The sequence below is a fragment of the Candidatus Binatia bacterium genome, from assembly GCA_023150935.1.
Classification (GTDB): domain Bacteria; phylum Desulfobacterota; class Binatia; order HRBIN30; family HRBIN30; genus JAKLJW01.
This window is the reverse complement of sequence record JAKLJW010000035.1, coordinates 7,747-59,156: the sequence shown is the minus strand read 5'-3', so window position 1 is coordinate 59,156 and position 51,410 is coordinate 7,747. Positions and strand designations below refer to the sequence as shown.

The 51,410-nt window shown below is 67.6% G+C and carries 32 protein-coding genes and 3 tRNA genes; 22 read left to right on the top strand and 13 right to left on the bottom strand.

Going from position 1 to position 51,410, the window contains the following annotated elements:
* Positions 1 to 487 precede the first annotated feature (487 nt).
* Positions 488 to 1,771 (bottom strand): DUF6178 family protein, encoded by a 1,284-nt coding sequence (locus tag L6Q96_17790; GenBank protein MCK6556407.1) that lies wholly within the window; start codon positions 1,769 to 1,771, stop codon positions 488 to 490.
* A gap of 545 nt (positions 1,772 to 2,316) precedes the next feature.
* Between L6Q96_17790 and L6Q96_17785 the strand changes: the two genes are divergently transcribed.
* Both L6Q96_17785 and L6Q96_17780 read left to right on the top strand, forming a co-directional pair.
* The gene (locus L6Q96_17785) at positions 2,317 to 2,589 is read left to right on the top strand and encodes an Arc family DNA-binding protein (protein MCK6556406.1); all 273 of its coding nucleotides are present in this window, start codon (positions 2,317 to 2,319) and stop codon (positions 2,587 to 2,589) included.
* Positions 2,586 to 3,017, top strand: a complete 432-nt coding sequence (locus L6Q96_17780; GenBank protein ID MCK6556405.1) for a type II toxin-antitoxin system VapC family toxin — start codon at positions 2,586 to 2,588, stop codon at positions 3,015 to 3,017. The genes L6Q96_17785 and L6Q96_17780 overlap by 4 nt, the downstream gene beginning before the upstream one ends.
* 95 nt (positions 3,018 to 3,112) lie before the next feature.
* Here the strand turns inward: L6Q96_17780 and L6Q96_17775 are convergent, their stop codons facing one another.
* From L6Q96_17775 to L6Q96_17750, 6 genes are all read right to left on the bottom strand, one after another.
* Positions 3,113 to 3,508 carry a hypothetical protein gene (locus tag L6Q96_17775; GenBank protein MCK6556404.1) on the bottom strand — a complete coding sequence of 132 codons (396 nt, stop codon included), beginning with the start codon at positions 3,506 to 3,508 and terminating at the stop codon, positions 3,113 to 3,115.
* A gap of 21 nt (positions 3,509 to 3,529) precedes the next feature.
* A complete protein-coding gene (locus tag L6Q96_17770) occupies positions 3,530 to 3,781 on the bottom strand; it encodes a hypothetical protein (protein ID MCK6556403.1) in 252 nt (83 codons plus the stop codon).
* A gap of 17 nt (positions 3,782 to 3,798) precedes the next feature.
* Complete coding sequence (locus tag L6Q96_17765) at positions 3,799 to 8,280, bottom strand: hypothetical protein (protein MCK6556402.1); 4,482 nt, start codon at positions 8,278 to 8,280, stop codon at positions 3,799 to 3,801.
* A gap of 30 nt (positions 8,281 to 8,310) precedes the next feature.
* Entirely contained in the window at positions 8,311 to 11,433 is a 3,123-nt protein-coding gene (locus L6Q96_17760) for a peptidoglycan DD-metalloendopeptidase family protein (protein ID MCK6556401.1), read from the bottom strand.
* A gap of 134 nt (positions 11,434 to 11,567) precedes the next feature.
* Positions 11,568 to 12,464 (bottom strand): hypothetical protein, encoded by an 897-nt coding sequence (locus L6Q96_17755; GenBank protein ID MCK6556400.1) that lies wholly within the window; start codon positions 12,462 to 12,464, stop codon positions 11,568 to 11,570.
* 1,610 nt (positions 12,465 to 14,074) lie between these two features.
* Complete coding sequence (locus L6Q96_17750; GenBank protein MCK6556399.1) at positions 14,075 to 14,596, bottom strand: AAA family ATPase; 522 nt, start codon at positions 14,594 to 14,596, stop codon at positions 14,075 to 14,077.
* Positions 14,597 to 14,755: 159 nt separating this feature from the next.
* Between L6Q96_17750 and L6Q96_17745 the strand changes: the two genes are divergently transcribed.
* From L6Q96_17745 to L6Q96_17735, 3 genes are all read left to right on the top strand, one after another.
* The gene (locus L6Q96_17745) at positions 14,756 to 16,156 is read left to right on the top strand and encodes a glutamine synthetase family protein (GenBank protein ID MCK6556398.1); all 1,401 of its coding nucleotides are present in this window, start codon (positions 14,756 to 14,758) and stop codon (positions 16,154 to 16,156) included.
* Complete coding sequence (locus tag L6Q96_17740; protein MCK6556397.1) at positions 16,156 to 16,887, top strand: gamma-glutamyl-gamma-aminobutyrate hydrolase family protein; 732 nt, start codon at positions 16,156 to 16,158, stop codon at positions 16,885 to 16,887. The genes L6Q96_17745 and L6Q96_17740 overlap by 1 nt, the downstream gene beginning before the upstream one ends.
* 289 nt (positions 16,888 to 17,176) lie before the next feature.
* Positions 17,177 to 17,956, top strand: coding sequence for a glucose 1-dehydrogenase (locus tag L6Q96_17735; GenBank protein MCK6556396.1), 780 nt, complete (start codon positions 17,177 to 17,179; stop codon positions 17,954 to 17,956).
* Here L6Q96_17735 and L6Q96_17730 read toward each other — a convergent pair.
* A complete protein-coding gene (locus L6Q96_17730) occupies positions 17,938 to 19,164 on the bottom strand; it encodes an NYN domain-containing protein (protein MCK6556395.1) in 1,227 nt (408 codons plus the stop codon). The two genes, L6Q96_17735 and L6Q96_17730, sit on opposite strands and share 19 nt — an antisense overlap.
* Before the next feature lie 76 nt (positions 19,165 to 19,240).
* On the opposite strand from L6Q96_17730, the gene L6Q96_17725 reads away from it, so the two are divergent.
* On the top strand, positions 19,241 to 19,873 hold the full coding sequence (locus tag L6Q96_17725; GenBank protein ID MCK6556394.1) for a TIGR04282 family arsenosugar biosynthesis glycosyltransferase: 633 nt from the start codon (positions 19,241 to 19,243) through the stop codon (positions 19,871 to 19,873).
* Positions 19,874 to 20,019: 146 nt separating this feature from the next.
* On the top strand, positions 20,020 to 22,575 hold the full coding sequence (locus tag L6Q96_17720; protein ID MCK6556393.1) for a hypothetical protein: 2,556 nt from the start codon (positions 20,020 to 20,022) through the stop codon (positions 22,573 to 22,575).
* A gap of 75 nt (positions 22,576 to 22,650) precedes the next feature.
* Here the strand turns inward: L6Q96_17720 and L6Q96_17715 are convergent, their stop codons facing one another.
* Positions 22,651 to 25,704: an alpha/beta fold hydrolase gene (locus L6Q96_17715; protein MCK6556392.1), complete on the bottom strand. Its 3,054-nt coding sequence runs from the start codon at positions 25,702 to 25,704 to the stop codon at positions 22,651 to 22,653.
* 165 nt (positions 25,705 to 25,869) lie between these two features.
* On the opposite strand from L6Q96_17715, the gene L6Q96_17710 reads away from it, so the two are divergent.
* Positions 25,870 to 25,959 (top strand) — tRNA-Ser (locus L6Q96_17710).
* A 13-nt stretch (positions 25,960 to 25,972) separates the two neighbouring features.
* On the opposite strand, the gene L6Q96_17705 is transcribed toward L6Q96_17710, so the two are convergent.
* A complete protein-coding gene (locus L6Q96_17705) occupies positions 25,973 to 27,139 on the bottom strand; it encodes an LL-diaminopimelate aminotransferase (GenBank protein MCK6556391.1) in 1,167 nt (388 codons plus the stop codon).
* Between the two features lie 456 nt (positions 27,140 to 27,595).
* Here L6Q96_17705 and folK point away from each other — a divergent pair, with 456 nt between their 5' ends.
* Positions 27,596 to 28,093, top strand: a complete 498-nt coding sequence (gene folK, locus L6Q96_17700; GenBank protein ID MCK6556390.1) for a 2-amino-4-hydroxy-6-hydroxymethyldihydropteridine diphosphokinase — start codon at positions 27,596 to 27,598, stop codon at positions 28,091 to 28,093.
* Positions 28,094 to 28,099: 6 nt separating this feature from the next.
* Here folK and L6Q96_17695 read toward each other — a convergent pair whose 3' ends face one another.
* Entirely contained in the window at positions 28,100 to 28,375 is a 276-nt protein-coding gene (locus L6Q96_17695) for an HNH endonuclease (protein ID MCK6556389.1), read from the bottom strand.
* A 238-nt stretch (positions 28,376 to 28,613) separates the two neighbouring features.
* On the opposite strand from L6Q96_17695, the gene L6Q96_17690 reads away from it, so the two are divergent.
* From L6Q96_17690 to L6Q96_17675, 4 genes are all read left to right on the top strand, one after another.
* Positions 28,614 to 30,050 carry a hypothetical protein gene (locus L6Q96_17690; GenBank protein MCK6556388.1) on the top strand — a complete coding sequence of 479 codons (1,437 nt, stop codon included), beginning with the start codon at positions 28,614 to 28,616 and terminating at the stop codon, positions 30,048 to 30,050.
* A complete protein-coding gene (locus L6Q96_17685) occupies positions 30,047 to 30,958 on the top strand; it encodes a glycosyltransferase (protein ID MCK6556387.1) in 912 nt (303 codons plus the stop codon). The genes L6Q96_17690 and L6Q96_17685 overlap by 4 nt, the downstream gene beginning before the upstream one ends.
* A 90-nt stretch (positions 30,959 to 31,048) precedes the next feature.
* Positions 31,049 to 31,936, top strand: a complete 888-nt coding sequence (locus L6Q96_17680; GenBank protein MCK6556386.1) for a glycosyltransferase — start codon at positions 31,049 to 31,051, stop codon at positions 31,934 to 31,936.
* Between the two features lie 11 nt (positions 31,937 to 31,947).
* The gene (locus L6Q96_17675) at positions 31,948 to 33,006 is read left to right on the top strand and encodes a glycosyltransferase family 9 protein (GenBank protein MCK6556385.1); all 1,059 of its coding nucleotides are present in this window, start codon (positions 31,948 to 31,950) and stop codon (positions 33,004 to 33,006) included.
* A gap of 122 nt (positions 33,007 to 33,128) precedes the next feature.
* On the opposite strand, the gene L6Q96_17670 is transcribed toward L6Q96_17675, so the two are convergent.
* Positions 33,129 to 34,274, bottom strand: a complete 1,146-nt coding sequence (locus L6Q96_17670; protein MCK6556384.1) for an ATP-binding protein — start codon at positions 34,272 to 34,274, stop codon at positions 33,129 to 33,131.
* Between the two features lie 126 nt (positions 34,275 to 34,400).
* Here L6Q96_17670 and L6Q96_17665 point away from each other — a divergent pair, with 126 nt between their 5' ends.
* From L6Q96_17665 to L6Q96_17645, 5 genes are all read left to right on the top strand, one after another.
* On the top strand, positions 34,401 to 35,459 hold the full coding sequence (locus tag L6Q96_17665) for a glycosyltransferase family 2 protein (protein MCK6556383.1): 1,059 nt from the start codon (positions 34,401 to 34,403) through the stop codon (positions 35,457 to 35,459).
* A complete protein-coding gene (locus tag L6Q96_17660; GenBank protein ID MCK6556382.1) occupies positions 35,456 to 36,502 on the top strand; it encodes a glycosyltransferase family 9 protein in 1,047 nt (348 codons plus the stop codon). The genes L6Q96_17665 and L6Q96_17660 overlap by 4 nt, the downstream gene beginning before the upstream one ends.
* A 64-nt stretch (positions 36,503 to 36,566) precedes the next feature.
* On the top strand, positions 36,567 to 37,703 hold the full coding sequence (gene wecB, locus L6Q96_17655; protein ID MCK6556381.1) for a UDP-N-acetylglucosamine 2-epimerase (non-hydrolyzing): 1,137 nt from the start codon (positions 36,567 to 36,569) through the stop codon (positions 37,701 to 37,703).
* Positions 37,704 to 37,711: 8 nt separating this feature from the next.
* Complete coding sequence (locus tag L6Q96_17650; GenBank protein ID MCK6556380.1) at positions 37,712 to 40,102, top strand: hypothetical protein; 2,391 nt, start codon at positions 37,712 to 37,714, stop codon at positions 40,100 to 40,102.
* Positions 40,103 to 40,125: 23 nt separating this feature from the next.
* Positions 40,126 to 42,531 carry a glycosyltransferase family 39 protein gene (locus L6Q96_17645; GenBank protein ID MCK6556379.1) on the top strand — a complete coding sequence of 802 codons (2,406 nt, stop codon included), beginning with the start codon at positions 40,126 to 40,128 and terminating at the stop codon, positions 42,529 to 42,531.
* 317 nt (positions 42,532 to 42,848) lie between these two features.
* Here the strand turns inward: L6Q96_17645 and L6Q96_17640 are convergent, their stop codons facing one another.
* Complete coding sequence (locus L6Q96_17640) at positions 42,849 to 44,552, bottom strand: glutamine--tRNA ligase/YqeY domain fusion protein (GenBank protein ID MCK6556378.1); 1,704 nt, start codon at positions 44,550 to 44,552, stop codon at positions 42,849 to 42,851.
* Between the two features lie 546 nt (positions 44,553 to 45,098).
* On the opposite strand from L6Q96_17640, the gene L6Q96_17635 reads away from it, so the two are divergent.
* The 4 genes from L6Q96_17635 to pglW all read left to right on the top strand — a co-directional run bounded on the left by L6Q96_17635 (position 45,099) and on the right by pglW (position 50,995).
* Positions 45,099 to 45,174: transfer RNA gene (locus tag L6Q96_17635), tRNA-Gln, on the top strand.
* Between the two features lie 52 nt (positions 45,175 to 45,226).
* Positions 45,227 to 45,298, top strand: a tRNA-Glu gene (locus L6Q96_17630).
* Positions 45,299 to 45,452: 154 nt separating this feature from the next.
* Positions 45,453 to 46,691 (top strand): aminotransferase class I/II-fold pyridoxal phosphate-dependent enzyme, encoded by a 1,239-nt coding sequence (locus L6Q96_17625; GenBank protein ID MCK6556377.1) that lies wholly within the window; start codon positions 45,453 to 45,455, stop codon positions 46,689 to 46,691.
* A gap of 119 nt (positions 46,692 to 46,810) precedes the next feature.
* Positions 46,811 to 50,995, top strand: a complete 4,185-nt coding sequence (gene pglW / locus L6Q96_17620) for a BREX system serine/threonine kinase PglW (GenBank protein MCK6556376.1) — start codon at positions 46,811 to 46,813, stop codon at positions 50,993 to 50,995.
* The last annotated feature ends 415 nt before the right edge of the window (positions 50,996 to 51,410 follow it).

Sequence of the window (51,410 nt, the reverse complement as noted above, 5' to 3'; positions counted from 1 at the left end):
CAAGCTCACCTGGTAAACGTCCAACCGTTCGTGGTCCAACTTCACCGCCGCGGGTCCTCAGTCCGTGTACGAGTACGAGTACGTGTACGTGTACCGCTTCGCTGAGTACGTGTACGGAACTCACGCCGAACTTTGAATTAGGCGTATCAATAAAACCCCCAACCCCCGCCGGGCTTCGCGGGCCAACACCCCCGCTGCCTTGCGCCCTTCTACTTCCGACTCGACAACCGCGTCAAGGTTTTTCGCCGGACCACGCCGCTGCCTCACGCCGTGTTGGCCCGCGTGCGCCGGCGGGTCAACGTCTTATCCTCCACCCCGCCGTCCCAGCCGGTCGGCTGGACTCACCACGCCCCGGCCTCGCCGGCCACTCCGACCCTGGACCATACTGCGGAGCTCGTTGCCGAGGCCGTCCTCACGCCACCTTCCGTGCGCCGGGAGACCGTTGTCCCTGCCACGACAGCTTGGGCCCCCTCGGTCGGCTGGGGAGCTATTCGCTGTTCTCTACCGAGGCCGCCAGCTCATCGAGCCATGCCGCGACGCGCGTCAGATCGGTGCGCGTCCTGAACCCGCGCGTGCCGGCATGTGGCTCCTCATCCAGCGCACCCGGGAACTGCGGGCGCATGGCCAGCACGGGTTCGAGGTCGATCCGATCGACACCTTCCCTCCGCAGCCGCTCGGCCCGCCGGCGCAAATCGAGGGTGAGCGAGTGGCCGACGCGGAAGAGCTCGACCAACGGCAGCGTGGTCAGTGCCGTGACGGCGCGGTCGAGCTTGCCGTCACTGACGTATTCCAACCCCAGCGACAGCGTATCGCGGCCGCGCGCGATGGCGGACCGCACGCCGTCGACGTCGGCGACGTCGACCCGGTCGGCGGCGAGGACGCGGTTCAGCAACGCGAGCAGTCGGACGGTCAACTCCTCGACGGTGCCGACGTCGTCGAGGCGGGCGAGAGCGCGATTCAGGAACGAGTCGGCGCCGAGCGCCGCGGCAAACGGGACCGGCACGGCGACGAACTCGTCGGGCTCGCCGAAGTGCGCCGGGGCGGCGTCCGCGGGCAGGACGACACGGCGCGGATCGAGATAGCGGTACACCTCGAGCGCCTCGTAGTAATCGGCAAAGCCAAGGTCGGCCATGCGGCGCGAGCGCCACTGGTAGGCGGTTTCGCGCAACTCGCTCTGCAGCCCCGTGGCGGTCTCCAGCAGGAGCTGGCGAGCGAGATCGGCGTCGGCGCGGTAGAGCAGCTCGAGCAAACGCCACAGGGTCTGCACGAGGGTCACGTCGGGGGTGACGAACTCGATCTCGAACAGCCGATCCGGAGTCTCGAGGGATTGCGGAGGCAGCCCGGTGCCGGCGTCGTCGTCGGTATCGCGTTCGAGCACGTGCATGTGGCGGGAGAGAATGAGCGCCACCAATTCGAGGTCGAGTGTGCGGACGACCGCGGCGATACGGGTCGGCGGAAGCTCGGTCAGCGTTTCGAGCCAGTCCCGGGCTCGCTCGGTGACGACGTCGTCGCGGTCCCACAGATCGAAGTCGAGGCAGGCCCGGACTTGTTCGGGTGCGGCAAGCTGCAGCAGGTCGCCGGCGTCACCGAGGCCGACGCCTTTGACGAGGTAGTAAAGATCTTCCACCGGCAGGTGAGGCACCACGGCGCCAGCGGCAGAGTCGGCCAGTAGCGTATCGACGCGGCGGCGGGCCGCCGAGGCATCGGCGAGCAGGGCCAGCCAGGGCGTTGCGCCGCGGTCGAGTTCGACGGGGGTCGTGTCGTCGCTCATTGCCCCGCGAGTGTAGGCCGGCCGGCGTCCCCCGCAAAGGGGCCCCTCGGCGGCTCTTGGGGTGTGCGTTGCTTGCCGGGGTAAACAGAGGAGAAACCGAGGCACGGAGTATGTGTAACCAGATGCGCGCGGGGCGCGTGCAGGACACCCACAGCGTGTGCGACGTTGCCGCCCCATAAAGCGATCATTCCGACCCAGAAAACGCCCCGATAAACCTCTGCAGGGTATGTCCCGAGGAGTAAACTCCTGATCTTTCCACGCCTCAGAACGGTCCGACCCGATGCCACCCGATTCGAGAGGCGAGGTACCCTGACCGGACGCCAGGCCGATCGCTTGGAAGGGAGTCGATGGCGGCAGCAGTACGGAACGTAGCGAGAGGCCGTGGAAAAACCCCGCTCCCGCGCCGGCTGCACGAGGTTGCCGAGCCGGTGCAGCCGCTCGATCGCAAGGACGGTCAGCGCAAGTCGGAGCGCAAGCGATATTGACTTGGCGGTATGGCGGAACCAGAATGGAACCGATTCGGTTCCATTCTGGAGGGTTCGACCATGCCCAGCCTCTCGATAAAGGATGTGCCCGAGCCAGTTCTTGAGGCGATTCGCCGCCGCGCCGCGCGCAATCACCGCTCGCTGCAGGGCGAGCTGATGGCGCTCATCGTTCAAGCCGCTGCGGAATCGGCGGCGCAGCCCGGCGGCCCCCCTGCCGCCGGCCGGAAGACCATCGAAGAGATCGCCGCCGAGCATCGCGCGCGCTGGCCGAAGCCCTTCAAGACCGGCCCGCGCGCCGTGGACATAATCCGCGCCGAGCGCGATGCGCGATGAAGCAGCCGGTGTTCGTCGCCGAACCGCCCGCAGCCTATCGCCCGCGCCAGCCGCTGGTGATCGATTGCAGCCTGCTGGCGGCGGTGCTCTTCGACGAGCCCGAGCGCGACCAGGCCCTCGGCCACATGGCCGGCCGCGAGCTCTTCGCGCCGCATCTGCTTGATTTCGAGATCGCCGGCGTGGCCCTGAAAAAGTCGCGCCAGGGTCTGGCCGAGGTCGCCGCCTGCGGACTCGCGGACTACGTCGCGCTCTCGCTCAGCCAGCGGCGCGTCGATATCGAGGCGCAAGTCGCACTGGCCTTGCGCTACGACCTGTCAACCTACGACGCGGCCTATCTGTGCCTGGCAGGGGAACTCAATGCGCCCCTCGCCACGCTAGACCGGCGTTTGGGCGAAGCCGCGCGGCGCCACCTGCGGTCGCTCGAATGAACCCCGACCGACGAAGCCCGGAATTCCCTTCGAGTTCGTGCCGCCGCGGGCGGCACGAGGTCCAGTGCCGGGTTGACGTCCTCGATCGCCGCCGCCTACCGCCCGTTGCGCTGCTCGAACATCACGAACAGCGCCGGTGCTGAGCCATCCGCGATCGGATTAGCGCTCGCGAGAGCCACACGTAGTACGCCCGGTTCGCTGGCGGTCGCCGCCACCGAGGCCCGGCCGGCCGCGGGACCACGGCGCACGCCGGTCACCCGGAGCAGGTTTGGGTCGTACCGCAACTCGGCCTGGACGGCGGCCGGCGCGCCGGCCGCGTACAGGGGTCGGAGCAGGCGCCCGCCGCGGCGGCGTTGCAGCGGCCCCCAGCGTCCTGCCGCGGCCTCGGTGCCGGCGGCCCTGCGCAGGCCCGCAGCTCCGCTCGACGGGGGCGTCCAGTTCCCCGTGCACTCGCCGAACAGGACGGCGCGGAAATCCTGGAGGCGTCCCACCAGGCGGCTCTGCCCGGTAGTTCACGCTCGGCCGTCCCGCTGCACGACCACGACCTGCACCGGCTGTTCCGTTGCCGTCGCGGCGCTGACGATCGCCCACACCCAGACCACTACCGCCAGCGGAATGCCGATGATGGCGCCGATGCCGGTCAGAATCAGCATGCCGGCGAACAGGCAAAGGACGAGCTGAGCTATCCCCTGCCCGAACTTCCTCACAATCAACGTTCCGATACCCGGAAAGAAGATGTTCACGATGACTCCCGCAACGCGCATGGCCCCCTCCTTCGCTTCTATTCGCGACACCCGTTCAGCACCGCCGCGACGGCCGCGACGATGTCGTCGACGGCGACCGTGCCGTCGCCGTTGGCGTCCGCCGCCGGGCACTCGCGCAGCGGCGACATCTCCAGCGCGATGCGGACCGCGCCGATCAACTCCTCGATCGTCGTCTCCCCGCTGCCGTTACAGTCGCCCGGACACGTGGGTTCGGGGGACGGGCTCGGCGTTGCCGTCGGCGTTCCCGTTGCCGACGGCTCCGGCGTCACCGACACGCTCGGGCTCGCGGTCGCCGTCGGGGTGCCGGTCGCCGTCGGGGTGCCGGTCGTCGTCGGCGTGGCCGTCGCTACCGGAGACGGCGTCGTGGTGACCGACGGGGTAACCGTGAACGTGCTCGTCGATGACGGGGTCACGGACGCTGGCGGAGACGAAGTGGGCGTGCGCGTCAGTACCGCCGTAGGCGTGGCAGTTCCGGTCCGTGTCGGCGTTACGGTGAATGTCGCAGTGGCGGTGTGCGACGGCGGCACAACGGTGGCCGACGCCGTGACCGTGGCGCTCGCCGTCGGCACGGACGTTGGCGAACGCGTCGGAGAGAAGCTCGGCACCTGCGCCGGCGTGCGCGTCGGCGTTGCCGTCGGCGTGCGCGTGCCGCCAAGGCTCGCCGTCGCCGTGGCAGTCCGCGACGGCGTCCGCGTCGGCGTGACCGAGGCCGTCGGCGTCCGGGTTGCAGTTGCGGTTGGCGTCTGCGTCGGGGCGGCCGTCTGCGTTAGCGAGGCCGTGGCGCTCGGACTCCGTGTCGGCGAGGACGTCGAGGTCCTGGTCGGCGATGGGCTCGCCGAGACAGTCGCGGATACCGTCGGACTCGGGGTTGCCGTGCGCGTCGGCGAGGTGGAGGACGTCGCTGTCGCGCTGTGCGTGGCGGCGGCGGTGGCTGTTGTGGTGGACGTTGCAGTTGCCGTTGCTGTCCGCGTTGGCGTCGCGGACGCCGTGAAGGTCGCGGTTCCCGTCGGCGTCCTTGTGCCGGTCCCCGTTGCGGTCGCCGTTGGCGTGGCGGTCCGGGTCGGCGTACCTGTGGGAGTCGCCGTCGCCACGGTCGTCGGTGTCCGAGTCGCAGTCGAAGTCGAGGTCACGGTCGGCATTGCAGTCGACGTCACTGTCGGCGTCGCAGTCGGGGTGGGACTGGCGGTAGCTGAGGACGTCGGTGACGCCGACGGGGTCGGCGTGGGGGTCGCGGTTCCGCAAACCACTGTAAGGGTACCGTCGTCAGGCACACACGGCACCACACCTTCGTCGAGTCGGCAGGTGCTGAGGTCGAGCAGAGTCTGCCCACAGGCGGAGGTGAGTGCGAGGGTGATCTCCACGACCGCTCCACCCTGACCGATGGGATCGATGCAGGCCAGCGCAAGCACCACCTCGCCAGGGGTATCGACGTTGCCTAACAGGGAGCACCCGGAGGTCAGCGCGGTGGTCGTCACGGCCGTCGCCAGCGCCGCCCCCGAATTGTAACGAACGGTCGCCTCGACGCCGGACACACCTGCCCCGGCCGACAACAACAGGGGCACCTGCACCGACGTGCCGGCGTCGCCTTCCACGTCCGGGACGTCGAGGACAAGACCCCCGGCCGGCGGTGTGACCGTCGGCGTCGGTGTCGGTGTCGACGTAGGTGTTACCGACGCCGTGGCCGTCGGCGTTGCGGTCCGGGTTGCCGTCGGGGTTGGCGACGGCGAATGCGTCGGCACGACGGTTGGCGTGCGGGTGGCTGTCGAAGTCGGCGTCGATGTTGCGATCGGTGTGGCAGTCGCACTCGCGCTGGGCGTCGGGGTGGCCACGCTGGTTGCGGTCGGTGTCAAGGTGGCGGTCGCCGTCGGTGTTCGCGTGTAAGTCGCCGAAGGAGTCGCCGTTCGCGTGGCGGTAACCGAAGCGGTCGGCGTCGACGTCGTGGTTGCCGTTGCAGAGTTGGTCGGCGTCGCGGAAGGGGTTGGCGTGCTCGTCGCGGTCGCGGTCGGGGTCGACGATGCGGTCAGCGTCGGGGTAGCGGTCGGCGAGTGGCTCGGGGTCGGCGCCCCGGCCAGGGCCTGGAGGATCACGGTCTTCGGGCCGACGACGACCTGGAAGGCGACTCCCGGAACGTCCGGGAATTGCGTCGAGCCGAAGTTGCCGGTCACCGCGCCGTTCGGCGCCGTCAGAATGATGAAGTTCTGACCGGGGCTGGGCACGAACCCGCCGAACAGGTCGACGACGAGCCCTCCGGTGAGCGCGGCCGTGAAGCCGGTTCCTGTCAACTGGATTTGATCGAAGCCAGTGCCCGGATTGACACCGCCCAACTCGATCCGCGTCGTGCTGCCGGCCGTCTGCGTATAGCTCTTGGTGATGGAGAGTGACCCGGGCGACGACCCGGGGCTGGTCTGGCCTGCCGAGGAGACGTTGCCGTTGATAGAACCGTTGCCGGCAAGTACCCCGCCATAGATATCGAGGGTCCCGTTGGTGGCGATGCCGCCGCCCGCCAACCGCGTCGTGCCGGCCGTCTGGGTATACCCGCGCGTAAAGTTCAGCGTACCGCTCTCAGCGGAGACGGTTCCGGTGTTGCTGAAACCGACATCGACAGTCGTCGTGCCCGTGCCGGCGCTCTTGAGGAAGGTGCCGGAGTTGACGACTTGCGCGGCGCTCAGGTCATCGAGGTCGATGGTCCGGTCGGTCAACACGTCGAACGTCCCGCTGTTCGCAAGGATCGCGTTGTTGCGCAGAAGGATGTTGCCGTTGGAGGTGCCGGACCACCACGAAGCGCTGCCCGCGTTGGTCAGGGTGCGGCCGTCCAAGGTCACGTTCACCCCGTGGGCGACGCCGATCCCCAGTGTCCCGTTGACCGTGAGGCTCCCCCCTCCGGTGATCGTCCCCCGCGTCCACGTCATGGTCCCGTTCACGGTCAGCGGCCCCGATCCGGCAATCGTACCGTTCGACAGCAGCAGGGTCGCCCCGGCGGCAACCGTGGCCCCTGCGCCCGACGTGTTGACCGTCGCTCCGGCCACCTCGGCCGTTCCTGTCCCCGCGATGGTCAGACCGTTGAAGACGTGGGTGCCAGACGGCAGCCGCAGGGTGGTGTTGCCCGCGATGTTGCCACCCAGACTGCTGTACCAGGTCAGATCGAGTACGCCGCTCGTTGGCTCCACGGTCCCCGTGTTCACGAAATTCACGCTAATCGCCGCAGTCCCCGGCGTCGTCGTCTTGCGGAGAGTGCCGGAATTGGTCACCTGCGGTGTGCTCGTATCGCCACTGCGACGGCTGACGCTTCGGTCGGCCTGGATGTCAAAGGTCCCCGTATTGGCGAAGATGGCGTTGTTGGACAAGAAGATGTTGCCGTCCGACCCGGCCACCGCCCACGTCGCGATGCCGGCGTTCGTCAGCGTGCGCCCGTCCAGATAGACGTTCTGATAGGACGCAACGGCGATCGATAAGGCTCCGTTCACGGTGAGCGCGCCGCTTCCGGTTATCGTGCCACGCACCCAAGCGAGGGTGCCATTGACCGTTAGAGGTCCGCCGCCGGACAGGGTGCCGTTCAGCAAACGCAGCGTCGCACCCGGAGCGACAGTGGCACCGCTTCCGGATGTACTGGCGGTCGCGCCATCGACGTCGACGGTGCTCGAACCGCCGATCGTGACGCCGTCCAGGGTGTGTGTTCCACCGGTCAACCGAAGGGTCGTCGTGCCGGTCACCGAACCGCCGATGGCGCTGTTGGAGGCGAACACGAGGGAGCCGCTCACCGGGTCGATGGTGCCGGTGTTCGAGACGTACACGCTCACGGTACTCGTTCCCCCGCTGCTCTTCCGCAGCGTCCCGGAGTTCTCCAGGCGTGGCGCCGTGCCGTCCAGGGCCCGAATACTTCTGTCAGTCTGCACGTCAAACGTGCCGGTGTTCGCCAGGACGGCGTCGTTCCGGAGTTGAATTTCTCCGCCGCTTCCGCCCACCGTCCAGGTTCCGATTCCAGCGTTCGTCAGCGTTCGCCCGTCCAAGAGGACATTGTTGTAGGCCGCAACTGCAATCGTCAGAGTCCCGTTGACCGTCAGCGCCCCGCTGCCCGTGATTGTGCCTTTGGTCCACCGCAACGTCCCGGCGACCGTGAGCGATCCGGAGCCCGACAGCGTACCGCCGTCGACACTCAGTACGCCGGTCGCGTTCACAACACTCGCCGCGCTCGGCGACAGGGCCCCACCCACGATACTCAGCGTCTGAACGGATGGACTCGATGCACCGCCGAGGGTCAGGCTCGCCGGGGCAGCAGCGGCGTTGAGGGTGACCGTGAACGACCCGCCGGTGGCATCGATAACCACATCGTCGCCCGCCCCCGGCACCGCCCCGGTGCTCCACTTCGACCCGTCGGTCCAGTTGCCGTTTACCGGGTCCTTCCACGACACGGTGGCGGCCAGCGCGTCGCCGGAGCCGCCGACGAGCACCGCGAGCCCGATCGATCCCGCAGCAACGCTGCGCCAGGCTACCCGAAACATTTGCGCCCTCCCCTTCTGAACGCGATGCGCTCAGTTCTGCGGCACCGCACGCAGAAGCATTGGGCTGACTGCGCGTGAGGCGCGCGGCGCCAGCCGCCACTCGATGACCGCCAGCGGGCCCGGCCCTGCGACGGGTTCCAGCAGCGCCACGGCAATCGCCAGCCGTCCCGGACTGTCCACGTTCCACGCCAGCAGATCGCCGCCGGCGGCGTCCGCCAGGCGGACGTCACGCACGGCGATGAGCCGCGGGTCGAAGCCGATCTCGATTTCGAACGCCGACAACGGGCGCTCGGGCTCGACGAGAACTGCCTGTCGCACCGTGCCGCGCCAGCCCGGTCTGAAAGGACCGAGGCTGACTTCGCCGCTTCCGGCGTCGTCGACCGCGGCTGCCCCGCCCACCGCCGGCTGCCAGTTCCCGGTGCAATCACCGAACAAGACCGCATGGAAATCCTGGTTCGGGGCCGCACCCGCGAGCGCATCGAGCGTAATGCGCCCCGGCTGACACATCCCGCCGCCGATAGCCGGCGGGTCGATGACCTGCGTCCCTGGGACCGGGTCGGGCACCGGCACCGCCGCCCAGTCGGAGTCGCACAGCGTCGCCACCGGGAGGCGGTCGATTCTCCCGACGATCAATTGCAGGATCCGCGACGCATCGAGGGCGCTCAGATCGCCGTTCCCGGTAACGTCGCAGGCGAGACGCTGGTAGGCGTCGAGCACCCGCTTGCCGACTACGGCCTGCAGAACGTACGAGGCATCGAGCGCGCTCACGCCGGCGTTGTGCCCACCGGTCTTGTGCGGTTCTATCGTCCACCGCCCCGGGTCGAGGCTGGGGAAGTCGTAGATGCCGTCGAGACCGGTGGCGGCACTGTGCGCGCTCGGTCCGGTCAGGCGAACGTCGAAGTCCGCCACGGGCCGGTCGGCGGAGTAGTACCTGACCCGGCCGCCGATCCCGCAGCCGACGGTCAGGACACCGTCATCGGGCGCGCAGGCCACTGCCCCTTCGTCGAGCCGGCAGGTGCTGAGGTCGAGGGCAGTGACGCCGCACGTCGACGCCAGCGTGAAGGCGATCTCCACTACTGCGCCGCCGTGGTGGATCGGGTCGGTGCAGGCAATGGTCACCTGCACAACGCCGGGGGTACTGACGTTATCCGCGAGGATGCAACCGGCGCTGAGCGTGGTCGTGCTCACGGAGGTTGCCAGCGCCGCCGCCGGGTCGTATAGCAGCGTCGCCTCGACGCCGAGCACATCGGTACCCGCCGGGAGAAGGAGCGGCACCGACACCGTAGACCCTGATGTCCCGGTCACGTCGGGAACATCAAGGACGACCGACGACTGAGGCGGCAGCGTTGGCGTCGGCGTCGGCGAGGGTGTCGCGCTTGCGCTGGTGGTTACGGTAGCCGTCGGAGGCGCCGGCGGCGTGCCGGTCGGTGTCCGGGTCGCGCTCCGAGTCGGCGACGGCGAATGCGTCGGGGTGAACGTGGCGGCCTGCGTGGCGGTCGAAGTCAGGGTCGGCGTGTGCGTCGCCGCCGGTGTCACGGTCGAAGTGCGCGTGCGCGTGGCCGTACGTGTCGGGGAGACAGTCGGCGTGGCCGTGTTTACGGCCGTCGGCGTCCCGGTCAGGGTTCTGGTCGGGCTGGCAGTCGGGCTGCTCGTCGGCGTGAAAGTGGGGGAGGTCGAACGAGTCGGCGTCGCGGTCGCGGCCCTGATATCGCTGCCGATGGGATGCCGCGTCGCGTCTTGCAACCATGCCGCCTGCGTTGCGGTCACCACGAGCGGCTCGGTTGCGAGCACGAAGCTCGAATACCCATACGAGTAGAAGGCTGCTTCGTTCTCGAACCGGCGCGAGCGCAGCGGCGGTGACGGATTCGCGGGGTCGGGCTCGATAATGAACACGTCCGGCCCCGTGTTCGGTCGGTAGAGCAGATTGCGCCCGACGATGCGCGGCGTGGTTCCATCATGGAGCGGTACCGCCGGGACGCCGAGTCCGTTCACAGTCGCAGTCGGAAAGACGTACACTTCGTGCGTCCAGCCGGGGAACAGGCCGTCGAAACCTGCTTCCGTCCCCTCCCACCGCTTGCCGGCCTGGTGACGATAGACGGTGGCGTCCGAGGACAGCACGGACCGCGGGCGCTTGATCGACATGCCGTCTTGCAGCCCCGGGCGCGGCTGCACGGTGAAGGTCGCAAAGCTGCCCGCCCCGCTGACATCCTCCCACACGCCGCTCCTCTTCGCCTGCACCTGCGCCCGGAACTGCGTCGCCGCACCGCCACTCAACCGGTCGTCGGTGATGTATCCCCGCATGTCGAACAGCGGTGTTTCCTGGTTGGGCTGTAACGTCACGCCACTGCCAATGGCCAGGCGGAACAGGTGCGTTCCGCCCCCGGCGTCGCGCACGCTGACGCCGTAATCATCGAGCGCAACGGCGCTGCCGCTGACGTTGCGGAGCCGGAAGTTGACGTAGAAGTTCTTCTCCGTATCGACCGGAGCGCTGCCACCGTACTCGTTGGGGAGAGCGTAGATCGCCGACGGGTTCGCCCGCGTGGCAAGAACCGTGACGTTCGAAGACACGGTGAGGTCGCCGGCACGAGCCGTCACAAAGTCCGTGGGATCTTGCCAACCCGCGCACGAGGCCAGGTAGCCATAGTATACCCACGTCGTTGAATAGGATCCGTCGCGCACCCCGAAGTGCAGGTGGGTGAAGTTATACCCGCCGTTCTCGCTGGCGTTCGCCGATAGATACCCGATAAGCTGGCCCTTCGTCACATCGGTATCCACGCCAACGAGCCCGGCAGCTCGGAGGTGGCCGAGCACCGTCGTTACGTAGGACCCATCCGGCAGCAGGTGCTCGATAATCACCACGTAGCCGTAGTCGGTCCGCTGAGCGGCGTGGCGGACCCGACCGTTACCCGGGGCGTACACGGGCAGCTCAGCGCCGGTGGATGCAATCAGGTCCTCCCCAAGGTGCAATCCGTACCCGGCGCGGGACACGCAGAAATCCTGCGAGAGGTACCAGGGTCCCGGATCAAGGGGATATCGAAAGCTGCCTGCCACTTGATAGCCAGCCACTGGCGCCGCAAGGAAAAGCGCATCGAACAAGCCGGCGACCATCAGCGCCAGCAGCCGTCGTCCGGCGACTCGCATTCGCAACGCCATCGGGGTTCCCCTCTGAACAGCCATCATCGGTTCGCAGCGACACTTACAGCCGGTTACTTGCCCGCAGGACTCGCTGGGAACAAGTGTCAGACGTCCTCTTTCGCGTGCACAACACCGCCATTCCACACCCCGAATCAGCACGTTCGTTTCCCCCTCGCCGGCGCCGCTTTCTGACCTGCCGGGGCGTGCTGGTGCATGCCGCTCGGGTGGAAGGCGACGATCGGGCCGGCGTCCTCGGGGAGCTCTTCCTGCCAACACATCGGGCCGGCGTCGAACGGTACCGCGGCTCGCAAGACGAAATCGGGCGCCAGCGCGTCCACCCATGTCTGTATCCAGAAGCGCCGCACGCCCACCCACAGCTCGGCACCGTCTTCCCTGCCGGTCCAGAGCTCCAGCGCGTGCACGCCGTCCGCCGTCACCGTCAGCAAACCGAAATCGATGAACATCGGCGGCCGATGCAACAGGCGGTACGCGACGACCATGTCGACGTGCCTACCCGCCGGCACCGCCGCCTCCAGCCGGATCTCGCAGAACGCATATGCCGCCCGATCTGCCCCCGGCCGCACCACCCGCCGGTACTGCCGTGCCCGGTCCTCGACGACGCCGAGATGTACCCACCCGAGGAGATTGACGAAGCGCTCGATCAACGCCAGCGCCTGGCGGCGATAGCTGCGCGCAAAGAGCAGGCGCGGTCCCCAACCCGGTCCGGACGGCACCTGCTGCCCCTCGTACGCCGCCACCGCTTCGGGCCACGGCCGCCCCACCGCCGCCGCCAACCGGCGCGCGATTCCCAGCGTCGGCGCCACCTTGCCCGCCACGTACCGCGACACCGAGCTCGGATCGAGCCGCTCGCCCGACTCGCCCTGCCGCGGCGACGGCACCGCCGCCGCCACACTCGCCTGCTTGACGCGGCTCAACTCGCGCCGAAAACCCTCCGACAGCTCCACCCGAATCTTCGGATCGTCCGGAAACTTGCGCGGTGGCCGGCGCTTACTGCCCTCGGCCGCCACGCGCCGCGCCTTGCGACGCATCGCACCCCCTCCCTCGCTCGTTACGCCGCGACAATCGTCGTTACGGCGCCATTGTGCCAGTTCCGAGACAAGCACAGTTACTTGAAGTCTGGCAATACGGCCGGGTCGAATTGCTACCCCGAGGCTCCAATTGCTACCTGCGCCGCCGGGCCGGACCGACGGGCGCCCCATTCGTCGGCGCCGAGCGCGGGCTGCGCCCGCAACCCAAAGCGAACAACCAGCCCATTCGCCCCGAGTAGGAGCCCTTCCCCTGGGCTCCGTATCGAGGGGCGCGCTCCTGCCGAGCCTGTCCCTCGATACGCGCCAGAAGAAGGCGCTACTCGGGACGAACGGGAAGGCACTGCCGCTCCATGGCCTGAAGATTTCTTCGCGCCGTGCGCAGACTTTCGGCGATAGTAGTTCAGGACAGGCTTCGATACGGCCGCTGAGCCCTTCGACACGCCGATTAAGAAGACATCGGCTGCTCAGGGTGATCACGTTGAAGGAGAAGATCTTTCTCCGCTCACCCTGAGAACCCGACCGGCGCGGTGCCGGTTTGTTGGGCCAATGAACCCAGATCCGTTCGGCCTGAGCTGCTAGTTCGCGAGTTCGTCGCATGGTGCGAAGAGTTTCGGAATGCGGATTTCGGATTGCGGACGACGGATTCATGAGTTCCGCAATCCGCATTCCGCAATGGGTTGCGGGCGAAGCCCGCGCTGAGTAGCGCCCGTCTTTTCAGGGCCCGTATCGAAGGCCACCGCACTTCGGAAGGCGCGCCGGTTCATTGGTACGACCCGCCATCTGCTCAGGTGCCGTATCGAAGGGTGCGCGCTTGGGACGAAGAGGTTGGAAGGACACCCACGTGGACGTGAGGCTGCGCAAGTGGATCCGGGGGCCCGAATGATCGCGTGGGGCCTGTCCGGGTAGCTGTAGCCGCCGGGTTCTGTTCGTGCGGCTGTCCCGGGTCGGCGACGATGGCGCCGTGTTGCATAATATGCGATCGCATCGCATATTTCGTGCATGTGGATTCCGCGTGACGTCGAGGGCCGGGTGAGGCGCTCCGCTCGGACCCGGCCGGTTGTGGTGTTGACCGGTGCGCGGCAGACGGGGAAGACGTCGACGCTGCGGCGGTGCTTCCCTTCACATTCGTTCGTGTCGCTCGATCTGCCCACCGAAGCCGAGCAGGCGGAAAAGGAACCCGCGGCCTTTCTCCGCCGTCATCCGGTCGCTCGGCAGCGGGTCTGACCAGCGGAGGTAGCCGGAGTAGCGGAGGTTTCGAGCAAGCCAGAGCCGGATTTCGAGCTTACGACCTGCTTTCCGCCTGCGAAACCGGGTCCGTAGGGGAGACAGTCCCTCGGGCAACGTGAACTGTCATGAGCTGGAGCGCGCGTCCAGGCGCGGCGGTGCCTCACCGGCTGGGCAGTCACGAGTGCCGTCGTACCGGTCGTACCGGTGGGTGGCCTTCGAGACGTTCGAGACGGTCGCTGAACCCTTCGACACGCCGATTGAACGGACATCGGCTGCTCAGGGTGCTCGGGTTGTTCAGATGCGACCTCCTCAGGCCGAACGGATTCGGGTTCATTGGTCCAACAAACCGGCGCGGCGCCGATCGGGTTCTCAACGGGAACGAGCTAATCGGATCTGTGCCAACTTCCGCTGTCCCGGCTCGTGCGCGCCAGCCGCAGCGCCTGCCGGCTGAGAACTTCGCGGCGCCGCTTCGCCGTGTCGTCGTAGTAGAGACACTCGGCAAGCCGGCCCATGACCTGTGCCCGCAACGCTCCCGCATCGCGGCCCAGCCCGGCAAGCGCTTCTTCGAGGAGCGATACAAGCTGGCGATCGACGTCGCCGGCGGCAACTCCGATGAGCGCGCTGCCAAAGGTAAGCGCGACCCTCGCCGACCGCAGCACATCCACCCAGACGCCGAACGGGTTGCCCCGGACTCCCTCCCATGCACGTCCCCAGAGAACCGGCACCCGCTGCCCACAGAGAGAACCCACCGCATGTTCTACCAGCGTCGTCTTGCCGATGCCGGCTTCACCGGTGATCAGCACCAGCCTCGGTCCTCTCGCGATGGCCTCTTCGAACACCCGCGACAGTTCCGTGAGCTCGCCGGTACGACCGACAAATGGAATGTTATCGACGACAGCGCGCATCCCGAACGCGGCACGAAGACCAGCGTCCGTGCCCCCGGCTGCACGCCTATCCGACCGGGAGCAAAAAACAAGCTCGAAGTGGAGTCATGGCCGATTCCCTGCCTCTACGCAGTCGAGTCCGACTTTCCGTCGCCAGCGCGTGCGTGCTAGACACGCCCCATGCACGAGACGCGAGTGCCGGGGATGCTGGCCGAGGCCGAGTTGCGCGACCTCGTCCAGCAGGGCGAAATCGACACGGTTATCACCGTCTTTCCGGACTTCTACGGCCGCCTAATCGGCAAGCGGATTACCGGCCGGTTCTTCTGCGACGAGGTGCTCGGCCACGGCATGCACGCCTGCGATTACCTCCTCGCCTGCGACATGGAGATGGACCCGGTACCGGGTTACCGCTTCGCGTCGTGGGCGGACGGTTACGGGGACGTCCACTGCGTGCCCGATCTGCGAACCCTGCGTCGCGCCACCTGGCTCGAGCGCACCGCTCTGGTCCTCTGCGACGTTTACGACGCGGAAGCCGATACCCCTGTCGAGATCGCGCCGCGCACGATTCTCAAACACCAGATGGGCCGCGCGCTGCTCGCCGGCGTACGCCCCATGGGCGCCTCGGAGCTCGAATTCTTCGTCCTGCGCGAAACCTACGAATCGGCCACCCGCAAGGGCTTCGACAATCTCGAGACGTTCGGGTCGTATGTCGAGGACTACCACACTCTCCAGGGCATGAAGGTCGAACCGCTTATCGGTGCCATTCGACGCCATCTGGACAGTTCGGGCGTGCCGGTGGAATTCTCCAAAGGCGAGTGGGGGCCGGGCCAGCAGGAGATCAACGTGCGGTACTGCGATTTCCTCGAAATGGCGGACCGTCACTCGGTCTACAAGCAACTCGCGAAGGAAGTGGCGATCGGGCAGGGGCTGGCGGTGACGTTCATGGCGAAGTTCGACGAACGCTACGCCGGCAGCTCGATGCACGTACACTCGAGTCTGTGGTCCGTCGACGACGGTGCGCCGCTGTTTGCCGGATCGGGCGCCCAGTTCGCCGGCGACGTGAGCGTGTTGCCGGACCACTTCCGCTGGTGGCTGGGTGGACTCATGCAGCACGCCCGCGCCTCGACCCTGCTGTTCGCGCCGAATGTGAACTCTTACAAGCGCTTCCGCGCCGGCTCCTTTGCGCCGACCGGCATCGCCTGGTCCTACGATAACCGCACGGCGGGTTTTCGCGTGGTCGGGCGCGGACCGTCGCTGCGGGTCGAGTGCCGCATCCCCGGTGCCGACGCTAACCCGTATCTCGTCTTCGCCGCCACGGTCGCGGCCGGACTCGACGGCCTGGCGAATCGCATCGAGCCGCCGCCGCCGTTCCACGGCGACGTCTACGTCGCACGGGACTTGCCGACCGTGCCCCGGACGCTGCCCGAGGCGATCGACGAGTTTGCCGCCTCGGCCATGTTCCGCGACGCGTTCGGCGCCGCAGTCATCGAGCATCTGGTCCATTTCGCGCGAACCGAACAGCGCAAGTTCGACGAGTCGGTTACCACGTGGGAACGGCGACGGTACCTCGAACGAGTGTGATGCGCCCTCCGGTCGTGATCGGGATTTCCTCGTACGCCCGGGGCGGGGAGCCCCCGGTCTTCAGTCTGCCGTGCGGCTACGTCGATGGGGTGCGACTGGCCGGCGCCATACCGGTCATTTTGCCTCCGGGGGAACCATCGGCCGCCCGACTGCTCGACCGCGTCGACGGTCTGATCCTCGCCGGCGGCGGAGACATCTCGCCGGCGGCTTACGGCGGCGAGCCGCACGAAACGATCTATTCCGTCTGCGACGAGCGCGACGCCTTCGAGCTCGACCTCGCCCGCACCGCACTGGCGCGCCACGACCGCCCGGTCCTGTCGATCTGCCGCGGCCTGCAGTTGCTCAACGTCGTGTGCGGCGGGACCCTGCACGAGCACATCCCCGATGCGTTCGGGGACACGGTGCCGCACCGGGCCCCGCCGCGCGTGCCGGTACGCCACCCGGTCACCGTGGCGCCTGACAGTCACCTCGCCGGGGTACTGGGAGCCACACGCGTCGAGGCGATTTCGTGGCACCATCAATCCGTCGATCGTCTCGGCGGCGACCTGCGTCCGGTCGCATGGGCCGAGGACGGCGTCATCGAAGCCGTCGAGCACCTTGTGCACCCGTGGTGCCTGGCCGTGCAATGGCATCCCGAACTGCAACTCGACGACCCCGCGCAGCGCCGCCTGTTCCAGGCATTCATCGCCGCCGTCGACGGTGCCCGCCCTACGGCAAGGACGGACGGCTAAGTAGTGATGGGCACAATTGCGACGACGTATTCCGTACGACGCCCTCCGTTCGCCCCGAGTAGCCCCGTTTTCTCAGGGGCGTATCGAGGGGCCAACCTGGCGAGCGGCTTCGCGGCCCCGCCCCTCGATACGCCGCCGAAAACATGGCGCTACTCGGGGCGAACGGGATACGTCAACGTATTAATGGACTGGAGTGCTAAGCGGTCAGGCAGTTGCCCGGCCACCCCGCCAATTAACAAGCTTCAAGCCCTCATGCCCCCAGGCCCCCAAACCCTCAAGAGGAGCCCACATGCCAACCAGACTGAAAGATCGCGTCGCCCTGATCACCGGAGCGGGCAGCGGCATTGGCCGCGCCGCGGCATTGCGCTTTGCCGCTGAAGGCGGCCGGGTCGTGGTTGTCGACGCGAACGCTACCGCCGGGCAGGACGTCGCCGAGGAGATACGCAAGTCGTCCGGCCAGGCTGCGTTCGTGCGCGCCGATGTCACCCGCGCTGCCGAGGTGCAGGCGATGATTGCTTTCGCGGAGTCGCACTTCGGGGCGCTGCACGTGCTGTTCAACAACGCCGGCGTCTTCCCCGACGCCGACGGCTCGGTCGTAGATACCGATGAAGCGGTGTTCGACCAGGTTATCGCCGTCAATCTCAAGGGGGTGTTCCTCGGCTGCAAGTACGGCATCCCGGCCATCCTGCGCGCCGGCGGCGGTTCGATCGTCAATACGGCATCTTTCGTGGCAGTGCTGGGAGCGGCCACCTCGCAGAGCGCGTACACTGCCTCGAAGGGCGGCGTTCTCGCTCTGACGCGCGAGATCGCCGTCGAGTTCGCACGGCGCGGGATTCGCGCCAACGCCCTTTGCCCCGGCCCGGTGAATACCCCCCTGCTGCAAAACCTGCTGGCCGACCCGGCCGCGCGGGCGCGCCGATTCGTACACCTGCCGATGGGTCGACTCGCCGAGGCCGAGGAGATCGCGGAGGCGGCGCTTTTTCTGGCATCCGCCGAATCGTCGTACGTTAACGGGACGACGTTCCTCGTCGACGGCGGAACGGCGGCGGCTTACGTGACCGCCGAGTAAGGGGTCTCGGCCGGAGCCGAATCCAGGGGCACGGTTTCCGCCGTCGCGCCGGCTTTCGCGGCCGACGACCGTCGTCGGCCGCCGCGCGGCCGCCGGGGGCGCCCCGACTTCTTAGCGGCGGGTTCCCGACCGGCGCCTTCTTGAAGTTCATCGGTCGGGGCGGCAGCCACGTCGCCGGCCGTCGCTGTGGCGTGCGGAGCGAGTCGTACCATACCGTTCGGACTCACCTGCACGTCTCGCATCCGGCGCAGGCGGGTAATCAGCCGCGGCGAGCCGGGCGGCCGCGTGAAGCCCTCCGATCGCAGTTCGTTCGCCAGCGCATCGAGCCCCATCCAGCGTTCCGGATCTCCCAGCGATAGGCGCGCCAGAGCCACGCGAACCTGTTCCTGAGATGCCGTGTGCGCCGCGTCGTCCTGCTCTGCCGCGGACGGTGCGGGAGGGACACTTGCGGGCACGGGAGCGGGCGCAGTAACCGGCGCCGGTGGCGTCACCACCGTCTTGACGGTGTGGGCCCGCTCAGCGGCGCGGCGACGGCTGGCACGCCGGCGACGACTGCGACTGGGTGGCGGCTCGGGCGCTAGCTCGACGGTGCCTTGCAGCGTGCGGTACGAAATCCGGCCGAAATCTACTCCGCAGTTCGCTGCCGCGTCGGCCACGGCATCGAAGGCACGGTCGTCGGAAACCACTTCCAGGCGATCGCCCGGGCGGGCGGTGCCGAGGAACCTTCCGGCCGAGACGGCGATCCAGAGGTCGCTCCAGTCACGCACGCCGACCGCCGGCGCACTGTGGACGAGATGCACGCCGGCGGCAGCGAGCATCCGAGCGATCTTGGCGCCGATCGTGCGCCAGTTGCCGACGGCGATGACTTCCGTCGGTTGCGCCTTGCGGTCGATCTCGAGGTGATTGAGGACCCGCAGCAAGTCGGCCTCGCCGCTGGTGTTCTCTACGTCGATGAAGATCGCGCGGCGTCCGACCGGCGGCCCGGCGGCAACGACGGCCGGAGGCGGCTTCTTGTTTCTCGCCGCCGCCGCAGACTTCGCTCGTACGGTGCGGGGGGACGACGCGGCCGCGGTCTTCGAGGCGGCACGCGATTTCCCGGCGGCACCCGCCGAACCGCGGCCGCCGGCTTTTACGGTCTTGGCCGCTGTTCCCGTGGCCGACCTGGTGCGCCCCGTCGGGCGCGGGCGTACGCTGGACTTGCTTGGCATGCGTGATTTATGACCTGAAATCCGTCGCTTGTCGAATCGCGTTGCGCCCCGCCCCGACATGGTGCCCCTCGCCATCATGGCTCGCTATCCGACCGCCGGTCAGGTGAAGACCCGCCTGGCCCGCGCCCTCGGGGTAGAACCGGCGACGGCACTTTATCGCGCGTTTCTTGCCGACCTCGCGGCCCGCTTCGGAAACGGGCCGCGGCCCCTGGCCTGGTTGTTCCATCCGCCGACGGCGCCGTTCGCCGAGGTGGTCGGGGCCGGTGCGCGCTGCCTGCCTCAACGCGGCGACGACCTGGCGACCCGGCTGCGGCATGCGTTCGAGGACCTGACAACATCTGCCGCGGGCCTCATGGTGATCGGCGCCGACGTGCCGCACATTCCGGCAGACCGACTGGCGGCGGCGGATTCGGCGCTCGCCGCCGCCGACGTGGTCCTCGGGCCGACCGACGACGGCGGGTACTACCTCGTCGCGATGCACAGTGCGTACGACGTGTTCTCGGGCGTCGAGATGGGTACCGACCGTGTACTGGAACAGACCCGTGCGCGCTGCGTGGCGCTGGGACTGCGTCTCCACCTCATCGCCCCGTGGTTCGACCTCGACGAGGTGGGCGACCTGGAACGGCTCCGCGCTCTCCTCGGTAGCGACCCGACCATGGCGGTAGAACTGGCGCACACGGCGACGGTGTTAGCGTCGATCCGCAAGTAACTTCGCCACCGAGGCACGTCATTTATCGGCATCATCGCCCCGCGCCGCCGCCCACCTCCCGATGTGCGGCGGGTGTTTGCGGTGTATCGAGGGTGACGGGTAATGAAACCCGGGGGCGATCCTCGCAGCGGAAGGGTGGACCGGACATGGAGTGTTTTCTCGTCACGCACACGCACTGGGATCGGGAGTGGTACCGGACCTTTCAATGGTTCAGGGCGCGCCTCGTCGATGCCGTCGATCGCGTGCTCGACGCCATGGCGGCCGACCCGGGTTTTCGGTTCCACCTCGACGGCCAGACCGTGGTCCTCGAAGATTACCTTGAGATCCGGCCGCAGCGCCGCCCCGAACTCGAACGCGCCTGCCGTGCCGGCCGCCTCGGCATCGGACCTTGGTACGTGCAGCCCGACTCGCTCATCCCCTCCGGCGAGGCGCACGTTCGCAACTTGCTCGAAGGACGGCGGGTCGGTGCCGCCTTCGGACCGCTGTCGTCCGTGGCCTATACGCCCGATTCGTTCGGGCACCCGGCGCAGTTTCCGCAACTCTTCGCCGGCTTCGGTCTGGGGCCGTTCGTCTACTGGCGCGGCAACGACGACGAGATCGCCGCGTTGCCCGCGGAGTACTGGTGGGAGGCGCCCGACGGCACGCGGGTCGTCGCGCACCACCTCTGGGAAGGTTACTTCAGCGCCGCCGGTCTGCCCTCCGAACCGGATGCCGCCGCGGCGTGGTTGGAAGGGGTGGCTCGCCGGCTCGACGCACGCAGCGGCAGCGGCCGCGTGCTGTTGCTGAACGGTGTCGATCACGCTCTGCCGCCTCTTCACACCGATGCCGTCGCGGCGGCCCTGGGACAGCGCACGGGCTGGACGGTGCGCCGCGCCGTGCTCGACGAGTTCGCGCAGGGCCTCGTCGCCGGCGATGCCGTCTTTCGCGGCGAACTCGTCGGGGGCCGCAAGGCTAACCTGCTTCCGGGGGTGTGGTCGGCACGCGTACCGCTCAAGCTCCGCAACCGCCGCTGCGAAGCGCTGCTGGAAGGATGGGCGGAACCCTGGGCGGCCCTGGGGCGGGCCGCCGGTAGCGCTGACGAAGGCGCCGCCCTGCGGCTCGCCTGGCGCCACCTCCTGCACAACCAGGCCCACGATTCGATCTGCGGCTGCTCGCAGGATCGCGTCCACGAACAGATGCGTCCGCGCTACGCCGCCGCCGCGGAACTCGCACGCGAGACGACGATCCGCTTGCTGGAGCGGCTGGCGGGACTCGACGTCGACCGCGAAACACCGTGGACCCAGGAGCTCGATATCGCCGTGTTCAATCCCTCGCCGCACCCGCGCACCGAGGTCGTGTCCTTCGCCCTCGATCCGGTGCCGGCATTCCATCAGCAGGGTACCTCCTTCGACGTGCACCCGCTCTTTGCGGCCAACCTGGCGGTCGAGGGCTGGACCGCCGACGGCGCGCCGGCACGCAATCAAGAAGACCCCAGCACCGCCCGGCAAAGACCGCTTCCCGACCTGGCCCCGCGGACCATCGAGTTCGTCGCCCGCGACGTGCCGGCGTTCGGATGGCGTCGCGTGCCGTTGCGGCCGACGCATGCCCGGCCGGACATCGTCGACGAGGGACGCGAGATCGCGGCGGGAGCGGTGCGTGTGACCGCCGCCGCCGATGGGACGTTGACGATGTGCATCGATGGGCGAACGTATGCCGACTTGTGCGGGATCGAGGATGTCGGCGACCGTGGCGACACTTACGATTTCGACCTCGCGGCGGGACCTGCAGTTCGGCTGGCGCACGTGCTGACGAGCCGTCGCCGGCATCCCAGCGGCATCGAGACGCTCACCGTGCGGCGAGTGCTGGCCGTGCCGGCCGGACTTGCACCCGGACGGGAGCGCCGTGAGGTTGCGACCGTGGACTTGCCGCTCTCCGTCGAGGCGCGGGTGGCGCCCGGCATCGACCGCGTCGATCTCCGCGTGTGGGTGAACAATGTCGCCCGCGATCATCGTTTGCGTTTGCTCTTCCCGACCGGCGCGCCGGCCGAGACGTTTGCCGCGGCAACTACCTTCGATGTGACGACCCGGCGGACGGCACCGCGGCCGGCGACCGAGTGGGTCCACCCGGCGCCGGCTACCTTTCCGCAGCAGGGCTTCGTCAGTGCCAACGGTCTCACCGTGGTGGCGCCCGGACTCGTCGAGGCCGAGGTGACGCCGGCAGGCACGATCGCGCTGACGCTGGTCCGCTCCGTGGGCTGGCTGGCGCGGGTGGATCTGCAATCGCGCCGCGACGCGGCCGGACCCACCGTGCCAACGCCCGGGGCGCAGTGTCAGGAGACGATCGAAGCACGGGTCAGTCTGTTGGGGCACGCCGATGCGCGCGCGGCACGCGACGCCGAACTGGGATTGTGGGCGGTCGCGGCGGGGCGGAAGCCGCTCGTGCAACCGGGCATTTCGCTGCTGACCGTGGAGCCCCGCGCGCTGGTGGTGTCGGCGCTGAAACCGGCGGACGACGGCGACGGGATCGTCCTGCGCCTGCTCAACCCAACCGATACGGCCCGGCTGGCGCGGGTGCGCTTCGGTTTCGCCGTGGCCGGTTCAGAGGCCGTACGTCTCGATGAGACGCCGGCTGCCGGAGAGATACGACGCGACGGGGAATGGCTTACGTTCGACGTCCCGCCGCATGCCCTGCGATCGGTACGGGTGCGGACCCGACCGGCGTGACCCCACAGTCCTCGCCTTCTTGCCGCGCACTGACCACACCCGAACCGAGAAAAACGCTGCCCCTTCCGGTAGCCGCTACCCGCCGCTCCCCGCACGCTTGCGCCGGCCGGGTTGACGCCGTGTGGCCTTTCCGGGTGTTCCGGCGGCGCGCTTTTTCAACCGATCCAGGCTCTTCACGTCGAGTGGGCGGTAGGTTCGGCCGGCGTCGTCGTACCACCAGGTCGTGTCGTTGCAGTCCCGCGTTGTGATGCCGGCTGCGCGCAGCGGCTGCTTCAGGATGCGGTAGCCGTCGGTCATGGGCAGGTGATCCACGACCTTTACGACGATCGGCCGGGCGTGCCGTCCAAGGTCGCGCTCGACCCGGGCATGCAACAGCTCCGGATCGAGTCTGGCCCCGCGCCGCATGACCACTGCCGCCACCGGCACCTCGTGGCCGGCGCCGTCGAGCCGCACCCCGTAAGCGGCGGCAAGGCTGACCCCGTCGACTTCCCATACGACCTCTTCGATCGGAACTGACGGCAGCGGCCCGCTGCGGTGGTAGATCACGTCGGCGAGGTGATCCACGAGCCGGAAATCGCCGTCGGCGTCGGCGTTGAACAGATCGCCGGTGGCATACCATGCGTCGCCCTTCTCGAACACGCTGCGCAGGGGCTTGGCCTCGAGAGCGCCGCGTTCACGATCGACGCGAGCGAGCAGCAGACCGTTCTTTCCGGGAGTGACGGCGCGGCAAAAGCCGGAGGCATCGTGGACAAGACTGCACTTGCGAGGATCGTAGTCGGCGACCGCCACGTCGGCACTTCCGGGCAGGGGCCGTCCAACCGACCCGACCTTCTGTCCCGAGACATTGGCGAGAATCGCGTTGCCTTCCGTGGAGGCGTAGAACTCGAGCACTCCGACCGGCCCGAAACGCTCGACCAGACGTTTCCAGATCGGCGTCGGCATGCCGCTGCCTGCAAACAGGCGCACCGGGTGGGTGCGCTCGCTTGGATCGGCCGGGGCATCGACCAGCGCGTGGCACATCGTTCCGGCGTAGAACACGATGCTGGCGCCGTAACGGCGCACTTCCTCCCAGAAGCTGGCCGCATCGAAGCCGTTGGCCAGCGCCAGGCGTGCCCCGCCGGCGAGCGCGCCGCTGATCGCCACCAGCAGCCCGGTCGGATGCTGGATCGGCGTCCAGTTGTACACCGTGTCGCCGGAGGTCATTGCCGCCGCCGATGCGGTACCGAAGGCGGACAGGGCCCAGCGCCGGTTGGTGATGCGGTTGGCCCGGGTGCCCTCGCCGCGGCCCGAGAACAAGACGAACGCCACGTCCTCCGAACGACCGGGCGACGGCTCGTACCACTCCGGCACCCCGACCGTATCCGGATCTATCCTTTCCATGTCGTACAGACCGGCCGCGAGCGTACGCGGTTTGGCCCCGCCGCCGAGGACATAAACGGTATGCCCCAGCACCGATCGCGCGTGCGCGGCGTGGTCCGGGTCGGCGATGAGATGTTCGACCTCGCCAAGGGCCAGTTCGCGGCGCAGGTCGCCGTCCGGACGCAGCAGCACAGCCACGGCACCCAGACGGTTGATGGCCGTGGTGACGGCGAGGGCCGAGGGGCGGCTGTTCATGTAAACACCGACATGCTCGCCCGGCCGCACACCGATGTGAATGAGTCCGCGCACGACGGCGTCGACGCGACGGTTCGAGGCGGCGTAACTCATGGCCCGCCCCCCGAACAGGAAGAAGGTCGAGTCCGGGGCGGCCGCCGCCTGCTCGGTCAGCGTCAGGCCCATGCCGATACGGGTGTCGCGGCGGACCCCCGACAGGCGCGCGAGTCGCGGTAGTTGATACGCCGCGTTGCGGGCCAGGGTGCCAAGGGTCTGCACGCCGTCGCCGAGGACCTCGCCGAGCGCCCCTACGAGGTCCCGGCCGAGACCGACGGCGACCTCGGCAACGGCGGTGGGTTCGGGCTCCATCTTCGTGGCACGCGGCCGGGTCGCCGCGGCGGCGGCCGGTAGAACGCTCGCCGGACGCTTGCCCTGGCCGCTGCGCCATTGCAGCCACCGGACCACGGTTGGCCATGTATCCCGCATCGCCTTCGAGCCGACGACGAGGGCAAAGTGACCGGCGTCGAGGGTGCGCTCGTAGACATCGGCGTGCGGGGCGGCCTCGCGGATCGCGCGCACCCACGCCGGCCGTGCGATCTCGTCGCGCGTACCGACGAAGGTCAGCACCGGACAGGTAATGTCCGCCAGGGTCAGGGTGCGGCCCTCGATCACGAATCCGCCCGAGAACAGGCGGTTGTTGACGACGAACTGATCCACGAATTCCTGCAGCGCCGGCCCCGGCCAGGCCACCCAGCCCTCACTCGACAAGAACCGCCTCTGACCTTCGCGGCGCGTGACGGTTTCGCGGTCGTACAGGCCGGTGAGGAACTCTAGCTGGTTGCGGATCTCCTTGGCCGGGCTGATCAGCTTGAACACCGTTCGGCTGAGCCACGCCGGAACGGAGGTGCGCGCGAAAGACGCCGACACCAGCCGGCCCGCGCCGCGCACGATGGTCGCGGCGACTTCGTCGGGAATGCCGGGGATGAGCTGGCGCTGGACGTCCACCGGGCTGCCGAAGGTGATCAGGGAGGCGATTCCCGCGCACCGCCGATAGGCGGCGGTCTCGTAACAGAACATGCCGCCCTGGGAATAGCCGGCGAGATGCGCATCGGTGCCGAGTTCTTCGCGCACGTGATCGATCGCCCGGCTGACAGCGAGAACATGATCGGCCAGCGTCCGGCGCAGGCCGCCCTCCTGACGTTCCGGGGCCCCGAAGTCGACTACCCACGGGTCGACGTCGTGGGCGAGCAGCGAGGCGACGGCACTGCCTTCCGGGGAGATGTCGTACACCTCGGCGCTGATCATCAACGGCGGGACGAGGATGATCGCGGGACGTTTGTGACCGCGCTTCGCCGGCGCGCCGGCGTAGTGCCGCAGGCGAAACGTCGGCTCGCGGTGCACGACGTCGTAAGCGGTGCGCGTCGAGCTACGCTCGAGGCGGCCGAGGCGGGCCATCTCCATCGCGTTCTGCAGACCGCTGGCGAAACGCGTCGCGACGCCCAGCGGATTGTCGAGGATCGATTCGTTGCGCGCCATGTCTCCCCTCCATCGGACGCGCCGCCGCGCCACCTTGCACAGGACCAGTGCGCCGGTCTCAACGGTCTTAAACTAATCCGCGCACCCGCGGAAGCCTGCGGGGGCCCGCCGGCGGATTGCATTCGCCCGGGTCTTTGCTTAGGAACTGCAAGGTTTCATGCGTTTGGAGAGGTGGCCGAGTGGTCGAAGGCGCGCGCCTGCTAAGCGCGTGTAGGGCCAAAAGCTCTACCGAGGGTTCGAATCCCTCCCTCTCCGTTACCGTCACACCCTAAGCCACCGCCGCCCGCAATCGCCGCATCGCTTCCGCCAGTCGGTCGTCGCCGATCGTCAGCGAGAAGCGTACGAAGCCTTCGCCGTGCGGGCCGTAAGCCGTGCCCGCGGCGACGACGATATGCGCCTTTTCGAACAGATGGGTGGCGAACTCGATACTCGACTGCCCTCTCGGCGTGGGGACCCACAGATAAAATGTGCCCTTGTTCGGGGTGAACCGGATACCGACGTCGCGCAGAGTGTCAAGGACGACCTGGCGCCGGCGGGCGTAAATCGCCAGCATCAGGGCGATGTTGTCGCTACAGCGGTTCAACGCCGCAATGCCCGCGTACTGGATGGCGTTGAACACTCCCGAGTCGGTGTTTTCCTTCACCTGCGAAATGGCGGCGATCAGGTCGGGGTTGCCGAGGGCCATGCCGAGCCGCCAGCCGGTCATGTTGAACGGCTTGGAGAGCGAGTTCAGTTCGACCCCAACCTCCTTTGCGCCGGGCACGGACAGGAAACTCAGCGGCCGTTCGCCGTCGAAGACGACCTCGCTGTACGGGTTGTCGTAACAGATAGCGATGTCATACTGCCGGGCAAAGTCGACCAGGTCGCGGAGAAAGGGCACGGTCGCGGTGGCGCCGGTCGGGTTGTTCGGGTAGTTGAGAAACATCGCGCTGGCTCGGCGGGCAACTTCGCTGGGGATGTCGGCGAGCCGCGGCAAGTAGCCGTGCTCGGGCAGGATCGGCACGTTCACCGGCTCGCCTCCGGCCATCAATATGCTGGCCCGGTACGCCGGGTAGCCCGGGTCGGTCATGAGCACCGGGTCGCTAGGATTCACTCGCGCCAGTACGAAGTGGTGGCAGCCTTCCTTCGAGCCGATCAGGGCGAGGATTTCCTTGCCGGGGTCGACGTCCACGCCGTAACGGTCGGCGTACCAGCGGGCGACCGCCTCGCGGAAGGCGAGCATGCCCTTCTCCTCGTCCGTCGGGTAGCGGTGGTTGGCGGGGTCCCGAGCGGTGCGCGCCAGTTCGTCGATGACCGGAGCGGGGGTCGGCTCGACCGGGTCGCCGATCGCCAGGCTGATGACGTCCACGCCGGCGGCACGGGCCCGGGCGATCTTGTTGCGCAGTTCCATGAAGAGATAAGGGGGAATCGCCTTCAGGCGGTCTGCGGTCTGCATCGTTCCAACTCCTCGCTAAGTACTCCGGTTCATTAGTCCGGCGACGTATTCCGTTCGTCCCGAGTAGCGCCATCTTTTCGGCGGCGTATCGAGGGGCGGGGCCGCAAAGCCGCTCGCCAGGCTGCCCCTCGATACGCCCCTGAGAAAACGGGGCTACTCGGGGCGAACGGGAAGCGTCGTACGGAATACGTCGCCGTAATTGTGCCCATCACTACTAAGTCATGCCCGGCTACCCGGCTAGCACCGCCGTCTTGGGCCCTCAACCCGGCCGCGTCCGGGATCCGCACCAAACATTGCAATTTCCTGTAGACGCGATATTTGGAAAAACCAACGATGAACCTGTGTGGGTGGCAGTCGGCCGCAACCGTCGCCGGATGCGGCCGGCTACGGTCGTGGGTGGTGTACGGGAAGCGGCTCGAGGGATCGGGCCGGGGCGCCGGGCGGGAGTGAGTGCGGATGCCTCACCGAGCCTACATTGGCATCGGTTCCAACCTCGGCGACCGCGCGGTCAACTGCGCTACGGCCATCGAGCGGATCCGAGCCCTGCCACGGACCCGGCTCCTCAAGGTTTCGTCGGTGTACGAGAGCGAGCCGCACGGCGACGCCAAGACCTGGTTCGTAAACGCCGTCATCGAGATCGAGACCGAGCTGACCGCCGAGGATCTTCTGAAAAAACTCCTCGCCATCGAAACCGCCATGGGTCGCAAGCGGGTCAGCGGCAAACGCTGGGGGGCCCGCGTCATCGATCTCGACCTCCTGCTCTTCGAAGCGGCCATCATCGAGAAGCGTAACCTCAAGGTACCGCACCCCGAGATCCCCAACCGCAAGTTCGTGCTGGCACCGCTGGCCGAGGTCGCCCCGCAGTTGGTCCACCCCAAGCTCGGCATCACGGTGACCGAGATGTTGTCGACGACCCGCGACAGGAAACGCATCCACCTGATGCGGCCAACCTGACCCTGGTTACGGCGTCCACTCGAACGCCAGGTGGTGCTTCTTGCTGGTGTTGCACTCCTTGCAGGCCGGCACGAGGTTGCCCTTGTTCGACCGGCCACCCCGGATGAGTGGGACCAGGTGGTCCATCGTCAACTCGCGCGGCGGTACCTGCTTCCCACAATAATGACAGATTCCCTGGGCGATCCGGCGTTTCCACCACTGCGAAGTGCGCAGCGCCCGCGCTTTGGCGCGTTCGCGCCGAATCTCCTCCGGACTAAGGACGGGAATCCACTGGTCGGTCACGACAGCATGATCGAGGCGCGCAGAGGACGAGTCAACAACCGGAGGCCCGGAGCCGACCCCTGAACCCTGATCGCAAGTTCAGCGGTCTTTAGAGCCGGCTCCCGCCGGTACAACCATCGACAGTCTTGGATGGATGGGGCATTCATCGACAGTTGCGGACGGGAAAGAAGGTCAGGGCAGTGCGCCGGCGTCTGTGCGGCCGGTCTCTTGCGATCGTGTCCGCCGCGAGACGATTCCGATGACGAAGGCGTGGTTGTATCGACTGGACGATTCCCCGTTACGCTGGCTCGCGTTGCTGGCGGCGGTGCTGGCGTTGCAGATCGGTCCGTGGTGGTTCCCCACGCCGGACTCGGCGGCGTACCTGTCGATGGCCCGCAGCCTGGCGGAGACGGGCACCATGCGGCGCTTCGGTAGTCCGCATCTGTACTTCTCGCCGGGGTATCCCCTGCTGATCAGTCCGCTCTTCCTTCTCGGGCCGCGACCGCTCCTCGCTATTTCGATACTGCACTGGCTTCTGGCGGTGTTGTCCATGGTCGGAATCTATCGCTGGATGCGAGCCAACTGGCCGGGGGCGGCCGTACTGCTGACGGCATTTGTCATGACGAACACCAGCCTCTGGCTGTACCTGCGCCGGCCGGTCAGCGAGATGGCGTTTATGGCCGCGTTGGTATGGGCCGCGAACATCCTCGACGGCGCTCTCGGCCGGGAATGCCGCCGCCCGCCGCTGTTGCGGGCCACGCTCGGCAGCGCGGTGCTTGCGGCCGCCGGCGCAATTCGACCCGCCGGCGTGATGTTCGCCCTCGGCTGCGCCGCGATGATGATGGCCCAGGCGTGGCGGGGGGCGTTGCGTTGGGGGGTGGCTCTCCTGCTGGCAGGGATCGTCATGGTCCCGCCAATGCTCACGGTGCGCGAGGTCATGAACCGCGACCGCGAGGCGCAGACCGCAACGGCCTCGAATAAGCCGACGTACTTCAGGCAGTTGCTGGGCGCGCAGGGACATCTCGTGCGGCAGGTTAGCCAGGGGGTCTATCTGCAGGTTCTCAACGTGGGCCGGCTGCTGTTGCCCGGGATGTTAAAGGCACACTCGAAGCGGCGCCAATGGGGCGATCCGAACCTGCTCCTGTACGGCCCGCTGGCCCTCGCGGTTCTGGTCGGCTGGAGCCGGCGACTCAGAGATAAGCCTGACCTCTTGATGTGGGGTCTGCCACTATACGTTGGCCTGCATGTCCTGTGGCCGTTCGACGAGGATACGCGGTTTCTGCTGCCGGTGCTGCCCGTGTTGGCGGGTTGCCTGTGGACCGTGCTGGGCCGATGGCGACATGGGCTGGTCGCGCTGGCGCTGCTCGTCGTGGCGCACGCCCTGGCAGCGACCGTGTTCTGGGTCAAGGAAGTTCCGGGCGTGCGCGCTTGCCACGCCGAGTGGCCCGCAGTCGAGGCACTTGCCGCTGCCATCCCCCCGGAGGCCGGACCGGTAGCAGCGGTCGGCACGCGCGATTGCGTGGCAGGGATGCTGGCCGTAGCGCGCGACCGACAGGTCGCGTTCGTCGCCGGGACGCAGGTGCCTGGCGACGCGCAGTGGATCGTGCAGCCGGCGGCGCAAACCGTACCGCGCGGTTTCGAGAGTGAACGGACGGTCGGCGAGTACGTGGTGGCGACGCGCCGGGGCGTGAGATGAGCGGAGGTTCGCCGCTCTCGGTGCTCGTGGCGAGCCGCAATCGGAGCGCGTTACTGGCGGAGCTGCTGCGGAGCATCGACGCCGCGGCGGTCGTTTCGGGTTCGCCCGTACAGGTGATCGTTGCCGACAACGGCTCGGGAGACGACACTCCTGCGCTGCTGGCGGCGTGGAGTGCGGCGCTGCCCGAGCGGGTGTCCGTGCGCATCGACGAACCCGGCAAGGCCCGGGCCCTCAACCGTGCGCTCGAGCGCAGTACGGCGCCGCTGCTGGCGTTTGTCGACGACGACGAGGTGGTGACTCCGGAGTGGGTGCGGAGCCTTCTGGCGTTCTGCGGCGCACGCCCGGAGTACGACGCCGGCGTCGGCAGCGTGCTACCCCCGCCGTCGTTCACCGATCCGGTCTTGCGCGAGCGGCTCGACTGGTACCGGACGATCGCGTTCTTCGACGGCGGGCCGGCGGTACACGACATGGATACGCTTTACGGCGGCAACATGGTCGTGCGGCGCCGGATATTCGAGGCCATCGGCGGGTTCGACGAGCGCCTGGGGCCGGGTGCGCAAGGTGGCTGGGAGGACATCGATCTCGCGCGCCGCCTGCTCGCGGCCGGTTTCCGCATCGGGTACATGCCCGGCACAGCGGTTTACCATGCCGTCGATCCGTCGCGTCTGACCCTCGATTATTTCCGGCACCACTGTCGGGTGGCGGCGCGCAGCGCCTACCGGATGAGCCCGCGTCTGTGGCGTCGTAGTGCACCGCGGTTGCTCGAGGCCCTCGTCGCGTTCGGCCTGGCAAGCATGCTCGGGCGCCCACGCGCCCGCGAGCACGCTCGCGGCCGCGCCATCCGGCACGCCGAAATTCTCAAGCTGCGGCTGACGGAGACCCGGGGTGTCGGGTCTTTACGATGTTAGGGACCGAGGCTCTTGACCCCCGTCCTCCAGATGCAGTGCGCACTCCTCCTCTTGCCGACCGCTGCCCGTCGTGATTGCTGAAAAGCCGGGATGCCCATGACTACCAACCCGACACTCTCGGTCGTTACGGCGATCCACAACGCACTGCCCATGAACCGGTTCTACTGGAACATGCTCGCGCAGCAGACGCTGGTGCCGTTCGAGCTCGTGGTCATCGACAACCACTCGACCGACGGCTCGGAGAGGTTCTTCGCCGATCTGGCGCAGCGTCCGCTGGGGGCGGGCCGTTCCGTCGTCTACGTGCGCAACGAGGCGAACCAGTCTTACCCGGCGTCGCAGAACCAGGGCATTCGTCACGCCGGCGCGGAAATCCTTTGCTTCTTCAATAACGACATCTGGCTGCCGCGCGGGTGGCACATTCCGATCGAGGCGCTCCTCCGCGAAAACCCGCTGCTTGTGGTCAGCCCGTCGGGTCAGGAGGCGCAGCCGACGCGTCGCGCGATGAGCCGGCTTATGCGGCGCTGGAAGCGGATCGTTTTCCTATCGCGCATCTGGAAGACGCTGCTGTTTCGTTCCGAAGGGGCGCGGCTGTGGTGGATGGTCCGCAAGATGTACGGCAGGTTGGATTACTTCTCGTCGCCGTCACCCGAGCGGGGCCCACGAACGATCCCCGGCATCAACGGCAGCGTCGTCGCGATGCACCGCGCGCTGTTGCGGCGCGTGCCGGAGATCTGGGACGAGCGCTTTCAGTCGGCGGATTGGCACCTGTACCTGACCCTGGCCAGGCTTCACGAACAGGACCCGACGGTGCCGCTGCCGCAGATTGCACTCGACACGTACGCGCATCATTTCATCCGCTACTCCGTGAAGCGGGACTGGGAACCGATTCCGACGGAGCAGTTCGTGCCTCTCCGCCAGTACTGGGGTGAAGACGAGATTCGCCGATTGTGGTGGCAGAATCGCATTCCGGAGGAATGAAGGAGCGGGGTGTGGAGGCCGTCGACAGGCTGCCGTTGTCAACGCGCCGCATCCTGGCGATCCGCTTGCGTCGATTGGGAGACACACTCCTGACTACGCCGGTGCTGCGGGCTCTTCGCGTCGCGCTGCCGGCGGCGGAAATCGACGTCCTCGTGCAGCCGGAGTTCGACGCCGCCCTGCGCGGCAACGCGCACATCGATCGGCTCGTGCCGGCGCACGGCGGTTTGCGCGCCTGGGTGGAATGGGCGGCGGCCTGTCGCCGGCGGCGTTACGACGCGGTCTTCGACCTGCAAGCCAGTTCGCGCACGGCGGCGTGGGCTTTTGCGACGCTGGCGCCGGTGCGGGTGGGGTGGCGTAAACGCTGGGTGCGCGACGCGTTTTACACCCATCTCGTCGATGGCTGGGACGATCCCGTGTATTTCGCGCGCAAGGCGTTGCGGGTCGCGGCGGCGGTCGGCGTTCCCGCGGCGGACGGCGTGCGACTCGCTCTGCCGGTGACCGACGACGACCGCGTCTGGGCGGCCGGTGTCATGGCCGGCGCGAGGCTGCGGTCGGAGCGGCCGGTGGTTGCGATGTCGGTGGTCGCCAAGGCGCCGCGCAAGCGGTGGCCCGACCGGTACTTCGCGGCGCTGGCCGACGAGTTGGCCGAGCGCGACCGCGCGCAGGTGGTGTTGACCAACGGCCCCGGCCAGATCGAGCAGGTGCGAGGGGTCGTCGAGAAGATGCGATCTGCGCCGGCACTGTGGGACTACGGGCCGACGACGCTGGCGCAACTGGGTGCCCTGTACGAGCTTTGCGATCTGTGGATCGGCAACGACGGCGGGCCGAAGCACATCGCCGCGGCGGTGGGCTGCCCGACGGTGACGGTAATCAAGCGCGGCGACCATCTGGTCTGGGTCGACAGCGACGATCCGCGGCAGGCAGCCTTGTTCCCGGCCGCGCCGGCCGATCCGCAAGATCTCGCCGCGGTGCGAGTGGATGCTGTGGTCGAGGCCGCGCATGCGCTCCTCGATCGGCGTGCCCATCCGCGTCCTCTCTCCCGCGATTCCGCGGGAGGGGGAATAGGGTGACGGCACGTTTCGTCGCGGGAGGGCGAGGCTCCCGCGGGGCCGCCATCAGAACACGGCTCGGCGGGAGCCTCGCCCTCCCGAAGCTGAGCGGCGATGCACTTCTTGTCCGTCCGGGCTCCTGATCACGCCGGTGATTCGGACAGCGGCAACTCCAGGCTCTCGAGCCACTGCGCAGCCGGTTCAATGCGCACGCCGCTCGCGGTTTGCTTGCGTCGCGTGAGTGTCGCCACGACCTGCACCTGTTGAGGACGGCTCCCGAGAAACCGCGAAAACGAAGCGAAATGGGGACTCGGCGCATCCTCTTTCCACTTCGCCTCGACCATCAGCGCCGGCCAGCCGTCGATGACGACCAGGAAGTCGATCTCCCTCCCGTCCTTCGTCCGCAGAAAATGGAGCGTCGCCTTGCGCCCGCCGATGTCCTCCATCCACTCGATCTCGCGCAGGAGCGCACAGGCAACCAGGTTTTCGAGACGGGCGCCGTCGTCACCGTGTACCTGGCCGTTGTCGTAGAAGTAGAACTTCGGCTCTTTGAGCAGTGACCGTGCGACATTGCGATGCCACGGGGTCACGCGAAACACCAGGTAGAGGTTCTCCAGGAGCGTTAGCCAACGCTTGACCGTCGTCGCATCGCGCTCGAGATCGCGCGCCAGCGATCGATAGGAGACCGTCGACCCGACGCGCGAGCGCAGGAGCTCCACGAGCGTCTCCAGGCCCTGAATGTGCCGCACCTGTTCAAGGTCGAGCAGATCCTGCCGCAAGATGATGTCGCTGTGCGCACGGCGCCAGCGCTGGTAAAAGGTGGGATCGTTCTCCAGGAACGGCTCGGGAAAACCGCCGAGGTGGAGGAGGCGCTGAAATGATTCCTCGCGCGGCAGAGCGCCGCGCAGCTCTTTGAGGCTGAACGGGTGCAGCCGGAACAGGAAATGACGCCCCGCGAGCGAGTCGCCGACCCTCCGCGCAAGATCGAGCCGCGCGCTGCCGGTAACGACCAGTCTGGGCGGGATCCCCTCGCGGTCGAAGATGCCTTTTATCCACGACTTCCACCCCTTCATCTTGTGGAGTTCGTCGAAGATCACCACGGGCGTGTCCCGCGGCCACTCCTTGCGCCGCAGAATCACGCGATCTTCGGGCGCGTCGTAGTTGAAGTACTCGAACTGTGGGAACAGGCCGCGCGCGAGGGTGGTCTTCCCGGACTGGCGCGGCCCGGAGATGAGAACGATCTTCCGTTCCGCATCCCGCCGGAGGAACGGTGCGAGGGCACGGTCCATCCGGCGATGCAAGCACGCATGCTGCAATAGTCAAGGCCATCGTGGGGTATATACCAGAATCGTCGCCCTCGGGGTGGCGCCTCACGCACCGCTGTTACCGGCGCCGCTTTCTCTTGAAGTTCGCCCGTGACCGGCGGCTCCGGTGTGCCTGGCTCGACGCGGCTCGGCGGGGGCCTCGCCCTCCCGGCGCCGTTGACCCCATTCCCGGCCCCCGCTATCGCCACGGCGGGAGGTGCGGGTACGCGGGTCAGCGGCTTCACATTCGTGCGCAACGCGATCGACCTGTACTACCCCGTGGTCGAGTCGATTCGTTCGATCCTGCCGCTGTGCGACGAATTCGTCGTCGCGGCCGGCGACTCGACCGACGGTACCACCGCTTTGCTGCGGTCGTTGGATGAGCCGAAGCTGCGCATTATCGAGACCGCCTGGGACCCGGCCCTCTACAAGCGGGGCGGCATATTCGCCCAGCAAACCGACATCGCGCTCGACGCCTGCACGGGCGACTGGGCCTTCTACCTTCAGGCCGACGAGGTCGTACACGAACGGGACCTGTCGCTCATCCGCGACGCCATGGACCGCCACGGCGCCGATCCACGGGTCGAGGGACTGCTGTTTGCGTACCTGCACTTTTTCGGCGACTACGGGCACATCCAGACCTCGCACAACTGGTACGGTCACGAAGTGCGCGTCGTGCGCACCGGTGTCGGCGTGCGTTCGTGGCACGATGCGCAGGGCTTTCGGATTGCAGGCCGCAAGCTGCGGGTCGCCCCCACCGGTGCCTGCATCTACCACTACGGCTGGGTGCGGCCGCCGCGCAACCTGAACCGCAAGGCACGGGCCTTTCGAGAGGCTTATTTCGGATCGGCGGCCGCCGGCAACGCCGACGAGGCCGAGCGCCCCGAGTATCGCTACGGCCGCCTGCGGGGCCTGCGGAGGTTCCGCGGCTCACACCCGGCGCTCATGCGGGCGCGGGTCGCCGCTCAGGACTGGACGGTGCTGCCGTCGGCGCCGGCGGGGCACAAGCACGATCGGTTCGGCATCCAGGCGCTCACGGTGTTGGAAAACTACGTGCTCGGCTTTCGTATTGGCGAACGGCGCAACTTCGAGTTGGTTCCCGGCACGGGCCGCGCCCAGTGGCCGGCGGGTTGGCGGGCGCGCCTGAGCCGATACGCGGAGGCGCCGTGACGGTCGCTGCGTTGCGGCACGTGCTGCTGCTGCGCACCGATCACCTCGGCGACATGTTGCTGACGTTGCCGATGGTCGATGTCGTCAAGGCGGCGTGGCCGCAATGTCGGGTCACCGTGCTGGCGTCGAAAGCGAACGTCGAGGCGGCGCGTCACCACGCGCGGGTGGATCGCGTGGAGATCGATCCGCACGAGGCCAAGGGCTCGCGCCTGCGCGGTCTGGGTCCACTGGTACGGCAGTTAAGGGTGCTGCGCTGCGATGCGGCGGTCGTCGTACACCCGACGCCGCGGCTGGCGTTGGCGGTGTGGTTGGCGGGCATACCCGTGCGGGTCGGTACCGCGTTTCGCGCCTATTCGTTCCTTTTCAACCGCCGCGTCCGCGAGCACCGGCGCCGCCCCCCGTGGAAACACGAGAGCCAGTACAACGTAAATCTCCTTGCCCCGCTCGGGATCGGTCCGGTGAAGGTCCGCCCATTCGAGTGGCAGGTGACGGCCGAGGACGCTACCGCCGTGGAGGCCCTGCTGCGGGAAACCGGTCTCGCCGGGGCGGCGTTCGCGGTTCTGCACCCCGGCAGTGCGGGATCGAATCTGAACTGGTCTTCGACGCAGTACGGCGAGTTGGGCCGCCGTCTGGCGGCGGACGGGTGGCGTCTGGCTGTCACCGGCGGCGCGTCGGAGAAGGCGCTGACTGCCGCGGTGGCGGCAGCCATCGGTGCGGCGGCTGTCGATCTGGGTGGGCGGCTGACGGTGGTGCAACTCGCGGCCCTGCTGCGGCGTAGTCGGCTCTATGTGGGTAGCTCGACCGGGCCGACCCATCTTGCCGCGGCGGTCGGGACGCCGACCGTGGCGCTGTATTCGCCTTTGCGATCGGCGGCGCCGGTGCGGTGGCGACCGCTCGGCGACCGGGTCGAAGTGTTGACGCCGGCGGTCGATCTGCTCTGCCCGAAGTGTCTGGGGGCAAAGTGTCCCTATTACCACTGCATGGAGCGGCACCTCGATATGGAGCGCGTGGTGTTCGCGGCACGGCGGCTTGGCCGGCTTTGATCGGCATTGCCTTTGGTTCCGCTTTGCTATACCCGCGGGGGCGCGCTGCGGCATGGACGGGACGATGAAACGCACGGTCATGGTTGTTTTCGGGACCCGGCCCGAGGCAATCAAGCTCGCCCCGGTGGTGCACGCACTCGCCCGTTCGCGGTCGCTCCGACCCTGCGTGTGCGTTACGGGTCAGCACCGCGAAATGCTCGATCAGATGCTGTCGGTGTTCGACCTCCGCCCGGACCACGATCTCGCCGTCATGCAAAGCGACCAGACGTTGTTTACGCTGACGGCGCGGCTGCTCGGCGCTCTGGAGCCGGTGCTGGCGCGCGAACGGCCGGCCGCCATTCTGGTGCAGGGCGACACGACGACGGCGTTCGCGGCCGCTCTCGCCGGCTACTATGTTCGCGTCCCGACCGGCCATGTCGAGGCCGGGCTGCGCACCGATGACCGGTACAATCCCTTCCCGGAAGAAATGAACCGGCGCCTGACGACGGACCTGGCATCGTGGCATTTCGCGCCGACACCGCGTGCCGCCGCCAATCTGGCCCGCGAAGGGGTGCCCGCCGACGGCATCGTGCTCACCGGCAACACCATCGTCGATGCGCTGCACGAGATGCTGGCGCGCCTCGAACGACAGGGCGAGCTGCCCGAGTCTCTGCTCCCGCCGGAGCTTGCCGCGGGGCGACGGCTGATCGTCGTCACCGGCCATCGCCGTGAGAGCTTCGGCGAGGGCCTGCGAAACATCTGTGCGGCGCTGCGAACGATCGCGGAGCGCAACGACGATGTCGTCGTTCTGTATCCGGTACACCTGAACCCGAACGTGCAACGGCCGGTGCGGGCGTTGCTGCACGACCATCCGCGGGTGATCCTGACCGAACCTCTGGATTACCTGCCCTTCATCGATCTCTTGCGCCGGGCCTACCTCATTCTGACCGACTCGGGCGGCATTCAGGAGGAGGCGCCGTCGCTCGGCGTGCCGGTGCTGGTGATGCGCACCACGACGGAGCGGCCCGAGGGTGTCGAGGCCGGCGTGGCACGGCTGGTCGGCACCGGGAGCGCGGCGATCGGCGAAGCGGCGCAACTGCTGCTCGACGACCCGGCTGCGCACCGGCGAATGGTGGCTGCCGCCAATCCGTACGGCGACGGCCACGCCGCCGAGAAGATCGTGCACCATCTCGAGCGTATGCTGGCGAGGACGGGCGCGTAGGGTCATTCATGTTGCGCGCGCTAGGAGCCGTTGCCGCGGTCGCGGCGATGGCCTTCGGTCAGTACCAGATCCGTCTCTCTCCCGATGACTCTCGTGCCACCCTGCTGTTTCTCGCGGGTGCCGCCGTCGCTGCGTTGTTCCTGGGTGCGGCGTCTGCCGACCTGCCGGTCTGGCCAGCGCCGGTGCGGCGCCGCCCCGCCGTTCGGTCCGCCGCGATCCTCGGGGTGGCGATCGGTGCGGCGGCGGTTGGCGGCGCGGTCTGTCTCCTCTCGCTGCAATGGGCCACGTGGTTCGTCCGCGGCGGGGCGGTGCTGCTCGCCGGGGTCGTCCTGCTGTCGGTCTCGTTCGGCGCCTTCGATCCGCCCCGGCGCAACGACCTCGGCTGGAGCCGCGGCGAGGTGTTCGCGCTGCTGCTGATTCTGGCGATCGGCGCCTTCCTGCGCTTCCACCGCTTCGACGAATTCCCGGGGCCGTACACGTTGCACGCCATCGAGGAGCCGCAGACCGGGGCGGGCGGTTACAAGATCGCTACCTACGGCACGCGACCGTGGGAATTCATGGGGGATCATTACCTGGCGGCTTTCGGCTTCTGGGTGTTCGGCGACACCACGATGCAGAGCTTGCGCCTGCCGTTCGTGGTCTTCAGCCTGCTGGCGATCGTTCCCATGCACCTGTGGCTGCGTCAGATGGTGCAACGTCCGGCCGCGCTCGCCGGGACGTTTCTGTTTGCGGTCGGGAGTTGGAACCTCATTTACAGCCGCTGCGCCCACAACATCTTCCTTACGAACATCGTCGTCGTGGCCAACATCGCCCTGCTGCTGGCGTATGCGCGCAGCGGCCGACTGGCCCTGGTGCCGTGGATCGGCCTGCTCTGCGGCTACACCCTGTACACGTATGCGGGTTACCGCGGAACGACGATCCTGAGCCTGGTTTTCCTTGCGCTGCTCGCCCTGCGGCACGCCTGGCGGTGGCGGCGGACCGGCGAGGCGGCGCTCCGCGAGGCGGCGCGGTGGGCGTTTCGCCGGGACATCCTTGCGGGCACAATGGTCGTGCTGCTGGCGGCGGCGATTGTCACGCCGGTCGTCGTGATCACGAGGACCAACACCGCCCAGCCGAATTACTTCTTCGAGGCGGCGATCCGTTCGCTGTCGAACAAGAACTACTACACGAGCGACCATGCCGAGTTCGTGCGCCAACGGCTGCGGCGCGTGCGCGACACGGCGCGTATCTTCTCGCACTTCGGGGACGGGTCGAATACGTTCAACGCGCCCAACGAGCCTATGCTCGACCCGCTGACCGCAGTGTGCTTCGTCGGCGGCCTGTTCGTGGCGGCGTTCCATCCCGGCCGCCGTTACGGGTTGTTCTTCCTCTTCATGTTCGTCTTCCTGGTCGCCGGTTCGGCGGTATTCGTTCAGAACCTCGATGTCCGCCGCATGCAGGGCGTCACGCCGTTGGTTGCCGTGTTTGCCGCCATGTTTCTCGATCGACTGTACGCCCTGACGCCGGCCCTGCCCATCCGGGTCCGGCGCGGGCTGGTGAGTGCGATCGCGATCGCCGGGGGCGGGTTCGCTTTGTGGTGGAACTACGACGTCTACTTCAACAAGATGGCGGGTAACCCTTTTGTGCGGCAGTCGTTTCGCAACCACTACACGAGTCTCGTGCATTTCGGCCGCACCGCCGGCGCGGGGCGCGAGCTGCTCTTGCTCACCTACATCAAGTCGTTCTTTGCGCCGTCGGACTACTTCTGGCTGGTCGACGGGCGCATCCAGGGGCGCGTCCTCGACGATCTGGACGAGATCCTGCCGCCGCATTCGATCCCGCCGGCGGCGCGCGAGCGGACCGTGGCGATTCAGCGGCCGTACGACGGCGCCGCGGCCGGCCGGCTGCTTGCCGCCGTATACCCGGGAACGAGTTGCCACGACTTCATCGATTCCGAAAACCCCTGGGTGTCGATCGTCGCCTGCGATTTGCCGGCACGGCCGGAGGCACAACCGTTAACCAGCTCCCTGCGGGCGCGCTACTGGATCGGGCCGTCACGTGAAGGTGCGCCGGTGGCGGACCGCGCCGAGCCGTTCATCGACGGGGCGCTCGTGCCGCGGACCTGTCACTTGCACGTTCCGCCGGAAACCCCTCCCATGTGTTCGGGAGAGTGGGTGGGAGAGTTCGAAGTGCCGGCCGGTTCGGACATCGACCTGCGCCTGGTCCCGCTGGGCGCCGCCCAGATTACCGCCACGCTCGACGGCGAACGTTTCGAACCCGGCGCGATCCGACCGGTCGGGGCGGGATCGCACCGGATCGTGGTGCAGGCGCAGTGGCCGCGCGCCGGCGACTCCGGGGTCCGCCTCGAGCGCGTCGTCGACGGCGTCGGCGAGGCATTGCCGTTCTATCGAATAGGCTAGGGTCCTCCGCGACAGCTTCTCGCATGACTCATCCTCAGCGCGCACAGCGCCTCCGTGCGGTCGGAACGATCACGGCAATCGGCGCCTGCGCCGTGGCGCAATGGTACATCCGCGCCGGACAGTACCGGACGGTCCAGACGGTGGTGCTGCTGGTGGCTGCGCTGGTAGCGGCGATTCTCGCCGGGCCGCCGGTCGAACGAGTCGAGGTCACGACCCCCGGGGGTGCGGCGGATCGGCAGCGCCGGTTCCTGGCGCTCGGAATCCTGGTTGCGGTCGTAGGTGCGGGCGGATTTGCCCTCGCGATCTACTGGTTACGGACCGACTGGTACGCCCGCTTCACGGAGGCCGCGCCGCTGACGGTGGTTGCGGTCGGCGTCTGGAGTATCGGGCTGGCGATCGTCCAACGTTGCTGGTGGCGGCCGCCGGTGCGAACAACCTTACCGTGGTGGGAGGTGGTGACGGTCGGGTTCATCTTCGCCGTGGCGGTCTTTTTGCGCTTCCACCGCTACGACTACTACCCGCCGGACGGCGTGTGCGCGGTCGAAGAGCCGCAGGCGGGACAGATCGCTTTCGAGATCTTCGCTCACGGCGCGCGGCCATGGGAGTTCCTCGCGGACCGCTGGTTGCCGGTACCGTTTTTCGCGCTGTTCGGGGTCAGCCTGACGACGCTGCGGTTGCCGTTCACGATGATCAGCGCACTGACGGTACCCGCGGTGTACCTGGTGTTGCGTCAGGTGGTGGCGCGACCGCCGGCGCTGCTGGCCACGGCGCTGTTCGCGGTCTGCAGTTGGCACCTGCTGTATGCCCGACTCGGCCACAACATCTTCGCCACGACCCTCCTGGTCGTCGTCCTCTATGCGATCTGCCTGCGAGTACACCGGCGGCCCGGCCTGGCCTGGTATCCATGGATCGGCTTTCTGAGCGCGTACACGCTGTACACTTACGCCGGCTATCGCGGCACGACGCTGTTTGTGGGCCTGTTCTTTCTGATCAGCCTGTGGGTGCGCGTGCGCGAGTGGCGCCGTGCCATCCTGCCGCGGGCGGTGACCGCGGCTCGGCAGACGCTGGTCGTCGAATTGGTGGGGCTTGTCCTGGCGGCGGCGGCGTATGCGGGGCCGGTGGTGGTTCTTGTCGAACAACTGCGAAAGCATCCCGCTTACTATCTCGAAGCCGCCAATCGCTCGCTGCTCAACGAGCAGTATTATACGGCTGACGTCCGCGCCTTCTTGCGTCAACGCATCGACCGCATCGTCGACACGGCAGCGATCTTCAATCACACCGGCGATTCCTCGGCGACGTTCAATCTGCCCAACGAGCCCATGCTCGATCCGGTGACGGGGACCTTGCTGCCGATCGCACTGGCGTATTGTCTCGTCTGGTGGCGGTACCGCTGGCAAGGCTACTTCGCGCTGACGTTCCTGGTGCTGCTGCTCCTTGGCAGCACCTTCGTGCAAAACCTCGACGTGCGCCGACTGCAGGGGATCGTTCCGTTGATCTTCGTGCTCGCCGGCTTCTTCCTCGATCGTCTGTGGTCGTTGGCCCATGGGGCGATCGGACGCGGTGCACAGAGGTGGCTCGTGGGGAGCGCGGCGATGTTGGCGGGAGTCGTCGGCTGGCTGAACTACGACCTGTTCTTCAACCGGACCATCACCGACCCTGCGGTGCGACAGGGATTTCAGAACCGCTACACGGTTCTCCTCCGCTATGTGCGTACGCTGCCGCGGGACGCCTACGTCATGCTCGTCGGCGACACTTACAACTTCTACTCGGCGAGCGACTTCTCCTGGTTGCTCGCCGGTACGCCTCCCGGCGAAGTAACCGGCGATCTGTGGGCCGTCTTCCGCGGCGACCCGGGGCCGTGGACCGGCCGCGATCTCAGAGTGGTCGTCGAATCGACGTACGAGCATGACGACCTCGCCCGGCTGATCGCGGCGCGTTTTCCCGGCGTGCGGTGCAACAAGGTGGTTCATCCCGACACGGCAGGCTGGGCCTTCGTGGCCTGCGACCTCGGTCGGCGGCTGCGCGCACCGGCTGGGCAAACCCGTGGGGTCCGGGCGCGTTACTTTCGCGGCGACGATCCGAGCCCGTTCATCGACCGTATCGAGCCGGCGATCAGTTTCGGGTTCCAGCCGGCCGCGTGCCGCTTCCCTCAAGGCTCGGGTAAGCCACCGTGTCGTGTCGAGTGGGAGGGGGTGATGAGTGTGGACGAACCCGGCAAGTACTACATCGTGGCGGAGGCGTCGGAAGGCGCCGCGACTCTAACCATCGACGGCAACTCGGTGCATGGCGACGTCGAGCTGAGTGCCGGTACGCACCAGGTTCGCATGACCGCTCGCTACGGCAGCTCCGAAGATCCGGGGGCACGGCTGCGCTGGCGGAACCCGCGCACCGGGGAAATCGACCTCCTACCCTTATCGCCTTCGCCTTAGTAGTGATGGGCACAATTACGGCGACGTATTCCGTACGACGCTTCCCGTTCGCCCCGAGTAGCCCCGTTTTCTCAGGGGGCGTATCGAGGGGCAGCCTGGCGAGCGGCTTTGCGGCCCCGCCCCTCGATACGCCGCCGAAAAGATGGCGCTACTTGGGACGAACGGAGTACGTCGCCGGACTAATGAACCGGAGTACTTAGCGCGGATTGTTCGTGCGTTCGCGCCTATCGAGGGGCGCCGTCAGATGCACGAATAGTGCGGGATAGGCGCCTCGATTCCGCTATCGGACCCGATTCGCTCAGGCCGATCTGCCCGCATTACCCGCCGCGCTTTTCGATCTTGGCCCAGGTGTCCTTGAGCCCGACGATTCGGTTGAACACCGGCGCGTCGGGGGCCGAGAGCTTCGGGTCGACGAAAAAGTAGCCCTGGCGCTCGAACTGGACCCGATCGCCGGGTTTCGCGGCGGCGAGCGAGGGCTCGAGTTTGCAGCCGCGCAGGATCTGCAGCGAGTCGGGGTTGAGGGCGGCGATGAGATCGTCCTCGCGGTCGGGGAACTCCGTACGGAACAGGCGATCGTACAGACGCACCTCGGCGTCGACGGCGTGGGCGGCGGAGACCCAGTGAATGGTGCTCTTGACCTTGCGGCCGTCAGGCGCATCGCCGCCGCGGGTGGCGGGGTCGTAGGTGCAGTGAATCTCGGTCACCGCGTCGGTGGTTGGGTCCTTTGTGACGCCCGTGCAGGTGATGAAGTAGCCCCAGCGCAGTCGTACTTCCTTGCCGGGGGAGAGCCGGAAATACTTCGGCGGCGGAACTTCGCGGAAGTCGTCCTGCTCGATGTAGAGGACCTTCGAGAACGGCACCTTGCGGGTGCCGGCGGACGGGTCTTCGGGGTTGTTGACGGCGTCGAGCTGTTCGACCTGATCGTCCGGGTAATTGTCGATGACGACGCGCAGTGGATTGAGCACGCCCATGACACGCGGGGCTCGTTTGTTGAGGTCGTCGCGGATGGTGTGTTCGAGCAGCGTCACGTCGACGGTGCTGTTGGCCTTGGAGACGCCGATGCGGGCGCAGAAGTTGCGGACGGCCTCCGGCGTGTAGCCGCGGCGCCGGTAGCCGGCGAGGGTCGGCATGCGCGGATCGTCCCAGCCGTCGACGTGATGGTCGCGGACGAGCTGGAGCAGCTTACGCTTGCTGAGCACGGTGTACGTGAGGTTGAGGCGGGCGAACTCGATCTGCTGCGGGTGGCAGGGGACGTCGAGCTGGTCGAGGCACCAGTCGTAGAGCGGGCGGTGGTCTTCGAACTCGAGGGTGCAGATGGAGTGCGTGATGCCTTCGATAGCGTCGGAGAGGCCGTGGGCCCAGTCGTACATGGGGTAGATGCACCACTTGTCGCCGGTGCGGTGGTGCGAGGCTTTCTTGATGCGGTAGATGGCCGGGTCACGCATGTTCATGTTGCCCGAGGCCATGTCGATCCTGGCGCGGAGCACGCAGGCGCCCTCGTCGAACTCGCCGCGGCGCATACGGTCGAAGAGGTTGAGATTCTCTTCGACGGAGCGGTCGCGGTAGGGGCTGTTCTTGCCGGGCTCGGTGAGCGTGCCGCGATAGGCGCGGGTTTCCTCGGCCGAGAGGTGGCAGACGTAGGCTTTGCCTTTGCGGATCAGCTCGACGGCATATTCGTAGAGGCGGTCGAAGTAGTCGGCGGCGTAGAAGAGGTTGTCGCCCCAGTCGAAGCCGAGCCAGTGGACGTCTTCCTGGATGGACTCGACGTACTCGATGTCCTCCTTGACCGGGTTGGTATCGTCGAAGCGGAGGTGGCAGAAGCCGCCGAAATCCTCGGCAATGCCGAAGTTGAGGCAGATGGACTTGGCGTGGCCGATATGGAGGTAGCCGTTGGGTTCCGGGGGGAAGCGAGTACGGATGACGGTGTGCTTGCCGCTCTGGAGGTCGGCGCTGACGATCTGGCGGATGAAGTCCGTGCCGGGTGCGGTGGTAGTGACCTCGGTTGTGGGTTTGGTGGTCATGGACACGGGTCTCCTGTTGGATAGAGCGTTCGTGGATAACCAGCTTTTGGCGGCGGTTCAACCGGCCAAACGCCTCTCGATACGCGCCCGACGAAGACAGGCGCTCCTAAGAAACAACTGCCTGTGCCAGGCGGGCGCCCCTCGATACACCGGCCCAAAAAGACGGGCCGGCACTACCAATGAACCGGGGCGCCTTCCGAATGGGGTGGCCTTCGATACGCGCCCTGAAAAGACGGGCGCTACTCAGGCCGAACGGATTCGGGTTCATTGGCCCAACAAACCGGCGCCGCGCCGGTCGGCTTCTCGGGGCGAACGGGTGGTGGCCCCGCTCGTTTGAGATTCGGACCGGTGCATCCGTTGAGACTTCGGACCGATGCACCCGTTCGCCCCGAGTAGGCCCCATCTCCATGACCCGATCGCCCTGAGTAGCCGATGTCTTCTCAATCGGCGTATCGAAGGGTTCAGGGGCCGTATCGAGGGGCGCTCCGCGGGAACGCACCTTGACTTCGCGGGAGGCGCTCCGTAGTCTGCGTGGAGCCCTGGTGATGAGGAGTCGGCTAATTGGTAAGCCACCTGACTCTGGATCAGGCGATTGTAGGTTCGAGTCCTACCTCCTCAGCCAGCGACGGTGCAGGAGTGCGGGGCGCGGCCCCGCACTCCCCCGTCATCTACGCGGTCCCATCGTCTAGCGGTTAGGACGCCGGCCTCTCACGTCGGTAGCAGGGGTTCGAATCCCCTTGGGACCATATCTCTCTGCGGCGAGCATGTTTCCCAGCGGAGCCGTGGGTCTTGGGAGAACGAACGATCCCGGGCGGAAACCTGGGGGTGCCGTGCGCGTTCTTGGCCGGCGCGTGCTGCGCTTGAGATAGCCGCCGCGGCGGCGCATAACGCGGAAGTACGATGCCCTCCTCCGACGCCATGCCGCACCTGTTGCCGGCGCGCCACCTCGCGCATGTCCGCTATGAAATCCGCGGGCCGCTGGCGCGGCGCGCACAAGAGCTCGAACGCAAAGGCTACGAGGTCATCAAGGTAAACATCGGCAACCCGGCCGCGTTCGGTTTCCGTCCGCCCGAAACGCTACGCCTCGCGCTGCTCGAAAACCTCTCGCAGGCCGAAGGCTATTGCCATCAGAAGGGCATCTTCCCGGCGCGCGAAGCCGTGGTCATGGACACGCAGACGCGCGGCATCGCCGGGGTGACGGCCGACGATGTCTTTATGGGCAACGGCGTCTCGGAACTGATTCTGATGACGATGGAGGCGCTAATCGAACCGGGCGATGAGGTGCTGCTGCCGGCGCCCGATTACCCACTGTGGACCGCCGCCGTCGTCATCGCCGGCGGCAAGCCGGTCTACTATCAGTGCCGGCCGGAGAACGAGTTCATTCCCGATCCGGAAGCGGTGGCGCATCTGCTGACCCCGCGCTGCAAGGCGCTGGTATTGGTCAACCCGAACAATCCGACCGGCGCGGTATATCCGCGCGAGGTGGTCGAGGCGCTGGTACGCCTCGCCGAGCGGCGCAAGATCGCGCTCTTCAGCGACGAGATCTACGATCGCGTCCTGTACGACGGCGCCAAACACGTTCCCGCCGCGACGTTGTGCGAGCACACCCTGTGCGCCACCTTCGGCGGCCTCTCGAAGGTGTATCGGGCCTGCGGCTTTCGCACCGGCTGGGTGTTTTTCAGCGGCCGGCGCGATCACGCCGCCGAGTACCTGAGCTGCCTGGAAATGCTGGCGTCACTGCGGCTGTGTTCGAGCGTGCCGGGGCAGTGGGCGGTGCAAACGGCGCTCGGGGGTGTGCAGAGCATCTTTGATCTCACCGCGCCGGCCGGCCGCCTGGGCCGCCAGCGGCGCGCGCTGATCGACGCGGTCGGGCGCTCGCGCTACCTCAGTCTCACCCCCCCGCGCGGCGCGCTGTACGCTTTCATCCGCGTCAAGAAGGACGACCTGCCCGACTTCGACGACAACGCGTTTGCGATGCGTCTGCTGGAGGAGAAGCATATCCTCGTGGTTCCCGGTTCGTCGTTCAACGTCGATTACACCGATCATTTCCGCGTTACTTTCCTGCCCGACGAAGAAACGATTCAGACCGTCTTTCAGCGGATCGAAGCCTTGCTGGCGGAAATGGCCGGGGGTTCGTGACGGCACGCCCAGCGACGGCCGGCGGGACGCGCTTCGATACGTGTCCTTGACTGACCCGCATCCTTTGTTGTCAACAACGCACACCGGGGGTGGGCCTGGAGCCGGCCTCCCGAGCGCGTATGCTTTCCGACGGCCGCTGGCAGACCATCACCGAGTCCGAGTTCCCGTGGGAACGCGACGCCCTGCACTTCATTCGGGAACGCCTCCCCGACACCGACCCGTACCGCGCCTGGGCCAACTTCGAGTTCATTGCCGACAACGGCAACATCTACGAGGTCGACCTCCTCGTCGTCACCCCGAAGGGCTTCTTCCTCGTCGAGATCAAGAGCCGGCCCGGTGTGCTCGAGGGCGACGCCCACACGTGGACCTGGACCGCCGAGGGCAAGAAGTACAGCTACGACAACCCGCTGATCCTCGCCGACCGCAAGGCCAAGAAGCTCAAGTCCCTGCTCACCCGCCAGAAAGCTTGCCAGAAGATCCGCGTCCCGTTTCTCCAGCCTGTCGTCTTCTGCTCGGCGCCCGATCTGCGCCTCCAACTCAACCCGGCCGCCCAGCACAACGTGTACGCCCGCGACCGTGAGGCCGCCGGCGACCAGGCCGCCTGGCCCGGGATTCTCGCGGCACTCATGCGGTGGACCCCCGGCGGTCCGGACGACCCCGCCGACCGCCGCATCGACAAGCCCCGCGCCAGGGCTCTGACCCGTGCCGTCGACGAGGCCGGCATCCGCCCCTCCCAACGGTCCCGTCGCGTCGGCGACTACGTCCTCGGCGCGCTCCTCGCCGAGGGCCCTGGCTACCAGGACTGGGAAGCCCGGCATGCCTCACTGTCCACCGTACGCCGCCGCGTTCGCATCTATCCGATGGCTCTCGGGCTCGGCATCGAGGCCCGCGACACCCTCCGCCGCGCCGCCCAGCGTGAATTCCAGATCCTCGAAGGCATTCACCACCCCGGCGTGCTCCGCGCCGTCGATTACCGGGAACACGAACGTGGCCCCGCCCTGGTCTTCGAGCACGACTCGAAGTCGATCTCCCTCCAGCACTTCCTACTGCACAAGGGGGCGACGCTGAGCGTGGACGTGCGCATGGACCTCCTGCGCCAGATCGGCGACGCGCTCCGGTACGCCCACGAGAGGAAGCTCTTCCACCGCGCCCTCAGCCCGCACAGCATCCTCGTCCTCGATCCTGACGCCGCGATGCCCAAGATCCAGGTCTTCAACTGGCAGACCGCCACCCGTGCCGCCGGCAGCACCTCGGCCATGCCGGCGACGACCGGCACCGCACACCTGTCCGAGCTGGTCGACGACGCCGCACTCGTCTTCCTCGCCCCGGAAGTCGTCGCCGGCACCGACGCCGCGGGCGAGTTGGCCGACGTCTTCTCGCTTGGTGCCATTGCGTACCACCTCTTCACCGGACAGCCACCCGCCACCTCCCTCGTCGAGTTGGGCGAGAAGCTGCGCCTGGGCAAGGGCCTCCGAATCTCATCCGTTCTCGACGGTGCCGGGAGCAACCTCGAGGGGCTCATTCAGTACAGCACGCACCCGGAGGTCCCCAATCGCCTCGATTCGGTCGATGGGTTCCTCGGGCTGCTCGAAACCGTCGAGGAGGAACTGACCGTTCCCGCCGAGGACGGCGCCGTCGACCCCAGCGAGGCCAAGACCAACGACCGCCTCGAAGGCGGCTTCGTCGTCAAGCGACGCCTCGGCCAGGGGTCGTGCGCGCTCGCCCTGCTGGTCGAACGCGATGGGCACGAGTACGTCCTCAAGGTTGCCAGCGAGCCCGACCACAACAGACGGCTCCAGGACGAGGCCGAGATTCTCGACAAGCTCCGGCACCAGCACATCGTCGCGCTGCACGAGACCCTTCAGATCGGGGAGCGATTCGGGTTCCTCATGGAGAAGGCCGGCGACGAAACCCTTGCGCAGCGGCTCCGCAGCGAAGGTCGTCTGCACCTCGAACACCTGGAACGCTTCGGTGAGGACCTCCTGCAAACCGTCGATTGGCTGGAACAGCAAGGCATCCCGCACCGGGACATCAAGCCGGACAATATCGGCGTGACGCCGGTGGGCCGGGGCGACAAGCTCCATCTCGTCCTGTTCGACTTCTCCCTGTCGCGAGCGCCGGCGGAAAATATCCGTGCCGGCACACGCCCCTATCTCGACCCCTTCCTCTCGTTGCGAAAGCCGCCGCGCTGGGACCTTGCGGCAGAGCGGTTCGCCGCAGCGATGACCCTGTACGAGATGGCGACCGGCACACTCCCGAAGTGGGGCGACGGCCAGAGCGACCCGGCACTGCTGGACTGCGAAGCTACGCTCGACACCGCGCTGTTCGACCCCGATCTCCGTGAGCCCATGACGGAGTTCTTCCGCACCGCCCTGCGACGGGACCCCCGTGAGCGCTTCGACAACTGCGAGGAGATGCTCAAGGCGTGGCGCCGCGTCTTCGCCGTCGGCGAGCGCCAGCCCCATGTCACCGAAACGGACCGGGCCGCCGAATTGGAGGCCGCCCTCGCGCCGGCCCGGCCCGAGACCCAGGTGGCGCTGCTCTCCCTCAGCACCCGCGCCCTGAACGCCCTCGACCGCATGAACATCGTCACCGTGGCCGATCTATTGGCGGTCCCGGTCGTCGACCTCTACCGAATGCGCGGTATCGGCAACAAGACGCGCCGCGAGCTCGGGACGGTCTTCGCCAACCTCAGCACTCGATTCCCCGAGCTCGCCACGGGCCGGATGAAGCCCGTGGAAAAGGACCCAGATGCCGATGAGGTTGAGGCCCCGAGCGTCGACGTGCTCGCCCAGCAATTGCTTCCGGCGAAGGCGGGAGAGCCATCCTCGGAAGCGCGAGCGATCCGCCTGTTGCTGGGACTCGACGAACCCGCCGAGGGTTTCCTATCGCCGTGGCCGAATCAGAATGACGTCGCCAGCCAGTTGAAGCTCACTCGTGGCCGCGTGAGCCAGCTCCTTGTCCGCGCCCGGGAACGCTGGAGCCGGAACCGGGCGTTCACCCGCCTGCGCACGGATATCGCCGCGCTGGTCGAGTCCAACGGCGGCGTGATGGCCGCCGAAGAGCTTGCCGCCGCCCTCCTGGCGACCCGCGGGTCGGCCCGTGTCGATCCGCTGCGGACACGGCAAGCACTGGCTGTCACGCGGGCGGCCGTCGAGGTCGAACGCGATGCGCAGGAGCCGCGCGTCGCCGTTCGGCGCGCCGTGAATCGCGTGTTCGTTGCCGCCAGTCAGGAGATGGCTGACTACGCCCAGCGCCTGGGAGCCGTTGCGGACGAGATGGCGGTTAGCGATCCCATCGCCGCGCCGGCTCGCGTACTGGAGACCCTGCGGGCGGTGCCAACGGCCGCCGGCACCGTGCTGTCCGACTCCCGCCTGGTGCAACTCGCGGCGGTTGCGTCGTCGACCGCCGCCGTTTCCAGCCGCCTCGAGCTGTACCCGCGCGGCATGGATCCACAGCGGGCGTTACGACTGGCATACGGCGCCTTGCTCGGGACCAGTGAAGTGACCGTCGAACAGATCCGCGAGCGGATCCGCGGCCGCTACCCGGCGGCTTCGGATTTGCCGGACCGTCCCCGGTTGGACGAGCTCGTCCGCGAAGCCGGCTGGGACTTCGAGTGGTCGGCGGAGAGGAATGCCTACCGAAGCAAGGTTGGCCCGTTTCTCGCGACCACTTCCGGTACGTCTTCCCTGACACGCTACTCGACATCGCCGGAGGGGATCGTCCCGTTTTCGGCCGAGGTCGCCGATGCACGGCAGTTCGAGGAACGTCTCCAGCACGCCGTCAAACACGGGGATTTCCTGGTGCTGACTGTGCGTCCTCGCGATCTGCAGCTCGCCGACGACGTCTTGTCGACGCATTTCCCCGTGGAGCGCACGAGCCTGGAGACGCTCCTGATCGACGAGATGCACGCCCAGGCGGCACAACTGCACGTGGATTGGAGCACGGTCTTGCGGGCGGATGCGGCGGCTCGCGACAGCCGCGACTGGGAGAACTTGCTGCGGCTCGTCGGCCGTTGCCTGCCGGCCATCGAGGCTCGACTCCGTAAAGCCGAGCGCCCTCTGTTGCTCGTCTACCCGGGCCTGCTGGTGCGCTACGGTCGCCTCGACCTCGTCGAACGACTGAAAGAAAGCCTTGGCCGCACCGGTGGCGTACCGGGCCTGTGGCTCCTCGTTCCTTCCGGTGAGCCGCACGCCATGCCGGTGCTGGACGGGAAGCCAATCCCGATCATCACGCCCGGCCAATGGGCGACCATCCCCGAACCGTGGCTTCGTAACCTTCACCGCGCCTCGGTACGCGCGTGAGAAGCCCGCGCTCCCAGAGGACAACCGCCTGTGCCAGGCGGGCACCCCTCGATACGGGCCCTGAACCCTTCGATACGCCGATTGAGAAGACATCGGCTACTCAGGGCGATCGGGTCATCGAGATGGGCCCTACTCGGGGCGAACGGTGATCGCGTGTCACGTTCCATCCTCCCCGTTCGTCCCGAGTAGCGCCGTTATCTCAGGCGCGTATCGAGGGACGCCCGCCATCCGCGGTGCGCCCCTCGATACGCCGCCAGGAGAGGGCGGCTACTCGGGGTGAACGGATCGGGATGTTTCGAAAAGGGGGACGAGAATCCGTGTCGGGGTGAACGGGATCGGCGCCTTGCCGGGAGATTGTTTCACAAACTCGCCGTCTGCGGGCGGGACGCCCGCGCTCCCAGGGCGGGGACGGTCT

What these genes read in the sequence shown, in the direction of transcription:
- folK (MCK6556390.1), top strand. Translation starts at nt 27,596, where the DNA reads ATGCCTCACCGAGCCTACATTGGCATCGGTTCCAACCTCGGCGACCGC.
- L6Q96_17785 (MCK6556406.1), top strand. Translation starts at nt 2,317, where the DNA reads ATGCCCAGCCTCTCGATAAAGGATGTGCCCGAGCCAGTTCTTGAGGCG.
- L6Q96_17625 (MCK6556377.1), top strand. Translation starts at nt 45,453, where the DNA reads ATGCCCTCCTCCGACGCCATGCCGCACCTGTTGCCGGCGCGCCACCTC.
- L6Q96_17645 (MCK6556379.1), top strand. Translation starts at nt 40,126, where the DNA reads ATGACTCATCCTCAGCGCGCACAGCGCCTCCGTGCGGTCGGAACGATC.
- L6Q96_17670 (MCK6556384.1), bottom strand. Translation starts at nt 34,274, where the DNA reads ATGGACCGTGCCCTCGCACCGTTCCTCCGGCGGGATGCGGAACGGAAG.
- L6Q96_17790 (MCK6556407.1), bottom strand. Translation starts at nt 1,771, where the DNA reads ATGAGCGACGACACGACCCCCGTCGAACTCGACCGCGGCGCAACGCCC.
- L6Q96_17690 (MCK6556388.1), top strand. Translation starts at nt 28,614, where the DNA reads ATGACGAAGGCGTGGTTGTATCGACTGGACGATTCCCCGTTACGCTGG.
- pglW (MCK6556376.1), top strand. Translation starts at nt 46,811, where the DNA reads ATGCTTTCCGACGGCCGCTGGCAGACCATCACCGAGTCCGAGTTCCCG.
- L6Q96_17735 (MCK6556396.1), top strand. Translation starts at nt 17,177, where the DNA reads ATGCCAACCAGACTGAAAGATCGCGTCGCCCTGATCACCGGAGCGGGC.
- L6Q96_17740 (MCK6556397.1), top strand. Translation starts at nt 16,156, where the DNA reads ATGCGCCCTCCGGTCGTGATCGGGATTTCCTCGTACGCCCGGGGCGGG.
- L6Q96_17680 (MCK6556386.1), top strand. Translation starts at nt 31,049, where the DNA reads ATGCCCATGACTACCAACCCGACACTCTCGGTCGTTACGGCGATCCAC.
- L6Q96_17755 (MCK6556400.1), bottom strand. Translation starts at nt 12,464, where the DNA reads ATGCGTCGCAAGGCGCGGCGCGTGGCGGCCGAGGGCAGTAAGCGCCGG.
- L6Q96_17750 (MCK6556399.1), bottom strand. Translation starts at nt 14,596, where the DNA reads ATGCGCGCTGTCGTCGATAACATTCCATTTGTCGGTCGTACCGGCGAG.
- wecB (MCK6556381.1), top strand. Translation starts at nt 36,567, where the DNA reads ATGAAACGCACGGTCATGGTTGTTTTCGGGACCCGGCCCGAGGCAATC.
- L6Q96_17720 (MCK6556393.1), top strand. Translation starts at nt 20,020, where the DNA reads ATGGAGTGTTTTCTCGTCACGCACACGCACTGGGATCGGGAGTGGTAC.
- L6Q96_17725 (MCK6556394.1), top strand. Translation starts at nt 19,241, where the DNA reads ATGGCTCGCTATCCGACCGCCGGTCAGGTGAAGACCCGCCTGGCCCGC.
- L6Q96_17685 (MCK6556387.1), top strand. Translation starts at nt 30,047, where the DNA reads ATGAGCGGAGGTTCGCCGCTCTCGGTGCTCGTGGCGAGCCGCAATCGG.
- L6Q96_17650 (MCK6556380.1), top strand. Translation starts at nt 37,712, where the DNA reads ATGTTGCGCGCGCTAGGAGCCGTTGCCGCGGTCGCGGCGATGGCCTTC.
- L6Q96_17765 (MCK6556402.1), bottom strand. Translation starts at nt 8,280, where the DNA reads ATGTTTCGGGTAGCCTGGCGCAGCGTTGCTGCGGGATCGATCGGGCTC.
- L6Q96_17640 (MCK6556378.1), bottom strand. Translation starts at nt 44,552, where the DNA reads ATGACCACCAAACCCACAACCGAGGTCACTACCACCGCACCCGGCACG.
- L6Q96_17715 (MCK6556392.1), bottom strand. Translation starts at nt 25,704, where the DNA reads ATGGCGCGCAACGAATCGATCCTCGACAATCCGCTGGGCGTCGCGACG.
- L6Q96_17730 (MCK6556395.1), bottom strand. Translation starts at nt 19,164, where the DNA reads ATGCCAAGCAAGTCCAGCGTACGCCCGCGCCCGACGGGGCGCACCAGG.
- L6Q96_17745 (MCK6556398.1), top strand. Translation starts at nt 14,756, where the DNA reads ATGCACGAGACGCGAGTGCCGGGGATGCTGGCCGAGGCCGAGTTGCGC.
- L6Q96_17780 (MCK6556405.1), top strand. Translation starts at nt 2,586, where the DNA reads ATGAAGCAGCCGGTGTTCGTCGCCGAACCGCCCGCAGCCTATCGCCCG.
- L6Q96_17705 (MCK6556391.1), bottom strand. Translation starts at nt 27,139, where the DNA reads ATGCAGACCGCAGACCGCCTGAAGGCGATTCCCCCTTATCTCTTCATG.
- L6Q96_17770 (MCK6556403.1), bottom strand. Translation starts at nt 3,781, where the DNA reads ATGCGCGTTGCGGGAGTCATCGTGAACATCTTCTTTCCGGGTATCGGA.
- L6Q96_17760 (MCK6556401.1), bottom strand. Translation starts at nt 11,433, where the DNA reads ATGGCGTTGCGAATGCGAGTCGCCGGACGACGGCTGCTGGCGCTGATG.